Consider the following 57,587-nt stretch of genomic DNA (forward strand, 5'->3'; position numbering starts at 1 on the left):
GATCAGGATTTGTAAAAGATGAGGTTTTCTACAATAACGGCAGTATCTTTCCAGAGCAAATTGTCCAGCTTGGCACGCCAGCGATCTTGCGCGGCTTGCGAGTAGTTAATCTCACGATCAATCCTTTCCAGTACGATCCAGTCAAACAGGAATTACGAATAATCAGCAATATCCAGGTAGCAGTGCATACAACAGGATTTGGCGGCGAGAACGAAGTAACACGGAGTAATTTCCAACTCTCACGCGCATTTGAACCACTTTACAAAGCCACAGTTCTCAACTACGATGAGATCACAAGCCGGGAAGATAATTTTCAGGATCCCAGCTATCTGTTTATTCATACCAACGACACCTCAGTAGAAGATGCACTTTCCTATCTGGTGGACTGGAAACATCAGAAAGGCTTTGATGTATCGACGCATGGCGTGAATAGCGGCACCAGTTTCAATACGATCAAATCTTATATCCAAACCGCTTATGATACGTGGCAGAACCCTCCTGAATATGTTTGTTTTGTAGGTGATGCTGAAGGATCCTACAATATTCCGACGGATTATTCCGGCGGTTATGGTGGTGGTGATCACGGCTATGCCCGTTTGGATGGAACGGATATTCTGGCTGATGTCTACCTGGGCAGACTTTCATTCAACTCGATAACAGAATTGCAGACAATAATTTATAAAATACTGTATTATGAGAAAGAGCCTTACATGGCTCAGACAGACTGGTATGAGGAAGCTACGATGGTGGGTGACGTGAGTTCTTCATCAGGGACATCAACTCGAGATACCAAAATCCACTGTGAAGAAATGATGCTTCAACACAATCCTAACTATACCTTCCATGAATATTTCAGTGGCGGATATTCCAGTGGCATGACAAATACGATCAACAGCGGAATCAGCTACATGAACTATCGTGGTTATGCCGGTATGAGCGGTTTTGGTAATAGTAATATCCAGACATTGAACAACGGCTTCATGATGCCAGTAGCTACTTTTCCCACCTGCGGAACCGGAACTTTCTACAGTGGTACCAGCCGCAGCGAAGCTTTCATTCGCGTGGGAACACCGGGACAGCCACGAGGAGCTATCGCAGCTTATGGAACAGCTACACTTTCTACTCATACCTGTTTCAATAATATCGTCGATGCCGGGACTTATTACGGTCTTTTTGCTGATAGGATCTTCAATATGGGTGGTGCACTTACAAGAGGTAAACTTGCCCTTTATCTGAGTTATCCCAATCAGCCCAACTATGTGGCAAATTTTTCCCAATGGAATACTCTTATGGGCGATCCGGGTATGGAAGTATGGACAGGAGTACCGCAGGAATTAGTAGTAGCTTATGAACCCCAGCTTGGAATCGGGGCTAATACTATTTCCGTGAATGTCCAAGATGCAAACGGCCAGGCAGTAGAAAATGCCTGGGTAACAGCACTTATGGGCAATGATGATATCTTTGCTACTGGCTATACAGACGCAGCAGGAAATATCGTATTGGAGATCAATGCCCAGGAAGCCGGTAATGCCAATCTTACCGTAACCAAACACAATTACATTCCACATCTGGGCAGCTTCGATGTAGGTCAATTAGATAGATTTGTAAATATCTTTGATTATCAGATCGATGATGATAACAATGGAACCTCTACGGGTAATAACGATGGCGTTATCAATCCTGGTGAAACCATTGAATTGGTAGTAGGATTAGAAAATTTCGGAACAATAACTGCAAGTGGTATAACAGCAACTATCAGTAGTAATGATGCTTATATCACGATCTCAGATGCTACAGAAGATTATGGTGATATTGCTTCAGGAGTAACGGTATTCTCACCGGATGATTTTGATTTTTCCGTTGATGCAGACGTGACAGGGGGAATGGAAGTTCATCTTACCTTTACGATCGAAGATAACCTGGGCAATACCTGGTACGATTATCTTTCACTTCCAGTGGAAGGAGCCAGTCTTGTTGTAACCGATTATGATCTTCCCGGCAATACCAACGGAATCTGGGAACCGGGTGAGACCACCAACCTTTCACTTACCATTGAAAACCCCGGCACAGTTGCAGCTAATGATGTTTATGGAATCTTATCTCTGGATGATGACTGGTTCACTATCAATACCAATGATGTACAGTTTGGCACAGTAAACGCAGGTGGACAAGCCAATAATACTACTACTCCTTTTGAAGTAATGGCAGCCAGCACCGTATTACCCGGCAGCCAGTTTACGGGTGAAGTTCTGCTATATAATGCAGCAGGCTATGCCAACTCAACCAGTTTTATGATCACCGTAGGAGAAGCAACTATAACTGATCCCTTAGGTCCTGATGCTTATGGCTATTACTGCTATGACGACGGTGATGTAAATTATTACAACGTTCCCGAATACAACTGGATCGATACAAGCACAGGAACACAACTTTCACTTAGCGATCCCGGAGAGACCGGAGATACAGACGATATTACCAATCTTCCGATCACGTTCAAGTTTTACGGAGTAGAATATAACAGTTTAACCGTATCCTCGAATGGCTGGATAGCACCTGGGCAGAGTGGATCAACTTCTTTTATGAACTGGCAGATCCCGGGTCCGCAAGGTCCGTCTCCGATGATCGCACCCTTCTGGGACGATCTGGTAACAGGAGCAGGCTCATCAGTGAAATATCTTTATGACTCAGCCCAGAACTATTTTGTAATTACCTGGGAGAATTTGAAGAATGAATATAATACTAACTCTCTTGAAACCTTCCAGGTAATCCTTTACGATGCGAATTATTATCCAACTTCAACTGGCGATAGTGAGATCAAGTTCCAGTATCAGGAGTTCAATAACATCGATGTAGGCAGTTATCCATCCAATCATGGACAGTACTGCACAGTAGGACTGGAAGATCACACAGGCTTACGTGGTTTGGAATACACATTCAACAACCAATATCCACTCCAAGCCAAACCACTCCAGGATGAAATGGCTCTGCTCTTTACAGGACCACCTATTCAGTTTAACGAACCATTTTTGACAATGGGTGGACTTGTCTTGAATGATCAAAATGGAAATGGTCAGGCAGATTATGCTGAAACCATAAACCTGGATGTAATGATCAATAATATCGGTCAGCAATCAGCGACAAATGTTTCAGCGGTAATTTCTGCTTCCGATCCAAACATTACTATCACCACAGATAATGCAAATTACAATACGATTCAAGGAAGTGCTTCTGGTACGAATATTACACCATTTGTATTTGATATTGCAGAAGATTGTCCCAATGGGCACGTTGTTCCTTTTACAATAAATTTAACATCAGATCAAGATGAATGGGAGTTGTATTTTACAGTTGAATTGAATGCTCCTGTCATCGATTATAATTCAATATTCGTAGATGACGGAAATAATAATATTCTCGATCCGGGTGAAACTGCCGACATGTATGTTTCATTTGAAAACAGTGGTGGAGCTGATGCTTACAATCTTTTAACGATTTTGAGTGAATTTGATCCCTATATCGAATTGAATTCTGCCAATTATACTTTTACTTCTTTGAATGCCGGAACAATCGGGACAGCCGAATTCAATATAACAGCAGATGCTTCCGCTCCTGTTGGTCATATGGCAAGTGTTGACTGGGCAATGAACGGAGATTATAATTTTTCCGTTAATGGAATGTTCCAGGTAGTAATTTCTCAGGTTCCGGTATTGATGGAAGAAGATTTCAGCGGAACCTTCCCGCCGACGGACTGGTCTACAAGTGGCGGTGGAAATTGGCAGCAGGGAACTGGTAATAATGCTGGTGGAATTACACCTGAAGCGGAATTCTACTGGAGTCCGTCTGCATTGGCTACTCAGCGGCTTATCACAATGCCAATGAACACAGCCGGTAGTGCAGCGCTTGATTTGGAATTTAAACACTATCTGAATGATTTCAGTGGTGGTGGATATCAGATAAAAGTTCAAACTACCAGTGATGGAACAACCTGGAATGATGCCTGGTCGATAACTCCAACTGGTGATATTGGACCGGAAATTATTGATATAGATGTTGCAACTCCGGATGTGGGTTCCACAACTTTCCAAATGGCATTTGTTTTCGATGGAGATTCCTGGGATCTTAACTGGTGGAATGTCGACGATGTTCATTTGGAAGGCGGTCAGGGAGCGCAACTTGGATTTATTCAGGGAACTGTAACTTTGGATGGTGGAAGTGGAGACGTGGAAGATGTAATAGTTTCAGCCGGAAATTATAGTACTTCTCCCGATGAATTTGGAATTTACATTATTCCAATTCCTGCAGGAACTTACGATCTGACAGCTGAACTTGCAGGATATACAACTGGTGAAGAAAATGATGTTGTAGTAAATGCAGGACTTACAACTACAATCGATTTCATACTTTCCTACTTGCAGGCTCCGCAAAATCTGGCAGCCGATGTGATGAGTAATGATGTGATCTTAAACTGGGAAATGCCGACTGAAAATGTAAGTAGAAATGCAAATCCAATTCATCAAAGATCGCAACAAAGTAGAAACAATCTTACAGATAAAAAATCTTCATCTGCAACTGAAAATTCCAGAGATTTAACAGGATTCAAGATTTATAGAAATAATTCCATGATAGCAGAAGTTAACAATCCAAGTACAATGGAGTATCTGGATGAATTCCTGCCAGCAGGAGATCATTCCTATTTCGTAACCGCAGTTTACGACGACGTTACAGAATCTGAGTCTTCCAATATTGTGGATGTGACGATAGTATTAAATGTGCCAACTGATCTGCAGGCAGATGTAATTGATGATGATGTAGAATTAAGTTGGACTGCTCCGGCGGATAATAGAAGCATTACAGGATATCGAATTTACCGAAACAACAATGAAATCGCTGTGACGACTGAAACTACTTACACAGACGAAGATTTAAGCTTGGGAAGTTATACCTATTTTGTGAAAGCAGAATATGGACCTTATCTCTCCGATCCTTCCAATGAAGTGGTGGTGGAACTTACAGATGCAATGAATATTATCATTCCAGAGCGAACTGCACTTCTGGGAAATCATCCCAACCCCTTCAATCCTGAAACAGAAATTTCTCTGGCTTTAAAAGAAAATAGTTTTGTTACTTTGGAAATCTACAACATCAAAGGTCAGAAGATCAGAACTTTACTGAATGATGAGATGCCAGCCGGAATTCATTCTTTAATTTGGAAAGGTGAAGATGATGCCGGCAAACAGGCAGCCAGCGGGGTTTATTTCTATAAGATGAAAGCAGGTAATATCTTACAGACTAAAAAAATGATCCTCATGAAATAGTCCTTTGGGAATTTCACAGGACAGGTCTTGATGAAATAAAATTGAAAATAACCTTGCGGATGGTCTTTCGACCTCCGCAATGGTTTTTTTATATTGAGAAGATTTTGAGTTTTTTCAGAAAACATAGCGGATATTTTTGGTTATGATTTATGATCAAATCAAAAATTTTCCATCCTCGTAAAACAGTTCATCATCGGCAAATATCCTGCCGCCATTTCTCATATTGCACAGCATATCCCAATGGATTACCGACTGATTAATTCCTTTTGATTCGGGAATTGATCGCCCCAAAGCCATGTGAACTGTGCCGCCGATTTTTTCATCGAAAAGCATGTGCTTTACAAAGTTTTTGATACCGTAATTTGTACCGATTGCCACTTCTCCCACAAAACGTGATCCTTCATCTGTATCCAATACTTTATTCAGAAATTCTTCACCTTTGGCTGCGGTTGCCCTGATTGCTTTGCCTTTTTCAAACCAGATTCTCACATCTTCGATCTCTCTATTTTGAAATATAGCAGGATAACTGAAGCGGATATGGCCTTCCACGCTGAATTCCAAAGGACCTGTAAAAACTTCGCCATCGGGGAAATTGACCTTTCCACAGCAATTAACCCAGTTTCTATCTGCTATTTTCATGGAAATATCGGTATCTTGTGCCACGATGCGAAGTTCAGTTTTCCGGTTCAAAAAATCACAGATTTTCTGCTGCTTTTCTTCCACGATCTTCCAGGCTGCTACTGGATCTGCTTCATCAAGTTTACAGGCAGAATAGACAAAATCTTCAAATTCGGAAAGTGACATATTTGCTTCCTGAGCATTGGCTTGAGTGGGAAACATGGTTCCACACCAACGCATTTTGCCCGAAGCCAGTCTTGCCGAATACAACTTCTGCAATTCCTGTCGTCCTCGGCTGAACATCTGAATTCTGGAAGGATTAATATTGGAAAGTGAACGGGTGTTTTCATTTCCCATCAAAGTAAGAAAAGCATCGAAAGTTTTAACAGCTGTAATATCGAATTCATGAGTAAATTTCAGCTGATCATCATCTGCTTCTTTCAAAAGAAGTTCCGTGATATCTCCCCAACCGATGCGAAGCTTGGGATGAGCTCCAGCTTCCAAAGCATATTTATAACAAGCTTTTGCCAAAGGCAGGGAAGTGATGTCGGCATTTATCATCAAAGTTTCATTCTTCTGCATAGCTAACGAATAATTTATCAAAACTTCGGCATGTTTCAAAATACGATGATCCATATTTCCACCCCTGAGTTTTTTTTATTATGAAAAGAGATTAAAATACCTGATTCTGGCAAGAACAAAATTCCACGGTGAACAGCAAAGCTCGCTTAAAGGTAGATTGGTAACAAATATATTGACATGATTAATTTGGATTTGTGGATAGAAACTATAAAATATTTAAAGGATTATTTGTGAATAATTGTTACAAAAGATTAGGAATATAATTTGAATAATGAATAAAAAGAAATCCAATAATAAGCAAGTCCAGTTATTTTTTACTCGCTTAAGTCATCTAATCCGAATATTATTGAATCTCATAGTGTTCTTCATCGTGGTTGTTTTTATGTTGAAAATAGTCAAATTACAACCGATATGGGAACATAATTTTACTCTAATTATCAGCTTAATGATTATAATTTATTGGATTGGTAAATATTTTTCCGCACCCAGAGTTTTTAATATTTTAAATACTATTCCAGATATCATATTTATTTTAGTCGGGATATTCGTTATCAATTCCGAACAGATATTTCAGTTTTATCTATTGGGAAGGCAAACTTATATTTTAATTAAAAGAGAAACAGTTCCGCAAACCGGCGGAAAATTTTTGGAAAAACTTTCGGATAATCCGCCGATCTTAGTTCTCTACAGTTTTATTCTGGCTATTTTTATTGGAAGTCTTTTACTGATGCTGCCTGCCGCCACAGTAAATGGTGAAGAAACAACTTTGCTGGGAGCACTTTTCACCTCTACATCTGCCACTTGTGTTACCGGTTTGATTGTTTATGATACAGGAACCCATTTTACTATCTTCGGGCAAATAATAATTCTCATGCTGATCCAGATTGGTGGCTTGGGAATCATGACCATTTCAAGTGCCTTTGCCATTCTGCTGGGGCAGAATCTCACTTTGAAAAGTGAGAATATGATTCAAAACGTGGTAGGTGAATCTAACAAACTTGATATGCTCAGCTTGATCCGCAATATTGTACTGGTTACTTTTATGTTTGAATTGATCGGTGTTATGATTTTATATCTTTCATTTCAAAATGAAGTATACAGTACAGGAAAAGCAATTTATCATGCTGTCTTTCATTCAATTTCTGCTTTTTGTAATGCTGGTTTCAGTTTATATTCAGATAGCTTCATGGCTTACAAATCAAATTTGAATGTTAATTTTGTCATCACGGGATTGATCATTTTTGGTGGGATAGGCTTTCCTGTGTTAGTTGATATAAAAAAAAGTCTATTTAATAAATTTCGGGTATCAAGATTATCCCTGCATTCTAAAATAGTATTAACCAGTACTGTGATTCTTATTTTGATAGGAACAATCGCTTTCTTTATTTCAGAATATAATAATGAAATGGAAAGGATGAATCTTAAGGATAGAATGTTAACCTCCTATTTTCAGTCTGTTACTACCAGAACAGCCGGTTTCAATACCATAGATAATGCAAATATCAGTAAAGGCTCGGTTTTTATTTCAGCCATTTTAATGTTCATCGGTGCTTCGCCGGGCTCTACAGGCGGTGGTATCAAGACTACAGCTTTAGTTATCATCTTGGTAGCAGTGCTTTCTTTGTTTCGAGGGCATCAGGATGTAAATGTCTTTAAACGCAAAGTCTCCATTGATATCATAAAACGTGTTATGGCATTGATAGCACTTTCGGTAGGATTGCTGTCGATTATGATCTATTTATTACTGCTAATTGAACCATTTGGCTTCGAACAGATATTATTCGAAGCGTTTTCTGCTTATGGCACAGTGGGGTTATCGATGGGAATAACAGCTTCTCTTTCCAGTTTGGGAAAAATAATTATTATCCTTCTGATGTATTTTGGCAGGGTAGGATTGCTTACTCTAATTTTTGCTTTATCGAAGAATATTGATAAAACACACTTTAGTTATACTGAAGAAAAGATAATAATTGGCTAGAAGTTAAAGTGGAGAAACCATGAAATTAGTTAAAATCCATTTGAGTAACCGAAGACCGGAAATATCATTATTTTTAGGATATCTGTCCTATGTAATTTTTGGTTATATATTTCTGTCATTTGCATTTTGCAGAAATATTAATATTCCGGGAATAGACACATTATTTACAGTAGTTTCTGCAATCTCTACTACAGGATTGAGCACTGTGAATATAGGAGCAGATTATAACTTCTGGGGTCAACTGGGAATTCTTATTTTAATACAACTCGGTGGTATCGGATATATGACTTTCGGATCATTTATTGTATTATCTGTTAAGAGAAGATTGTCACAAAATAGAAAGTCCATTCACGCAACAGCCTTTAGTTTACCAAAAGATTTCAGTATAAAGAAATTCATTTCCAGCATTGTTATCTACACTTTTATCATTGAACTGATAGGAGTTTATTTTTTATATACTGCCTTCCAATATGACGATAGAGCTAATGTACTTTGGAGTTCAGTATTTCATAGCATCTCGGCTTTTTGTACTGCTGGTTTCAGTCTTTATCCAAACAGTTTTGAATCGTATGCAAATACTCCATATCTGAATATTGTAATATTTTGTTTAAGTTTTCTTGGAGCTATCGGTTATATTGTCATGGTAGATGTATGGCTGGTTTTAAAAGGAAAAAAGAGTTCTATTACCTTTACCAGTAAAATAATTTTGAGTACTTCCATCATTTTACTCATATTTGGAACTTTTTCGATATTCTTTGATTTTCTACTACACTCTAAAACTGTTTTAAATCAATCAAACACATTTCTCCAGTCTTTTTTCCAAACGATGACCTCATTAACCACGGTTGGTTTCAACACCATTCCAATAAACGAACTTCGCTCATCATCATTATTTATAATTTCTTTATTGATGATAATCGGTGCATCTCCATCCGGTACAGGTGGAGGTATCAAATCCACAACGGTAAGTGCTTTATTTGGGATATTGGGAAGTTTATTTTCAAAAAATAAAGAATATATCAAATACAATAATAAACGAGATTTCCTGAAAAAAGAAAAGAAAAATTCTAATGCTTTTCTTAGAATGTTTTTAACTTCCAAACAGGAAAAGATAAAAGAAGAAACCAAAAATGATAATGATAAATTTGATTCTATTTTCGGAGAAGTATTTAAAATAAAACTAATGAATCGGACAATCCCTTATGATAGAGTTTTGCATGCTGTTGCATCGTTCATCTTTTATGTGATAATTCTCAGTATCGGATTTCTTTTATTATTGCTAACGGAAAGCTTTAGCTTTGAAGAACTTTTCTTTGAGTCTGCTTCCGCTCTGGGAACAGTTGGCTTAAGTATGGGCATTACCGGCGGTTTAACCGGGATTGGAAAATTCATCACAATCATTTTGATGTTTATTGGCCGTATCGGACCGATTACTTTTGGAATTGTACTATTCAATCGAGATTTCAACAAATCAAAAGAATATGAAGATATCGTAATTTAGATGGGATCATTTTGAAATAAAAAAATCACCGTTTTACCTCAAGCCTGTGTATTGAGGTAAATCCGATATCTTTCTGCCTGAGATTCTTCCTGAGAAAAACTGAAAGGAACTATCTGTATTATAACCATTGCGAAGGTCTGTAGCCATTCGCAAGGTTTCTACTTGTGGTCTGTTGCGATGAAATTACCAGCCGCCGGAAGCACCACCTCCACCGAAGCCGCCTCCGCCACCTGAAAAACCGCCAAATCCACCGCCACCGCTGCGTCCGCGACCTCCACCCAGTACGCTTCCCAGGAAAAGCGCTGTGAATAATCCGCCGCGACGTCTGCGACCGAAACCACCAAAGAAGATCATGAATAGAAAAATAAGCAGTCCAAAGGGAATCTGAGCACGTCCGTTTTCTTCTTTTTCAGATTGAGCTATCTGCTGATCGGTGATCTTCAGTTCATCGGTCAAAACACCAGTAATTGCCTGAACACCGGCTGCAACGCCGTTATAAAATTCTCCTTTTTTGAAGTAAGGTGTAATGTAATTTCGAATTATATATCCGCTTTTAGCATCGGTGAGATAACCTTCCAAACCGTAGCCAACTTCGATGCGCAGCTTCTTTTCCTGGATGGCAACCAACAATATTACACCGTTATCCTCACCTGGCTGTCCGATCTTCCATTCATCAGCAACTTTAATGGAATAACTTTCCAGATTTTCACCTTCCAAAGATTTGATAGTAAGAACAGCAATCTGAATAGATGATCTATTTTCAAACTGAGTCAGATAACTTTCCAGGTTACGTTCTTCCTGACTGTTCAAGATGCCGGCATAATCATTAATTCTACCTTTCAAGGATGGAACCTTAAGAGCAGTCAACTGAGAAATAACGAGGATCAAGATTAATAAAGATATGATTTTTTTCATGATTTCAGCTCCTCGATATCGTTGGCAAGCTCGTTCTTATCATCTGCTTTTATGGGGAAGTGTTCAGTTAATATTTGTCCGCAATCCAAGATTGATTTCACCAGATTATCTGTGAAATTACCACTTTTTATACCATTAATAATATGATCGACAATATTTTGCCATCTGCTTTGCTCGATCTTTGCATTAATTCCACTATCAGCCAGCAGCACAACTCTGCGTTCCAGAAGCGAGATGAAAATGAGGATGCCGGTACGATCTCGTGTGTAGGAAATTCCTGATTCCATGAAGTGCAGAAGTGCTCTTTCATAAACTTTTTTGTGTAGTTTTTTATTGGGAACAATAAGGCGATCGATGGATGAAATATTTGCCAGGAAATAGAAAATAGTTCCTGCTACAAAAGTGGAAAAACCGTAAAAAGCGACCAGATGTGCGCTGGAATAATCCCAGAACATGCTCTGCAGCCAGGCTTTGATTTGCGGCACAAAAAGCAGCATCACCACGAAATAGACAAATCCGGTGATAACAGCAAAGATCAGTTCGTAAATGGCATAATCATAGCTTTCCCTGATGAATGCTGTGGCAATTTCACCGGAAGTTGTACTTTCTGCTTTCTTCACTGCTTCCGAAATTTTTTGTTTATCTTTTTCATTCAATTTGAATTTTGGCATATGCTCTCCATTATTTTTTTAGCAACTAACAAACACGATTAAATTTCGTCATTTCACGATTAAACTTCATAACAAGTTTTAGCTCCCCTTTGAAAGGTGAGACACAGAGGGGTTTTTTGAATGAATGATAAGAAAAGATCATTAACTTAACCCTCTTTAATTCCCCCTTCTAAAGGTGGACTATTTTTTTGACATATTTAGAACTCTACTTTGGGAGCTACTTCGGTACCTTCTACAGCTTCGAAATATGGTTTCTGGCTGAAACCGAACATGTTTGCCAGGAAAGCACGAGGGAATTGTTTGATATAGATGTTATAAGATTTAGCCGTTTCATTGAAGCGTTTGCGTTCCACAGCAATGCGGTTTTCGGTGCCTTCCAGTTGATCCTGCAGAGTCAGGAAATTCTGATTTGCTTTCAATTCGGGATAGTTTTCCTGCACGACCATAAGTCTTTGTAAAGCTCCGCTGAGAGTAGCTTGAGCCTGCTGATATTTTTCGAACATGGCCGGATCATTTAAGACTTCTTCACCAATATTTACCATTCCACCCAGTTTGGCGCGAGCTTCGGTAACAGCCTGAAATGTTTCCTTCTCGTGTGAGGCGTAACCTTTCACAGTTTCCACCAGATTCGGGATCAGGTCGTAGCGGCGTTGATACTGATTTTCCACCTGGCTCCACTTTTCTTTTACACTTTCATCCATCGTTACCATGTTGTTGTAGGAACGCACTCCCCAGCTGTAAATTGAAATGGCAATGATGATAAAAATAGCTGCGACAATCAGGCAACCCATCAAAAATTTGTTTTTCATTTATCCTCCAGATTTATATTTTTTAATGATCTGGATTGAGTTTTAAAGTATGAAATTTGGTGTCAAGTTGTATGTGGATAGATGCATGCCCCGAAAAATTTGGAAGGTATAAATCTAATCTATTGTAATAAATGAAATTGTTGCTATTTTACCCATCCAAAACCTTATCCAGCAAAGCTCACGAATTCATTCGTGGGAATCTTGATACTTACTGGAAAATAAATATTTTTCGGAGGATGCGTGGTATGTGGATAGATTATTTTTTTGACATTAGATTTTTTTATTAACCTTGCGAAGGTCGAACAAGCAAGATGTTCCAAAACCTTCGCAAGGAATTTACATTTTACGCCGAGATTATTCCATAGAACAACGTAGTAAGAAACGTCAGAAAGACGGCTCAATAGATCTGTATTTTTTTAAATCTCCTTTATCCAGTTAACCAGGACTTTGGCAGCAAAGATTGCCATTAGCTGTCCAGGCTGACCAGTAAATCTCATCTCCCTTAGGTGATATAGCAATTTGGCAATGCTCTGCCCAGGTAGAATCTGAAACTATTCCGGGTGCAAATACTTCAGGAGTTAAACCGGGCGGTTTTAAACCAAAATACTGCTCTTCAACTGGAACAAAATTCTTTTCCATTTGATTGCAGCTGAATATACTTAATCCTATAAATATTGTACTTAGTATTTTTATCATACTCAACATCATTCACATTTTAAAGACAAAACAGGATTTCTTCTGGCTGCATTATAGGTTAGGAAACTCACAGTAACCAGAGCAATGAGAAGTGCAATTAAGCCCGACAAGGCAAAAATCCACCAACTTAGTTCTACCTTATAAGCAAAACTGTTTAACCATTTGCTCATTACATAATAGGCAATTGGGATAGCTATTACAAAGGTTCCGACTATCAATTTTACAAAATCAAAATTTAGCAATCGAATCAGTTCTAAAATTGAAGCTCCATTAACTTTGCGGATAGCAATTTCTTTGGTTCTTCGCACCAGCATAAAGGAGGTCATTCCAAGCAAACCAAAACAAGCTAGAAGGATTGCCATAAAGGCAAACAACCCCATAAGCTGAAAGGTTTTGTTATCTTTTTGATAGCGGGATTCTAATATTTGATCAAGGAATTCAAAGTTGATCACCTGTTCAGGATAGATGCTTTGGGTAATCTCAGTAACAGCCTTAGTAGAACCAAAGATATCCGATGATTTAAGCTTAACAATAATATGATAAGCTTCGGAGTAATCGATTACATAAACTACCGGTTTGACTTTATTTTGTAGTGGTTCGAAGTTAATGTCATCTATAATACCTACCACTTTTCGAGTCGAAGGTGGCCAGTTACATCGGATACTATGCCCAATAGGATTGTCTTTTAATCCAAGTAAAGAAACAGCTGCTTTATTTAGAATAATAGCTTCATTTGTATCCGTTTTAAAATCCTCAGAAAATAAGCGACCCTGTAATGGTTTGATCCCTAAAGTTCTAAAATAATCGAAGTTTACATGTACATATGCAATTGCAATACCCTCTGTTTGCCCTTCGGGCAGCACTGCCCCATAATTATTCAAAGAGCCTGATGGTATGCGATTGGCAGTAGATACATTTTCAACAAAGCTCTGCTTAATAAGAGCCTGTTTTAACGTATTATACTTTGCCTCATCACCAAAATCAAATATGGAAGTAATTACAGCTTCTTTTTCAAAACCAAGCTCCTTGTTCTGAAGAAAACTTATCTGCCTTAGCATGATTGCAGCACAGGCAATCAGAGCTATCACAATAGTAAACTGCGCACCCAATAAGATCTTCTTCATTTTAAAGCCTGATCTTCCCTGACTCTTGGCTGATTTAATAACACTACTGGGATTATGAGAGGATAAGACAAGGGCAGGATATAAGCCGGTCAGGATTCCTAATACAATTATACTACCCAAAAAGCTTAGTATCATGCTGGGATTTAGCAAGTCAGTAAAAGATAGAATTTTACCGGAGATTTCATTAAATATTGGCAAACTAAGCTCTACAATGATTAAGGCAATCGCGGACGAAATAAGGAACACGATCATTGACTCCACTATATATTGCTCTGCTATTTGCTTGTGGCTAGCACCAAAGCTTTTACGAATTCCCATTTCCAGAACTCGAGTTGTAGCATTGGCAATAAAGAGATTAACAAAATTAAAACATGCTATCAGCAATATCAGTAAACCAATTGCAGAAAATATCAGCACATAAGTAATACTGTTTTGTGGCTGAATATCTCCTAAAAAGTGGGAAGAATAAAGATGTATATTCTTCAGGTTTTGAAGCGTAAATTTTACAGGATCATCATCAGAATTACTAACTTCTTTCATAAGAGTTGAAATTTTAGCTTCTAAATCTGGTTTTGAAAACTGGTCATGCATTTCAAAATAAAGCAAAAAATTCCACCAACCCCAACTATCCATCCAGTCATTACCGAACATTTTGTCCCCATCAGCAAGGGTTAAGAAAATATCAAAAGTAAAATGCGAATTTTGAGGAATGTTCTTTATAACGCCAACAACAGTATAAACGTATTCACTTTTTACTATAAACTTTTTCCCAATAGCATTTTCGTCCCCAAAATATTTTTGGGCAATTTTTTCGTTAATGACTGCTGTACCAGGTTCTTTTAATGAATTTTGAACATTACCTTCAATAGCTTCAAAGGAGAAGATATCAAAAAATTCAGCATCAGTCCAAGCTACGAGATCTTCCTTGAACTTCTGATCATTTAACTGTACAAGGATATCATCTCTGGGAAGAATTCTCGCATACTGTTTAATTTCGGGTAGATTATCTGCCAGCAGTTTGCCTGCCCCCGGAGCTTGATAAGGATGTTCTTCCTGGCACAATCGGTAAATAGTATCTGCCTTTTCGTGATATCTATCATAGCTTAGTTCCTGTATTACGTATAGGAAAAGTAAAATACTTACTGCGATACCAATAGCTAAACTGGAAATACTTATCAACGAATATGCCTTGTGCTTCTTGAGGGTTTTAATGATTATTTTAAGATAATTTTTAAACATTGTTTACTCCTTTATGTTTTGTTAACATTTTACCGCCAGAAAGATCATTTACTTTTGATAATAATGCTTTGCATTGATTCTTCCAGAATTGTAACATCCGGCAGGCTGGCTTTCAATTTCTCTATCGTCTGTAAAACCTCATCTTCTCCATCTTTGTTAAAGCTTGAGAAATGCCCCAATATAATGTGTTTTGGCTTTAGATGCTTCTTTAGTATTTCTATTCCAGGAGCATCTTCTCCCCATAAAAAACCACGATTAATAATTGCTAGATCAATGGTTGAATTTTTTATTCCTGATAAATCATATTCCTTCTCTCCACTCACAAGAGTTCCTTCCCAGGCGCGTCCACAGGCATCGCCACCGATAAATATATTCATTCCTTCAAGATTAAACAGGTAGCCAAGATTTTCGCTTGTTCCGTTGCCATCAGCATGTCTTAATCTGAAAACTTTTACATCTATTCCGCTGGCTTTTGTGCTAATAGATTTATATAGATCAGGCATTATTTCTTTTACCCGGCTTGTATCTGCTTTGTCTGCCAAAGCTATTTTCAATCTTTCTGATGTTTTGCTGTTGCAGATAACATTTAATTTATCACTGTTTGACATATATTCGGCAACCATCTCAGGTGAGAAATGATCACCGTGATCATGTGTAATGAGCATAATATCCGCAGAGTGAAAGGGTTCTTCCTGTTTGTTCAATTTATTAACAATTTGTTTTGAAGGTGTTAAATATGAATTAAAACCTTGTTCAAAAAGAGCATCAACTAAAACCGTTTTATCGGCAGATGAGATCATATAACCCATATTGGCTATATAGGTAACTTTGATTTCTGCTTTTCCTTCTCCGTCAAATTTGACGACTCTTTCTTTTGATAATTTGCCGCCTTTACTTTTAAGGTAGTCTAAAATATCTTTGTGTCCCCAATCTTGCGCAATGCTAGTTGCTGTTCTGCCAGTATTATCAATTGCATTGATATCAGTATCTTCATCTATCAATAATTTTGTTAACTTTTTATTATTATGCATGATAGAATAATGCAGTGCTGTTTTACTTAAACTATCAACCACATTAATATCAGCACCTTTTTCTACTAATTTTTTGGCACTTACAAAATCACCTCCAATTACTGCATTATGCAGGAAACTTCTTGCTATTTCATCTTTGTCGTCAAAATCAGTGCATTTACTTATTAATGCTTTTGAGATATTTATTTGACCATTTGCTAAAGAAATATGCAACAATTTGTTTATCTCCTGCTTATCTTCAGGAAATTCAGCTCCTTTAGCTAAAATCAAATCTGCTATTTCTTTATTATTACTTTCTATTGCAGTTACCAGAGCAGTTTTATCATTGTCATCAACTAGGTTTAAATCAACTCCGGCATTTATTAGATACTCACTGATTTCATTTGAATTGCTTCTCACAGCTATATGTAAAGCTGTTTCCTTCCTATCATTCTGGGCATTAATATTTGCGCCGTTTTTTACCAACTTTTTGATAAGAGATAAATCTCGATGCCTGAGAGACATATTCAAAGCATCAATTTTTGTGGCAGGATTTTGATAATTAACATCAGCATTATTTTTCAGCAATAAATCAACTATATCCATATTTTTGTAATATACTGCAAATATAAGTGGAGTGTATCCAGAATTTGTCGAATCAACTATATTAGGATTTTGTTTAACTAGATCTTTTACTTCTTCAATATTTCCATCTCTAATTAAAGTAAATATGGTCCGTGTTTGCTGTATCTCTTCTACATCTTCAAATATAAATTCAATTCCCCTGTAGACATCAGTATATGGAACATGTCCTTCGCCTTTTAATTCTTCCATTTTCCATTTAAGACCTTTTGGGGCACTGTTTTCCAAAAGTTTTCGTAGTGAAGGCATGGTAGTCATCACAGAACTAAAATCATTTTCACCATAAACAATATATACGTTTTTATTAAGAGTCTCTATTGCCTTAAATAATTCAGTGGTTTGATTTAAGACATAGTTATTTTCATAACCCAGCATAGGACTACTTAATATATATGATGAAAACAGGTCAGGATCAGTATTTAGAATGTAGGTTGCAAGCATTCCGGTATTAGAAAACCCAACTACAATTCTCTGAGAATCTGTTTTATATTCTTTCTCTATATAAGGAATTACTTCTTTTTTTATTGATTCAATGAATTTTTTGCCCTCAGCTTTATTGCCAGGCTCTCTGGTTACTTTAAAAGGAAAAACATCGCCTCTACTGCCATCATCACAAATTCCGACAATAATTAGTTCGGGAATTCCATTACTACCACCCAAATCTCTGGCAGCAGAATATACACGTTCAAAAGAGTATTGAGGATAAAGTACATAAAGCACAGGATATGTTTTTGACTCATCATACTCCTCGGGTAAACTGATCATTAACTCTCTTTCATTACCATAAATTTCAGAATCAAAGGATATTCTTTTTCCTATCGATATATCCTCGTTTGTTTGAGCTTGTAATTGTGCAAAGCTAAAATAGAATAATCCTACCAATACTAATAATAGTGTTTTTTTCATCTTAATACCTTTCCTTTATTTGTTTTATATTCCATAAATATTTCAGGGGCAGCCCGGCTAATCCTCTTTATTGTAGATCACCGGCATTTGACCTTGCCACTTCTTCCATAAATCTGGTTCCATCAGAAGTCTGGCCATGAAGTTACCCACATTTATTCTACTTGTTCTACCTGGATTGAACAGAGCGCTCCTTATGGGTGAACGGTATATCTGATAATCTGTTATGACATCTTCATTTATTAAAGTGTCTGGTCGAATAGCAACCCATTCAATGAAATTATTTTTCTGTCCGATTTTCAACCTTAAATAATCTGCTGCAGCTTCATTATCACTGTGGGGAGGAAGAAACAGATGAATCAAACCTAACACGATTTTTTGCACCAGGGACACAGGCTCAGCAAGATCTTTGTTCCGCACAGCAGTAGTATTCATCAAAGCAAATTTAACTGGTTTTTGGGGAGAACCGGTTTTGATAGCTTCACATAATAATCTAACCGAGTCGGTCACCAGTTTTCTGGGATTGCCGAACATTCCCTTAAAAGTAAGATTATGTCCCAGGCAGGAAGCAACGGAGTCACAATCAACCAGCAATTTCTGCAACTTATCCCTGCTAAGCTCAGAGATAGAAGCTATTATAATAGTTATATTATCATTGTTTTGCCAATCATCAGGTATATTAGCTGAATTACGGACAATAGCTTTAACCTTTTGTCCCATATTCAACAACTGCTCTACTAACTGTTTTCCTGTAGCACCACTGGCACCTACCACTAATGTTTTCATGCTCACACTTATATTCCTTCAATATTTTCAAGATTTTCAGATTTTCTTAACTTTCTAATTATATCTGTTGATACCCAGAAGAAATCCTGTCCGGGAGTGTGACGCATAAAGAACAAATACTTTCCGTCGGGAGAAACTGTAGGAAATCGTTCTCTTAATTCTGTATTAATCTCTGGTCCCATATTGATTGGGTATCCCCAGTCATCTTCCTCAGTTTTAAAACTCAAATATAAATCTACATCACCAAAGCCGTTTTCATGGATTGCTGCAAAAATTACATATTTTTCTTTTGGAGACATATAGAAATTCCACACTGGGCGAAAATCTTTATGTATGATAATGCTATCAATTAAAGTAAAACTGTTATTATAATAACGAAATTTTGAAATTTTACCGAAAAGGTTCTTATAAACAAATCCTTTTTTCGTGAATATCGGGCTGTAATCCTGATCTTCTGAATTGTAAGGTTTTCCCGCATCTATTGGTTCATCGCTCCACTTTCCATCAGTCTTTTCTACATAGTAGGTATTCATGTCAGATGAAACCCAGGGACTCTTTACTTGATAGAAAAATAGTCTTTTTCCATCTGGAGAAAAAACCGGTCCGCCATTTAATCCATGCAGGTTATTTTTGATGAATTCGGCGATTTTGGGTTTGGTCCATGATCCATTTTCAAATTTTGAATAAAATATTTGTTCTGTGTTCTTTGAACCATCTTCGGATTTATACTCTACTGTCCATGCCGACCAGAAGATCTCATCACCTTGTGGAGAAACGGCAAGCTGGCAATGTTCTGCCCAGGTGGAATCAGAAACAATTCCAGGTGCAAATACTTCAGGAATTTCTCCTGGGGGAGTTAGTCCAAAATATGCATCTTTTGTTTCTAAGAAATTCTCTTTAGTTTGTTTACAGCTACAAAAGAATAAGCCAATTAATACTATAAATAGTGTTCTTTTCATTTCTTGTTTCTCCTTAATAATTTTATTTTTCTAAATCAATTTTCGGAGAAACAAACATGTTGGTACACTTGACTTAATTTGAAAGAAGCATTTTGTATGCCAAATGCGTTTTTGTTATATTTTTCAGCGAGTTAGGACTTTTCAAGGTGTAACTAACAACAAATTGTTCTTCACAATCGATCAGTTCAGTGTTCGAATGTGAACACAGAAGTAGGAAATTTTAAAGTAAATTGAAAGATTATAACTTTCCCAGAATATGATATAAAACTTACTTAAAGCAGATAAAAAAAATCCCACACATTTCTGCATGGGAACATATTTGTTATAGCTCACGGATGATCGCGGATAACACAGATCGTAATAAAAGATATTTCGATTAACACTCCTGTAACACTGCAATGAATACTATTGCGAATTTCAGAATATTCAAGTCTTTTTATTATCCGTGTTTTCAGTGTGCATCTGTGAGCTTCTTTCAGCTATCAATTCTCCTTTATCCAGTTAACCAGACCTTTGGCAGCGAAGATCGCCATTAACTCTTTTGGTAGTGGAGCAAATTTGAACTCTTTATCGTTGATCTTCACAAAACCATTTTCCAAACTCACATCCACTTTATCGCCTTGTTTGTAGGCATCCACAACTTCCGGCAATACAATGATGGGCAGTCCCTGATTTACAGAAGAACGATAGAAGATACGATTCACAGATTTCACAATGACTGCTTTCACGCCGGCATGAGCCAGACCAACAGCAGGATGTTCACGTGAACTTCCGCAACCGAAATTTTCACCTGCGATCACAACATCACCTGGCTGTACATTTTTGGGGAAGTTGGCATCAAAATCTACAAAGAGATGCGGCATGATTGCTTCCGGATCGGATGAAAGAACCTGGTAGGTAAGGTTTCCGGCAAACATCTGATCTGTATTCAAATTATCCACATCGGCGTAATTCCAGGTAGCTTCTGCTCTTCTATCGTCATCCGGCTGGATATCAACAGTTGAGCTTTGAGCTTTTGGATAGGGATATTTATCTGTAAAAGTTTTACCACGAGGATCGGTGATCTCTCCGGCGATTGCACTGTATGCCACACAGGCAGGAGAAGCCAGGAAAATCTGAGCTTCTTTGTTTCCCATGCGGCCTTTAAAATTACGATTGGCTGTGGAAATAACAGTGTAACCATCAGCCGGAATTCCCTGACCAGTTCCCAGACACGGTCCGCAGGAAACAGCCAGCACACTGGCACCTGCCTTCATGAGTTTGGTGATCAAACCTTCCTCGATCATCTGCAGATAGATTTCTTTGGAAGCAGGAATAACAAGAAGTTGGAAATCATCAGCTATTTTCTTTCCATCCAGAATTTCAGCAGCAATGTGAATATCTTCCAACCTGCCGTTCGTACAGGTTCCAATCAATCCTTGATTGAGTTTTCTTCCCTGCACTTCGGAAACAGCTTTCACGTTATCCACATGATGTGGAGCTGCTACTAATGGGAATATTTCGTTCAGATTGATCTCAATTTCTCTCTGGTATTTTGCATCTTTATCAGACCAGATGCCGTTTGTAATTTTTTCCCCAATAAATTCTTCCAGAACTTCATCAGGTGGAAAAACTGCATTTTTGGCTCCCATTTCCGAAGCCAGGTTCGTTAGAGTCATTCTTTCAGAAATGGAAAGTGTTTTCACACCTTCACCGTGAAATTCAATGCTCATGTAATTAGCTCCGGCAGAACCGATCATGCCGATGATCCAGAGCGAAATATCTTTGGCATAAACTCCTGGCTGGAGTTTGCCATTCAAAGTGATTTTAAGCGATTCCGGAACTCGGAACCAGGTTTCACCACGTTTCCAGATCCCGGCAGATTCCGTTCTATCGATTCCAGCAGCCAGTGCATTGAAAGCTCCTGCAGTACAGGTGTGGCTGTCACTTCCCACGATGATCATACCCGGCTTGGCATGATAACTCATCACCTGATGGCAGATGCCATCGCCAACGTCATGGAATTTCTTGATGCCCTGATCTTTTACAAAATCACGAATTGTCTGATACTGATTAGCTAATTTGGCATTTGTTGGCGGAGCGTTATGGTCCAATACAACCAGAAGCTGATCGGGATCGGCTACTTTTTCGCCGCCCATTTTTTTGAATGTGTTCTTGATGCTGGCAGTGTTATCGTGGGTGAGAACGATGTTCGGTTTGCGAAACACGATCGCACCAGTCTCTGCGCCCAGTATTTTTTCTACAAAAGTTTTTCCCATCATTTCCTCCTTACAGGAATGTGAAATTTGAAATGATAAATTTGAAATTGTTCATTTTGAAGCTTCCTTGATTGTTTTGGTAATCGCTCCAATTATTTTGCGAATCTCCATACGGTTAGTTAAAAGTTCGTCTGATTTCGATTGTGGAATTATATTTGAATTTCGAAGTAATCTTAACCAGTAATTTGTTTCAAGCGCCTCCTTGTATGCAATACAAAGTTTGGCGTAAAAGTCTTTCCTGCTTTGTCCGCCAACAGCTTCCTCTACATTTGCACCAATACTGGTTCCACATCTTAAAAGTTGCCTTAACAAATCCCGAAATTTATATTCCTCATAAAATTCTTTGTAGATACCAATTATCTTTAAAGAAAACGAATAACTTTTTTCCAGAATTACATTAGATTTCTCCATGACATTCTTCCTTTAATTTCAAATTCTCAATTTCACATTTCAAATTTCTAACTACACATTTCAAATTATTTCAAAAGCCCGTCTTTCTTATAAATTTCCATCTGAACATCGAAAAACGGATTGATCTTGATGGTTTTTCCATTTTCCAGGTTGGTTACTTGTCCGCTTTCAAAATCTACTTTGATCTTATCACGCTGCTTCAGTTCCAGTTCGGAAATATCTTTATAAGTAAGGATCGGGAAACCTGCATTGATGGCATTTCTTTCATAAATTGCACCAAAAGATTCGGCGATGATTGCCTGAACTCCCAGAGCTTTGAAACAATCTACTGCTTGTTGACGGGAACTTCCTGCTCCGAAGTTTTTATTCGTGATGATAATGTCACCCGCTTCTGCTTTCTTGGCAAAATCTTCCCAGCCTTCCAGATTATCAAAAGCATATTGTCCCATTTCATTGATGTCAGTAATGGTCAGGTAGCGGTTGTGGAAGATCATGTCGGTGTCGATGTCGTCCTGCTCAACGATCCAGACTTTGCCTTCGATAACAGAAGGTTTTTCTCCTACTTTTTCCTTCTTCAGTTCAGCAGCTTCGAATCCACCTTTAACGGAAAATTCAGCAGGTTTATCAGGAATATCATCGGGAGTTGTGATGTAACCAGCCACAGCCGAAGCAGCAACCTCAGCCGGTGAACCCAGGTAAACTTTTCCTTTGCCCTGTTTGCCGGCAAAGTTACGATTTCCTGTGCTTACTGTAACTTCTCCCGGGCCATTCTGTCCTACTTGTCCGGCAGCACATCCGGCACAACCGGCATTACTTACCAAGGCTCCGGCATCTTTGAAAATCTTAATGATGCCTTCCTGCAAAAGTCTCTGCCAAATCTCATCGGTGGCAGGAACGATTTTCAGAACTACACCGGGAGCTACTTTGCGTCCTTTCAGGATTTCGGACACCAGTTTCATGTCCTCATAACGTCCGTTCGTACAACTTCCAATGAATGCCGAATCGATCTTGGTGCCTTTCAGTTCGCTGATGTCGATAGTATCATCGGGATGACCGGGACGAGACATCATAGGCACGAATTTTGCCAGATCAAGCTCGAATTCCTGATCGTAAACAGCATCTGCATCTGCCAGCACTTTTTCGATCTTTTTACCGGAACGTTCTTCGGCAAATTTGATAACTTCATCATTTGGCGGGAAAAGAACGATAATAGCTCCCATCTCGGTAGCCATGGAAGAAATCGTGATCCTTTCATCCAAAGTAAGTTTATCAACTTCATCACCGTAAACCTCAACGGAATAGCCCAGAAGTTTGTTTGCCCCGAATTTATTGAGTAAATTCAAAACTATATCCTTGGCGTAAATGTTCGCTGGACGTTTTCCTTTCAAGGTCAATTTAACTGATTTAGGAACTTTGAACCAGCTTTTACCGTTTGCCCAGGCAGCTGCAATATCGCGATCTCCCATTCCCTGGCCAAAAGCCCCGATCGCTCCCAGAATATTAGCGTGAGAATCAGTAGAAACAACGGTACAGCCCGGATAAGCCAGCCCTTTTTCGATGACCAGATGCGTGCCGATTCCAGCATCGATGTCATAGACCTTGATGCCCTTTTCCCGCGCATAAAGCCGGCAATATTGCTGATTGGCAGCATATTTTTGATCGCTTCCCGTCGGATTGCAATCGAAGGTGAAAAATGTTTTGTCAACATCATCGACTTCCAGCCCATTATTCACCAGATTTTTTACTACATTTGCACCACCAAAATCTCGGGCAGCGCGCACATCGATCTCAATATCGATTATTTCTCCAGGTTTCACAACGTCTTTATCGCTGTGATTTGCCAGGATTTTTTCTATAAGTGTGAGTCCCATTTATTGCTCCTTGATTCTTTGTCACCCCTTGGTCGGGGGAATCAAAAGGGGGTATTTATCATTGATCTCGCCAAACCCCTCTTTGTCTCCCCTTACGAAGGGGAGTTTGCACATCAATTACTTTATGATATCTTACAAAAACCAGCATGCAAGAAACATCCAGCCTTCGCTAAACCTCGGCTTGGCAGGCAGAATGACGCATAGTTTACATTTTCAATCTTTCTTTGAACGGCAGAAATGTCATAAAATCGGCATGATGAACCAGATATGCTTCAGTAGTTCTTTTCACCATATTTCCTTCCCCGGCATGAGTAGCAATGATGTGACAGACTTCGGGTGGACAGCCAAATTCTTCTGCCAATGAAACTCCACTGAAAGGATGGCGCAGATATTTTCCATAAGTTCCCTGAATAGCTTTTCCATCTTCATCCAACACGTATTCCAGAAGTTTGCCCACATCTGCCAGAATTGCTCCAGCGATGAGCACGTCCATATTTACAGGAAGTTCACCATGATAAAATTCATTGCATTTTTCGCCGGCTGCTTTGGCGATGTGCACCACACTGCGTTTGTGATCCATGAAGGTAACTTTGAGGTCGGGACCGCAAAGCAGGGTAAAGGGAATGTTCTGAAGATCAGTTGCAGTGAGCACACTTCGCTTCAAAGCAGCTTCCCAGGTTCTGGTTACTTTATCTCGAAGATCAGTATCTTTGATCCATTCGATCTCGGGCCATAATTCTAAAATATTCATTTTATTCTCCTAAAAAATAATCGTTCCCAAATCGGAGTTTGGGAACGAGAAATTTGATTTATAACGCTGCGATAATCGCGTCTGTCATTTCGGTAGTGGAAGCAGCACCTTTTTCCAGCACATCAGCTCCACCAGGCAGTTTCAACATATCATAAGCTCGCACTTTTCCTTCTTCCACAACTTTAGCAATTGCTTTGCGGATACGTGCAGCTTTTTCAATTTCTCCGATATGATCGAGCATCATACAGGCACTCATGATCATCGCGATTGGATTAACGATAGATGGATCAAGTTCTTCATACTTTGGAGATGAACCATGAGTAGGTTCAAAGATAGCAACTTCTTTACCAATGTTGGCACTGCAGGCAAATCCAAGACCACCGATAAGTCCGGCAAAGCCGTCGGAAACGATATCACCGAACATATTTCCAGCAATGATCACGCCATATTTTTCAGGATCTTTGGTCAGCCACATCATCTGAGCATCGATATTTGTGTAATTGAACCAGATGCCTTCATATTCTTTTTCCAGTTCACGGCAGATTGCCAGCATCATACCGCTGGTTTCTCGGATCACATTTGGTTTTTCGCAAAGAGTTACTCTTTCATAGCCGAATTTTTTGGCATATTCAAAAGCAGCTTTGCAGATTCTTTCCGAATATTTCTTGGTAAAAATTCTTGTAGAAACAGCAACTTCTTTTCGGGGAGACCAACCGAAATTCTTACTGAATTTAGGATGTGTCATCAGTGCATCATAAACCTGATCCGGCGGATTTGTCCATTCCACACCGCCATACAAACCTTCGGTGTTCTGTCGGAAGACAACCACATTTACTTCCGGTTCTTCGATCGTGTCGTTCGGTCCTTTACGGATAAAATTCAACGGATTTCCTTTGAAAGAAATGCACGGACGCTGACAGATATCCAATGTGAAATGCTGACGCAATCCCACAATAGGGCTATAATAAACATAGCCTTTATCTGCGATGGCTGGATCAAGTTCTTTGGCAGCTTCACTTTTTGGTTTGGAAGTGATAGCTCCAAATAGTGCGATCTTGTGTTTTTCGATAATATCCAATGTTCTCTGTGGAAGGGGATTGCCTTCCTTGCACCAGAATTCCCAGCCGATATCTGCATGCACATAATCGGCTTCAAAACCAACAGCATCCAAGACGCGGATTGCTTCGGGAAGTACAGTTTTGCCAATGCCGTCTCCCGGCATCTTAACGATTGTTCTTTTACTCATCGTTTTCTCTCCTCTATTTTATTTGATTTGTCTTATAACATCGATCACGGTTCCATCAACCCATTTTACTGCAGCTACAACTTTATCTGTGAAATCAGGTTTTTCCTGCTTTCCACAAATTTGTTCAGCTTTATCTTTCAGTTCTTCTATTGTTACGATAGGAAGTGTTGAGTTTTTCATTTTTTCCAAAAGATCTTTACGTTCAGGATTTATAGCAATTCCATGATTTGTGATGATTACATCGATCAATTCTCCAGGACCTACAATAGTAGTTACTTCATCACGAACCACAGGAATGTTGCGTCGTACTAAAGGAAGTGGTAAAATTACATTCTTGGCATGAAGGCAATTTTGCCAGCCACCAATACCGTGTAATAGATAACCATCGGAATGAGTAACAACGTTAGCATTGAAATTTACATCAACTTCAGTAGCACCAAGAATAGAAAGATCCATCATGGAATTAAGATTTCCCTTGGAATGGAAGTTGTAAGCATTGAATACTGGATAACTATTATGGTTAGCATTTTGGGTAATACTGTGAACTGCAGTTAGATCGAAAGCCTGTCCATCCAGAAGATGTTCCATTGTTCCATCTTTGAGCATTGAGACCATGTATTCTGTACTGCCGCCAAAACCGACCTGGATTTTCCAGCCTTTCTTTTTGAATATTTGATGAATAAATTGACCAATTGCCAGAGAAATTCCACCGGCTCCTGCCTGGATGAAACCTCTATCTTTCAAAATGCCTGATTCTAACAAAAACTGTGCGGAAAGTTCGGCAATTTCAAGACGTTCAGGAACTGTTGTTACCTTGGTCGTTCCCGAAACGATTTTTTCTGGAATTCCTATATGATCGACCTCTACTACATAATCGACATAATTTCCTTCTACCTCCATCGGCATGCAGGGAAAATTTTCCAGATGATCTGTGACGATAATTACTTTCTCTGCAAACATAGAATCTGCTTTGGCATAACCAAGAACTCCACAGGCAGAAGGTCCACGCTGACCATTGGCATTACCAAATTTATCGGAAGCTGGTGCTGCCATTACTGCAATATCGATTTTAACTTCTCCATTTTTGAGAGCTTGAACACGCCCGCCATGGGAACGTAGAATTCCAACGCCTTTCATTTTTCCCTGGGAAGTGAATCGACCCAAAGGTCCATTCATACTTCCTTCAATATGATGTATTGTTCCATTTTTCAAAAATTCGATCAAGGGTTCATGGCTGGGGAAAGAAGCCGAAGGATACCAGGTTAGATCTTTAACTCCGAGTTGGCTGGCAATCTTAAAAATTTCATTAGCAACAAGATCACCATTTCGCAAGTGATGATGCGTTGAAATAGTCATTCCGTCTTTTAATCCGGCTTTGATGAGAGCTTCTTTGAGCGAAGGAACTGTTTTATCACCATCGAGTGGATAATCTAAACAGGTGGGAATAGATGATCCAATAATTTTGCCCTGCGGTCGATGTTTCCCTAATCCCATGAAAGGATTTACTGATTTTCCGTTAATTTCGGTTGGGATCATGCGGCCGACGCCATTTTTGATTTCTTTTACTGTCATTTTATATTATCCGTCTGATCCTTTAATCTCATATCGAGACTGTTTAAAAAAAAAATCATTCTATTGCTCAACTTTCCAGATGGTATCCAGAATTGTTCCATCAACCCATTCCACTACGGCTACAGCTTCATTAGTAAGTTTTGGCTTGGCAGGTGTGCCACAGATTGCGTCAATTTCTGCTTTCAAATCATGAATATCACGAATTGGTAAACCGGAGTCTTTGGTTGCTTCAATCAGATCTTTTCTGAGTGGATTGATACAAATGCCACGTTCGGTAATAATAACATCAACCATTTCTCCCGGAGCAACAAGAGTCGTAACTTTATCTTTGATAACAGGAATACGATCACGGAAAGAAGGAACTGTTAGGATAGTACATTTAGCCATCATACAGTTCTGAAAACCACCAATTCCATGCAGCATTCTTCCATCGCTGTGAGAAACGCAATTTGCATTGAAATTAACATCAACCTCCGTACTTCCCAAGACAATTGCATCCATCATCGATGCAATGTTTCCTTTGGAATGATAATCGTAAGATTCAAATACGCCTAAAGCTATATGATTAGCATTATCGCGTATGGATTTTATTGTTTCCAGATCAAAAGCCTGTCCTTCCAGCAAATAATCTGTTAATCCTTCTTTCAGCAGTTCTACCTGATATTTTGTGTTTCCTCCCAAAATAGCTCTGGCTTTAATGCCTTTTTTCAGCATGATCTCTTTTACGAATTTAACGAAAGCCAGAGATGTTCCACCAGCTCCGGCTTGAAAGCAAAATCCATCTTTTACAATGCCGGCAGCATCGACAAATTTGGCACAATATTCTGCAATAAGAAGCCGATCTGGACTTTTGGTTATGCGGGTTGTACCAGAAACAATTTTATCGGGATCGCCAATTTTATCGACCATTACAACGTAGTCTACATCACTTCCCATAATTTCCCAGGGATAGCAGGGATAGGGGATTAGAGTGTCAGTTACGACGATAGTTTTATCGGCATTTTTAACATCAGCTTTGGTAAATCCCATCGGGCCAAACGGATGCTTTCCCAATATGCCATTTGCATTTCCTGTCATATCGGCTGCAGAAGCACACATTACTGCGATGTCGACATGGACTTCACCATCAGATATAGCTCGGTATCTGCCACCATGACTGCGTAAATATCCCATTCCCTTCATTTTTCCGTGGCTGCAATAATTTCCCAGCGGTCCATTTAAACTTCCTTCAATGTGATGAATAACACCGGATTCAAGATGCTTGATAAGAGGTTCATTACAGGGAAAAGCAGCACTGGGCAGCCAACGTAAATTTTTCACTCCCAGTTCTGCTGCAATATCAAAAATAAGGTTGGAAACAAAATCACCATTGCGATAATGATGGTGAGTAGAAATAGTCATGCCGTCCTTTATACCGGCTTTGCTGAGAGCTTCTTTCAGATTTTCCACGATTTTATTTCCATCTTTTGGATAGTCGGCACTTGTGGGAACGCGTGGTGAAGCACCGGTATGAGTAGGTTTATATTTTCCTACACCTTGGAAGGCAATAACTTCTCTTCCATTTACAATAGTTGGAACCACTCTTCCAGCGGCATTTTTTACAAATTTATCTGCTTTTTTCATTATTTGTTTCCTCCGGTTTTTTTACCATGAGGTTCTATATTACCTCCGATATCAGCAAGTTTAAGGGTTCGGAATGCACGCTTCACAACTGGTGCATCGATCATTTTGGAACCAAGAGAAACCACACCTAAACCTTTTTCTTTTGCTTCATTGTAAGCAGCTACGATGTTCTGCGCTTTTTCGATTTCCTTTTCTGTTGGTGCAAAGTTTTCATGAATCACAACGATCTGGCGCGGATGAATACAACCCATTCCGTCAAATCCCAGAGCTTTGGAATTCAATACGTTTTGCTTGAGAGCTTCCATGTCATTAACATCGGAAAATACAGAATCGATTGCCTGAATTTTGGCAGCTTTGGCAGAGTTAACCACTTGTGATCTGGCAAAGAAAGATTCTTTTCCTTCGTTAGTTCGTTGTGTTCCGATATCAGCAGTGTAATCTTCCAAACCAATTGCCAGAGCTACTACATTTTCACCTTTGGCAATTTCATAAGAATTAATGACGCCAAGTGCACTTTCTATGATCGGCATCAACCAGATATTATAATCCAGTTTCCTGGCTTTTTTGATTTCAGCTATTTTTTCATTCACTGCTTCTATTTGATCTGCGCTTTCTGTTTTCGGAACCAGAATTAAATTTACATGCTGCGGAACAACATGATCCAGATCTTGCAGTCCAGCAGGAAGCTGGTTGATACGTACAGCTCTTTCAGCACCGTAAAAATTTACAGAACGTAGTGCATTTCTTACCATGATTGCTGCTTCAAATTTCTTATCGGGAGCCACAGAATCTTCCAGATCCAGAATAATCTCGTCCGGTTTATGAAGTCCTGCATTCAAAGCTAATTTTGGAGTATTTCCCGGCAAATACAAACGCGATCTTCTCAGCTTATCTTTTTCGGTTTGATTGAAATTTTGAGGCAGAATATCCAATAAAAATTCTTTCTCTGTCTCGATAGCTTTTTTGATGGCAGCTTCCACACGTGCAGCGATCACATAATCCAATGATCCTCGATCTTCTAAAGTCAATTTAGCGTTTTTGATACCAAAAAATTTCAGTTCAGCTTCTATCAGAGATTTGATATGATCTCCAAAATAAGCTTCCAACTTACTGATAAATTCGATCTGCAAGCTACCACTATCGGTTAATTCGATCGTAGCTTTGCAATCAGAACGAACTTTTTTTCCATAATTTCCGGCAGTTCCGATTTTTGCCATAACGTCTCCTATTTTATGTTTTATTTTAAAAATTTATTTAAATATTGGTAATCTTTTTCAGGTTTTCCCTTATGAGTGATACATGCCTTTTTTATCTCATCTGGAAGATCAGAATCTAAGATTGGCTGGGAATAATCAAATTTGAGCATTCTTTCCAAAAATGGCATTAAAGCTTCTGAAAAAGTATCGGAAGCTTCTTTGGAAAATTCGCAGGGAAGGTTATCCACTGCCATCACTGCAACTCCTTCACCAGAATAACCCATTGTAGCTTTTCTACCATTCGGATCGTAAATAAATACCGGATCATCTGGCCAGGTCGGTTTAATGGTAGCAGCTACAGAACCATTGATATCACAGGAGATATCTCCAATAATCAATAATTTATTGCTTTTCTTCAGATACTCATCTGGCAGGAAAATCGGAGATTCTGGACTCCAGTAAATTGCATTCAAATAAATGCTGCAGAAATCCAGGAATTCCTCCATTTGTGATTCGTATTCTGTGGGATGGAAATAATAGTGCTGGAGTTGGAAAGCACCGCCATCTTTACGTTTTACCATGTGTCTTTCTTCAAAGGTAGAAATGTAGATTTTATTATTGGAAAGTTGAGCTTGTTTTGCTGCCAGCTCTTCCGGTTTTATCTCTTCAAATGGGAGTGCAGTCAGAATTTTTCTGGCTCCGAGCGAAACGTGTCCGTATCCCATCAGGAAAACATTTAACGGACAGATCGCTTCGGGCAATCCATTTTCTTCGATTTCTTGTCCGATCTTTTCCAACTGTTCGATTGCGGTATCCACGGAATCATATTCATATGCTTGCTTCACTTTTAAAAATGGAGTTTCGATTCCCATTTCTTCTTTCAGCCTTTTTCCTAAACCGTGCAAGGTTTCAAGCATGCCGGCATTTCCAGCGTATTCTCCAAAGAAAACCAAACGTCGATTTGTCTCATCGGTAATTTTTTCATAATCTAAAAGCGTGATATTATTATCTAAAATATACTGCAGCATCGGCATATTGTAATCTTGCCCTTTGATGACATGTGAAAAGAAAAGATGCGGTTTTCCAGGTTGTAGGTCTTCGATTTTTATTTCTTTAACTCCAATAATGAAATCACATTGAGAGAGGTCATTATCGATAACGGCTCCGGTATTTTTATATTCTTCATCTTTATAAATTCTAATTTCCGAAGGTTGAACTATAACTTCAAATCCTTTTTCGATCAACTGCTTCACAGCTTGCGGATTCAGAGGAACACGTCTTTCCCATTTATTTTTTGTCTCTTTTACAATGCCTAACTTTTTCATATTTGATCTTTTCCTTATTAATAGTATTTTTCTTCGATCTTAATGCCAAGTTTATCCAATTCCTGCAAAACAGGCTGATAAATTTCTTTGTATTTCGGCATAATTACACCGGTTCTTTTGATTTTTCCCGCTAAGATCAAATGAACGCCAATTGCGGCAGGAAGCGAAACAGTACGAGCCATGGAAGTATCTCCGTTTGGAATTCCATGATCTATCATTGTGGAAGTGATGCGCTGTTCTTTTCCGGCAAAATCTGCAATAAATTCGTGATGTAGAACCAGGAGATCACGTTCTCCTTTTTCGTACTGCATCTTATCCAACATCAAAGCAGTAAGAACATCAATTCCAGCACCTTTTTTTAGTGGAATTGGAGTGTCATCAAAAAATCCCAGCCAGGCCATTTTCTTCAGAATAATACTTGATTTTGAAATATTGTATTTCTCTGCAATTGCTGTTTTCAGACAAGCATCTTTGGAAAGCTTCATCATTTTGGTAAGAATGAATTCTCGAACCGTTCCACTCAGATTCTTGTAAACTGGTTCCTGCTTGAAGAATCCCATTTTTCCAAAAATATACCAGAGATCACAATGGCTGATCTTTCTAAAAGTTCCCCGATACATGGTTTTTACATTTTTCAGATTATATGTTTTTATGTAGCTGAGAGAATCACGATTTGGATAAGCTTCGAACACGCCTGCTCCAGGAACTTCTACCAGCCAGTAATGACTGAAAAGCTCTTCACCTGGAATTTTTATAACGTTATCATCTTTTAAGTATGTTGCTCCATTTCCGGCAGCTGTAAGCACACCTTTGGGAGCCCAGGAAAATTTGTAGCCCAGCGGATTTGTATCTGCTTCCGGAGCTGGCAGACCGCCACAATAACTCATAAAACTGACGATATTTCCACCCTTTTCCTGCACTTCATGAAAGATCTTCATAGCGCTCATATGATCAATTCCGGGATCGACGCCAATTTCATTTAAAATGGTAATTCCTGATGATTTGGCAGCTTCATCCAATTTTCTCATAGCTTCGCTAATATAAGAAGCTGTTACCATATGTTTTTTTAGTTTTATGCATTTTTTGGCAATTTTCGGATGCATTGCTGCTGGCAATAAACTTACTGCCAGATCACAGTTTTGGATCAATCTTTCTACATGTTTTTCATCTTGGGAATCAAGCTGAACTGCTTGAACATTTGAGTGTGGATCGGCCAGTACTTGAGCTTTTTCCAAAACAATATCTGCAACAGTTGTTTCGTATTGGTGGTTTGCGAGGTAATCAACCATTGGTTTGGTAACTAAGCCTGCGCCAAAAATGACAATTTTTTTAGGCATTCTTGAACTCCAGTTATTCAACTATTTTGGTGAACACTACTTAAAATTCGTAATTAGATGTCAACCTTTATAAGTAGATTTATTGGCTTTTCCTCATTATTTGACAGCTGAAAAGTTTAATACTTCAAGAGGAAGAAAAATTTATCGGTTCAAGAACCCTTCCACTAATTACTTGTCCTGCTCCTTTTTATATATGATAAATGCCCCCAAAATTGGTACGAAAATTATCAGGATTATCGAAATTATTAAAATAATTTGTCCAATACCAGTTATATTTTTCCACAATCCAGCAATAAATAATATCAAGCCGCCAAGTGAAAAACTCCAACCTGCCAAACGATGTGTTTTCCTCCAGACAATTTCTGAACTCAAAGTCCAGGGAAGACGCACTCCCAAATAGAAATTGGATGGAATTTTTGGCATTAAATTTCCTAAAAACACAAACATTAAGCCGATCACCAGAAGTACGAAATTCACTTTTGTAGATAATATACCTTTAGCCATCAGCAATGAATAGATATGAATAACAGCAAAGAAGAATACAAGTATATTAATAAAGGAAGGCAGAATTTTTTTGAATCTTTCAGGATCATTTCGATAGCGGGGAGATAACGTGGGAAAGAAGACAGCCAATAAAATTATTATCAGGTTAATTCCTGGAAAAAGCAGAATTGCAGTCCATTTTCCACTCCAACCATCGATTTCTCCTTTGAAGTTCCAGTGGGTAGGAACTTTCGCATCATCTGGGAGTGAAAGTCCGATATAAAACGATAGAAAAATTTGGATCAGAAGTATTATCACAGCGATCCTAAAATATTTTGCACTCATATATTTCCTCCTAATTTCTAGAAATATCCATAAAATAACTTATTACTTCTTCGATGATGGAAGTATTTAAAAAATAACGGATAAATTGTCCATTCCTCTCCGAACCGATCAGATCAGCATGTTTCAAAATTTTCAGATGTTCACTGATGGAAGGCTTGGAAATATCAAAGTTATCCGCAATCTCTCCAGCCGTCATATCTTTCTGCTTCAAAAGTGAAATTATCTTGCGTCTGTTGCCATCCGCCAAAGCTTTAAATACTATATCATTGAACACTTTATGCTCCTTATTTAGTCTTTTGCCTAAATATCTAAATAAAGATTTTCAGTCAAGAAAATATTCTATTATTGACATAAATTCCACCAAAAAATGATGGTCATTGGGCAAGGAGGAAGGCTATGGAAATTGAAAAGTTGTTAAAATCCGAATGTGTCGAGATCTGTGATTCGCAAAAAAATAAAAATTCTGTTTTGAAAAAAATTACTCTACTGGCAAAACAAAATCCACTTTTGAATCAGGTCAGTGAAACCGAGTTATTCAATGCTCTTCAGGAAAGAGAAAAGATGGGTTCTACTGCTATTTCACCTCGAATTGCAATTCCCCACTGTCGATTAAAAGATATCAATGATTTTGTTCTGGGAATTCTCGTGGTAAAGAATGGTGTAAAATTTGATTCTATCGATAAAAAGAAAACCTTTGTCTTTGCTTTCATTATTGCACCTTCCCAAAAGCAAAATGAACATGTGCGTTTGCTTTCCTATATTTCTCAATATCTGCGCAAACCGGAAAATATCGATAAACTTCTTACAACCAAAAATGCAGACAGCATTCGTCAAAGTATTATTCGTCATACCAATATTTCTAAAGATATGGAAACTTCCGATGCACATAAACTGGTAACGGTGATTGTTCAAAATGAAGATAAATTTTCTGATCTACTGCATGTGATGACCGAATACAAAGACACTGACCTGGCAGTTATCGAAGGATCAAATGCGGGAAGATATCTCTATCATATGCCGCTTTTCAGCAGTTTTATGCAAACGGATCGAAATGATTTCTGCCGGATAATTTCGGCAGTAGTAAGAACGGCAGATCTCAAAGATCTGGTGGAAAAATTGACCGATTTCGTAAAAGAAAAAGGTGTTTTGTATTTTATTCAAGGCATCGAGCTGATGAAAGGAAAGTTGGAAATCTGATATGCATACTCCAACTATAGAAAGCGGATTTGTGCTTCCTGCTCTACTCTTGATCGGGATGACGATAATCCTGGGATTTTATCTGGGTAAGAACATGAAATTATTGCGCCTTCCTTCTATTATCGGTTTCATGATCTTCGGTGTAATTTTAGGACCGTCTCTGTTAAATCATTTGACCACAACAATGCAGCAGAATCTTGCTTTTATCACCGATATTGCTCTTGGTTTTGTAGCGCTAAGTATTGGAATGGAGCTCAAATTCACGGCTCTCAAAAGGTTAGGATCGGGAATAATTTTTGTTATTCTATTCGAATCATTTGCCGCTTTTGCAGTTGTATTTACAGGATTGTATCTCTTAACCGGAAATCTTCCGCTCGCTTTGCTTTTTGCAGCGATAGCTCCAGCCAGTGCACCGGCGGGAACAGTGGCAGTGATCCAGGAATATAAAGCCAAAGGCAGCCTGACGAAAGCCCTTTACGCTGTGGTAGGTTTCGATGACGGTTTAGGAATTATCATCTTCGGTTTTTCGGCAGCTTTTGCCAAAGATCTCATATTACAGGATGCAGGAACTGTTTCTTCCGATTTTCTTACTACGATGCTGATTCCTCTGGAAGAGATCTTGTTCAGTTTCATTCTGGGAACGGCAATAGGATTTATCTTTTCCATGCTGGCTCGTAAACTCAGAAATACAGATGACATTCCCATTTTAGTTTTTGGTTTTGTTCTTACAGCTTGCGGATTTTCCGAGATTCTTCACACTTCCATCATCCTAACGGTTATGATTACGGGTGTTTTCATCATCAATACCCAATCTAATACTCTGGTTTCCAAAATTCAAAACAGCATGCGTTCCTTCATGCCGCTTTTGTTCATACTTTTCTTCACTCTTGCCGGTGCCAATCTCCACATCAAAGCACTACCTTCTCTGGGAATTATCGGAATTATCTATGTGCTGGCTCGGTCATTCGGTCTCATTTTTGGATCGCGTCTGGGAGCAACTCTGGGCAAAGTTGATAAGAAAATAAAAAACTGGATCGGACTGGGAATTCTATCTCAAGCCGGTGTAGCAATCGGACTGGCCTTAATGGTGAAAAGCGAATTTGCCGGATTGGGACGCGTAATAGAAGGAACCGGTGAAAATGCTGTCACCACCGGCGATCAGATCGGATCGATTATTTTAACGACCGTGACTGCAACCTGCATTTTCTTCGAGATAATCGGACCGATCCTGACCAAAACTGCCCTGACCAAAGCTGGTGAGATAAATACAGAAAAGGAATAATTTTTTTAAATAGATGGTTAAGGAATTAATTGCGCAGCATATTGTTCCTTCCGATGTTACTGAAGTTCGTTTTATAGATTATGCCCGGCAGGTTTTCACACAGATTCCTTCCCGCAATGGCATTCGTAAAGCGATCAAAAGCGGTGAAATTACCATCGATGGAAAACCGGCAGAATATGGACGTTGGATGCAGCCGCAAATGGTGTTGGAACTTTGGAAAGGAGATGAAAAACCAGTCAAAATATTTCCACTCAAATTCGATGTGATCTTCGAAGATGAATTTCTGGCAGTTATATATAAACCAGCCGGATTTCCGGTTAGCGGCAATCGTTTTAAAACCATCGAAAATGCAATATTAAACAACATTTCAGTTTCCCAAAAATCGGATGCGCTGATAAATCCTAAACCTGTTCACCGCCTGGATGCTCTTACCAGCGGTCTGCTGATTATTGCCAAAACTACCAAAACCAGGATAGAACTGGGAAAACAATTTGAAGAGAAAAATATCCGGAAACGCTATCGGGCAATTGCCATGGGAAAGTTGCCGGAAAGCGGGAAAATTACTGAGCCAATCGAAGGAAAAGAAGCGATCACAAATTTCAAGTTGATCAAGGCAGTTCCGTCTTTGAAAAGTGAATGGTTATCGCTGGTCGATCTCTGGCCGCAAACAGGACGCACTCATCAGTTGCGAATACATCTTTCAGGAATTGGTTGTCCAATTTTGGGAGATAAACTCTACGGAGAAAAAAATCACATTTTCAAAGGAAAGGGTTTATTTCTGTCGGCTGTAGAATTGAATTTCACACATCCTATCATAAAAGAAAAGCTGGAATTGAAAATTGAAGAACCAAACAAATTCAAGATTCATCTGGAGCGGGAAGAGGAAAGGTGGAAAAAGTTTAACAAATAATTATGTCATTCTGAGGAATCTTTTGGTTTTGCTTCTACTGCCGCTGATGAAAGCGGATAGGCGCAGATTTTTCAGGATCACGTGATTGAGCAGTAATTTAAACAACAGATATTTTGGTGAAATTATTATTTGGTAGCAAAAGCAAATAAAATTTCCCTCTTTTTATATCTTCTCACTACTCACCTCTCACATCTCATCTCTCACATCTCATCTCTATTCCTGTACTTCATAATTCCAATGAAACTAACAACTGCTATAATACAACTCACGATCCAAATAATAGAGCTAACTGGATTCATAGCGATCGTGCTGGCTTGATAGAAAATTGTGGAAATTATCCAGGCTAAACCTGTGAGATAAGCCACGCTGAAAACAGCCCACTTTGTGCCGATCTCTTTTTGGATGATAGCAACTACAGCTACACACGGCATGTAGATAAGTACGAAAAGCAGATAAGCAAAAGCAGCATTTTTACTGCTGAATCTTTGCCGCATTTCGGTATAAGTTCCAGCTTCAAAATCAAGACTGGTTTCCGTTTCGGTTTCTGCTCCAATTCCCAGGGGATCAAAAATGGTTCTTCCCAATTCCTTGAAGCCGTCCGGAATAGCTTTGATGGCAACCATAATACCACTTTTCAGATCGAATTCGTTATCTGTTTCTACATTTTCATCCATCTGGCTGTAAAGAGTGTTGATGCTGCCAACCACAGTTTCTTTGGCAAAAATTCCTGTGATCAGACCAACCGTTGCCGGCCAATTGTCATTGCTGATTCCCATTGGACGAAAAACGGGAGTTATCTGCTTTCCTGCAAAACTTAGAATTGAATTGCTGGAATCTTCATTTCCAAAACTGCCGTCTGTGCCAATCGAATTTAAAAAAGTAAGCAGTAGAACCACGAAAATTATTACTTTTCCAGCTCTTAATAAAAATCCCTTCAAACGATGCCAGGTATGCATCATAATTCCATTGAAAGTGGGAATATGATATGATGGAAGTTCCATTACGAAAGTAGAAGTTTCTCCTTTAAACAGCGTTTTCTTAAAAAGTAACCCCGATAAAATAGCTAAAATAATTCCTGTGAGATAAATTATGAAAATTATGAAACCGCCATTCCTGGGAAAGAAAACCGTGGCGAAAAAAGCATAAACCGGCAAGCGTGCGCCGCAACTCATCAGCGGATTTATCAAGATCGTGAGAATGCGGTCTTTGCCGTTATCCAAGGTGCGGGTTGCCATAATTGCCGGAACGTTGCAGCCGAAACCAACGATCATGGGAATGAACGCTTTTCCGGGCAGTCCGATGAATCTCATAAACCGATCCATCACAAAAGCGGCACGGCTCATATAGCCGGAATCTTCTAAAATGGAAAGTGAGAAGAACATGAAAAAAATCGGTGGAATGAAGGTGGAAACTGCTTGAATTCCACCACCAATTCCGGTTGCCAGTATCGTGATGAGCCAGGCGGGAAAATGCCAGGATAGCAGCAGATTTCCCAAACCATCCACAAAGATAGCTCCTACAAATTGATCGAAGAAATCCACAAAAGGTGCACCAACGTTGATCGTGAGCATAAAAACCAGGTACATCACAAAAAAGAAAATCGGTACGCTCAAATAGCGATTCAGAACAAATTTATCGATCTTGTCGGAACGGGTTTTACTGACTTCGCTTTTGCGGTGAACCACGTCTTTGGCCAGCCCATGAATAAAACCATATCTGCCATCAGCGATGATCAGATCGATCTCATGATTGGTGTGTTTTTCTATTTTTTCTACATCATCAGCTATTTTCTGGTGAAGTTTGTTTTCAGTAATTTTCTCGGCTAATTCATCTTTTTCCAAAAGCTTAATAGTCAGCCAGCGATTATCCACGTTGTGCAGATCAGCATATTTTGCAGTTTTAGGAAGTGTGTTTTCAATTCCTTCTTCCACCACGGAATCGTAATGCACATCGGTTTGAGGAATGTGGTGTTTTTGGGAAGCTTCGTAAATTGCATTTTTCAGATCTTCGATTCCGTCTTTTTTGGCTGCTATAATTGGAATGATTTTACAATCGAGGTGAGTAGCCAGATGCTCGATCTCGATTTTAATTCTGCGCTGCTGGGCAATATCCATCATGTTTAGCGCAACTATCATGGGAACTTTCATTTCCATGAGTTGTGTGGTCAGATAAAGATTTCGTTCCAGGTTTGCCGCATCTACCACATTCACTACCAGATCAGGTTTTTCCAGTAAAATGAATTCCCGGGAAACTTTTTCATCCAGAGTTCGAGCAGAGAAAGAGTAAATTCCCGGTAGATCGATAACTGTGAATTGATGATCTTGGAAAGAATATTTTCCTTCCAGCCTTTCTACAGTTACGCCCGGCCAGTTTCCTACATGTTGTTTGGAACCGGTGAGGGCATTGAAAACTGTTGTTTTTCCGCAGTTGGGATTTCCAGCCAGCGCTATTGTATAATTATTTATCCGCATTTACTTTCTGCCGGCATTTGCTGCAAAGCCCTTTGGCAGCCAGGTTGTAAACGTTCAATTCAAAATCGTTTTCTTCTGCCAGTTTTTCCACTACAACATCAACTTCTTTGCTGTCAACTTCCAGAATCTCTCCACATTTTACACACAGAAAATGCAGATGATCGTCATGACCGTGAATGTGCTCGTAATGATCTTTGGACTGGCAACGCAAAGATTGCTTGATAAGACCGGATTCCACCAGCAGCGGCATCGTTCTGTAGATAGTTGCTCGCGAAACATTTTTGTGCTCTTTGCGAATAACATCGTACAAGCCTTCCACATTGAAATGACGATGATAAGAAAATATCGTATTTAGAATTACTCGTCGCGGCTGAGTTAATTTCAAATTTTTTGTCTTCAAAAATTCTCTGAATAACTTTTCATGTTCTTTCATAACCACCTCACTTGAGAACAAATTTCAATTAGAGCTAAAATAGTGTCAACGCTTTTGAGATTGAGTCTCATAAAACAATTACGTCAGGATTGGAAATAGTTATTTATTCTGTCTGGAATTGTAGGCAAAAACGACAATGGAAGCAGCTATGATGATTATTCCACCAATCAGGCTGAGATAATCGGGAATTTCCTGCCAGATGAGAAAACCGATAACTCCGGCGAAAATGATGTTTGTGTAATTGTAAATGGCAATTTCTGATGCTTGACCATAACGATAAGCGTAGGTAAGAGTGAACTGTCCAATTGCTGCAAAAATTCCAATCAATAGAAGGTAAAACCATTGAATTGGAGTGGGAGGTTGATAATCAAAGAGAACAAATGGAGCAAGCGTGACCAGCGAAACAAAAGAAAAATAAAACACGATGGTTGCCGGTTTTTCACGATTTCTCAAGAAACGAACAAGTGTGTAGGTTCCACCGGAAACGATTGCCGTTCCCAAGCCTGCCAAAGCAGGAAAAATTGTATAGTCAAAGCGAGGTTTGATGATGAGAAGAGCTGCCAGGAAAACGATAAAAAGTGCTGGGATCTGGATTTTAGAGAGCTTTTCCTTCAGGAAAATAGCCGCGAAAACTGTTACAAAAAACGGGAATAATTTGTGCAGCATTGCCGAATCTGCCAAATATAAATTACTGATGGCGTAAAAATACAAGACCATTCCGATAACACCCAGAAACGATCGAACCAGCAGGTATTTCTGATTTTCTTTTTTACCGAAAAGCGGCTGTTTCTGTTTGCGAATTGTGATGTAAGCGATCACAACAGCCAGGATATTTCGAAAGAAAACCTTTTCGAAAACAGGCAGATCTCCGCTCAATTTTACCGCCGCTGCCGAACAGGCAAAAGCCAGCGATGAAGCCAGCATCAAGATTACAGCTTTCTTCTTATTTTCCACAAACTCCCCCGACCCCTCTTTGGCAAAGAGGGGAGTACAAAATGCACTTTTTAATAAACCAAAGATAGAAATTTGAGATAGGCTTATGTTACAAGAGAAAAGTTGAATTCACCTCTGCTGTCTCCTCTCTTTTTCGCTTCGCCTAAAGAGAGGAGAACATAAGATGCCGTATTCTGAAAAAAATAAAGTCCTGTTTTTTTGCAATTCTCGACTTATCCCGAAAGTTTTCGGGACGGAGTTAAGTCCTGCAATTTTACATATGATGTATTTCTTCACCTTCCAAAGTAATATATTTTCCCATCAAATTTGCCGTTAAACAGGAATGTATCGGTAAGATTCCAACAACATCACCAATTTTAAAATCATTATAATTTTCTTTCGATACTTTGGCAATTCCATGTTCCTGCGAAAGCGATGAAACATAAGCTCCTTCAATTGGTTCAGACCATCCATTTTCCGTTAATTTTACGATCAAACCAAAATTCCTGGTTCCATCTTCATTCAAAATAAATTCCTTGGAAAGATGAACAGCTCCGCCGTAAATTACCACTTCTTTTCTTTGCTCATTTTTGGAAACGATAGGGCAGGCAACCGAGACTGCAATGTGCTTTGCTTTGCACGCACCAAGTTTGTATTGCATCACATCGAAGAAAACAAAATTGCCGGGTCTAATCTCATCGATGCCGCTGAAATTATCAGCTAAACTGCAGGAAGGTGTATCACCGATGGAAGTTTTCAAATCGGGAAATTGTGAGGAATATTTTTCTTTCAGTTTGATCATTTTGCTTTTTACTTCCTGGTGAATTTGAAGAATTTGAGAAGTAGATTTTGTCTGATAAGTTTGTCCGGAATGCGTGAGAAAACCCTCTAATTTCAGTTTTTTAACTTTAACAATTGCCGAAATCAGGAAATCGATTTCTTCCAGATTTTCTATAGGAATTCCGCTGCGATGATAATCGCAATCGAGCTCGATAAAAACACCGATCTTCTGGGTTAAATTCTTATTCAAAAAATCAACTGATTCTGGATGGATTAAGAGAATCTTTAAATCAATTTTTTCTGCCAGTTCATTTATTTCAGTTATTTCTAATTGATTGAATGGAAAGGCAATTGTGATATCTTTCCAACCAGAATTTGAAAAATACTTTGCCATTTCCACAGAAGAAACCGTGATCTTCTCCACGCCGAATTCTTTGAACCATTCTGCAATTTGGCGAGATTGATGAGTTTTGAAATGCGGTCGAAAAATCAGGTCGTTGCGTTTTGCTTTTTCTGTCATTTGTTTGATGTTTTTCCGGCATTTTTGTTTATCCAAAAGCAAAGTTGGTTTGGTAATTTTCATTTTTTCTTCCAAATCTTTTTTGTTTATTCAGGAATTTGATAATTTGAAGTCAAGTTTTAATAGTAAAGGTTTCCGAAAGCCGAAATTTATCGAAGAGATTCTTCCCAAGAGTAACGTTCAAGAAACGTCAGAATGACGGTTATAATATTCGTCTTCCTGAGGTTTTTATTAGCTTTACTTTCGAAGGATCTCGTGGAAAACTTGTCGCTTTACTACTTGAATTGCAGAAAAATCTTCATTTCTATGTTTCGACAAAGAAACGTGGATGCCGTTTACAGATAAACTTCTTTTGTCCCGACAAAAGAAGTATCAAGAAAAACTCGTCATGTCTGCAAAGCTTGAATCCTGTTTTTCTACTGCGAAGAACCTTCATGCACTGAATCTGCGATTCGCAGTTCCGGTAATCTGTGAGATACGAAAAACAGGCGCTGCAAACATGACCAATTCTTTAAACGTGATTTTTTTAAAGCCGAACAAGATTAAAATGGATCGTTCTCTGTGCTCTCACTGTCTCAGCTCCTCTGTGTTGGAAATTACTCTATTACCTCATAATAAATACCATCCAGCAGAAATCTCACGTTCTGTCCCAAAGCCAAAAATTGTGCTGCTTCCGGTTTTTTGGTCATCAATTCAAAATATTCATCAGAAGCAAATTTGATCTGCTTGGTGTTTTCAGGTTTCTGGTCTTGCAGATAGGAATCTACCCAGAATTTTCCTGATTGATAGATAGCTCTTCCCTGAATATTCTTTACCTGCTGAGTCAGGTTGGTTGTATTTCCTTCTTTAGTTTGGAAATCCAGGCGTTTTTTGCCCTGCTGAGTCTGCTGCATATTCATGGCATTTGTCAGTCCGTAAAACTCTTTACTCACTTCCACGCTGCGTCCGCTGGTTTTCATGTCCATATCTCCAAACTCAGATTGACTGCGCATTTTCAGTTCGGGAGCGTAAGAATTTCCACCACCCAAAGTTTGAAAATCAGGTTGGATTTCGTTACTGGCTGTTCGAATTTCTTCATCTTCCAAAATGAGGAAACTGGTGTAAGGCGTAACGATGCCGTGCTTGCGAGCCAGTTGCGTAACTTCATCGATCAGTTCGTCACTTTCTCCATGCAGGCGGATCAAATCCAAAAGATGCCCGATGCGGCGGGAAGCCCACAAAGGCGGAATGAAATCGTGCTTTTCGCTCTTTTTTGTAAAGGAAACCGGAAAGCTGAATTTCTTCTCTTTTCCTTTCAACATTCCCTTCAAAACAACTTCCGTTTCTCCATTTCCGGAATATCTTCCCAGGATCGTCAGGTTTGTTCCTTTGAAAAGATCAGGAATCGGCTGCGGATATTCCTGATAAACATTTATTGGATTATTGCAGGTTAATTTTATATCTGTAAGAACTGGAGATTGAACTTTATCGTAGAAGGAAGCGATTTTCAGTTCGATATCTTCGGAAGGAGAAATGTAGCTGCGAGTGCATCTTGTTACTTCCGTGATCTTATCCAAAAGGTGTGTGTTGATCTCGTCACCAATTCCAAAAGTAAAAATACGCGTATTCTGCTTATTAGTATCCACAATTTTCTGAACAAGTTTGTCTTCATCTCGTTCACCGATGGTCGGTTTGCCATCGGTGATGAAAATCACAAAATGCGGACGATCAGGTTTATTTTCCGATTTCAGGGCAAGATTTAGAGCTTCCTCAATATTGGTTCCACCAATTGAATGAAGTTTGTTCACGAATTCAAAAGCTTCATCTCTGGTTTCATTGGAAACGGATTCTAATCCTTCAAACAAAGCATAAGCTTCTGTGGAAAACCGAATTATGTCGAAGCGATCATCTTCATTCAAATTTTCGATGCAGTAATTCAGCGCTCTTTTCGCCTGTTTCAATTTTTTTCCTGCCATGCTTCCCGAAACATCCAGAACAAAAGTGATATCTTTCTGATTTATCTCATTTTCATTGATCTGCAGAGAAGGTGATACATTCAAAAAGAAATAACCGTCCTCTCCTTTTTCTTTGTAGGAAAGCAGCGACATTCCCAGTTTTGTTGTATTTGTATCGAAATAAAGTTTAAAATCGGTGTCTGGTTTGGAATGCATTTCTTCATAACTGACAACTGCCAGAGATTTTCCTTTTCGCAAAATTTCAACTTCATGAGTGGGGCAGTAAATATTTTTAAGTTCAGTTTGGGATTGCAGATTTACAACCACACTGACTTCTTCCAGAGGTTTGGCAGAAAATTTTTCAGTATTGAGTGGATAGATATACTCAAAAGTATCGTTATCTTTTTGCAGGATTTGACTGTAACTCATCGTCACGCGTTTTTCGCTGTGCGGCTCGATAGGAAAAATACGTACTTTAAAAATATTGCGTTTGCTGTATTCCAGAAGAGCCGGATCGCGCATCTGACGCACAATATCTTCGTAAATCTCACGAGCTTTTTCCGCATCCAGAAGTTCTGCCGGAGTTTCTTTACCATTGATGTACATTGTAAAATCATTCAGAACCGCTCCGGTGGGAATTGGGAAAATGTAAAAGCCTTCCAAGCGCTGGGAAGTGGGATTGATGAAAACCTGATCGATATGGGTGATGGCAGTTTGTTCATCGATTTCTACATTAACATGATGATATTTTACTTCCAGAGGAAACGGATCGGAAAAAAGATGCGGATTGTTGGGTGGCGGTGGGATCACGATCATTCCATCGGCAAACATCAGATTTGCCAGGAAGATTGCAGCGATTAAAAAAAATGTTTTTTTCATGGCTTGCTCCTTAATTGTAAGACTCGAGTTGATAACGACAAATTCCTTCATTCTGAAGTCCAGCCTTCAGCTGAACTCCAGTCTGAAAATTTATTTTCTTCGCAATTCTCGACCCGTACTACGTTCACGAGTCAAGTCTTGCCTTCCAGAATTGCCTGAAAGTGAAATCTTCAGGTAAGAATGGAAGCCTATGTTCACAGTTCTTAACCCAAACTCTGTTTTGGGTCAAGTCCTGTTCACTTCTATTCAAACTTATAATTCTTTTTGGCTGCCTGTTCGTGGATAGCATCGATGATGACAGAATCCAGGCTTTTTTCATTTAATTTGGCACGTTCCTGTGTGATATATTTTTCTCGTTCTGCACTGATTTGAGTTATCTTTTCCTGGATGCGTTTGCGTTCGGCAGCTTTTTCTTCCACGTAGGCTTTGCGTTCTTTCAAACTCATATTTTTCATTTCTTCGGGCAGTTGATCTTCAGGAATTTCTTGCAAATTTACTGCACCTTCTTCTTCGGCATCTACCATATCCCATTGAGTATTTTTGTATTGAGCAGAAGATTTGGACATTGTACGAGCTGCATAAGTTCCGCCGCCCATGCTCAGGGCATTTGAATCTTGTTCTTCCTGACGTTCCTTATACATTTCACCTTCAATTCCGTAAGCAATGTAAGTGTCATTCAACGCTTGTGAAAGCTGAAAAAGTTCTTCATCCTGTGGAGCATCGATCTGAACCAGCTGCATATTGTGGTCGATGTTCATATACTTTCCATCAGCCAGATCGGCACCGTCTTTCCAGAAGGTATCAATTCCTTCCTGAAAATCTCCACAGAAAATAGTGTTTACAATAATTCCATTTTCAATTGCTTTCTGGCAGGCATCTTTATATTTAATTTTTCCTTGAGTAAACGGTTCATTCCCAGCAATGAAAATCAATTTAAGGTCATTATTGTCTTCACTCCATTGCAAGCTGTTCACTGCAGATTGGATCACTCGACCGCAATATTCATTGCCACCGTTTGTTTTAAGAACAAAAAGTTCTTCTGAAATTTTATCCAGATCCTGCGAAAGCGGCACGATCATGCGAATATAACCTTCACTTTCGGGAATAGAATCTTTTCCATATTCATAAAGAGCAATGTAAAGATCGATCGGCTGACCATCGCGTTTGGAAATTGCCAGTTCATTCACGATCTGCCACAATTGACTTTTTGCCTGTTCGATGAGACCTTCCATGCTGCCGCTGGTATCTAACAGGATTGCCATTTCTACTTTGGGATTTGCTAACAAATTTACAGAAAAAACAACTAAAAGAATCAGTACAAATAATTTTGCAAACGCCTTCATTACAACCTCCTCCTTTTGCGGATGATCTATCATCCAATTTCCCTGGTTGATGCGTTTATTCTCACTTTTTAACGAACTCACAATGTAAAATGAATTTAAATCAATTTGGTTTCACTTTTTTTTTGCTCATCACACTTTAAACTCAATTTTGTTTGCTGAAAAACAAAGTCAACCGAATATTTATTTTGACAGTAATTTATCTAAATACATTTTCAGGAAAGTAAAATTTCCTAATATGGAGGGAAACAAGATGAAAAGATTTTTTGCTTTATTTTTTGTTCTTTTGGAAATGACAATCTTTGCCGAAACCTGGAATTATGAAATGCAGAAAATTACGATCCCAACGGGAAAGCCGGAAGATGAAATTCTTGTGGAAAAAGCAGCAAAAGAAGATATGCTGGACGTTGGTCCCACCGAATTTCAAATCGATGAGGAAGAGAACATCTACATTTTAGACAGAAGGAAGATCAAGAAATTCGATGAAAATGGAAATTACCTGAATTCCACCAGTGAAACCGATCTTGTTATTTATTCATTTGTTGTTCACAATAATATGATCTGGGCGATTTGCGGAGATCATCTTAATCAAGTTTTTCTGAGAAGATTTTCTGATGAATGCGAGCTCATCGACACGCATCAGATAGAAAACAGAAAGAGCTCTCTGGAGATAAATCAATCTGGAAATGTCGGACTCAGATTGAGTTATGACAGCTTTCTTGAATTTAGTCCTGATAATGATAAACTTGAGATGAAAGAAACAAAATTTTTGAAAGATGTAATATTTGATTTCAGTGCTTATCAAAATAAACAGGATATTATTTTTTTGAAAAACAATGAGCGTCTTGATTTAAAAGTGTTATGGCCAAATGCAGTAGGTTTCCACTTTTCTGGTTTGGATGCAGAAGGGAATTTGTATTTCGAGCTTTTTACAGCAGAACATGACAGCGAAATCGGAATAATTTCCAACGAAGCTAACGTTTATGAAACAAATATAAAACTGCCTAACTTCAATAAATTCGGTTTGGATTTTGGCAAAGGGATAGATTATTTTATCAGCACTGATGGAGATGTTTATCAGATGATCCCGATGACCGATAAGATCGAAATACGTAAATGGAAAAGGATGGATTAATATGGAAATCTTCATGGTTAATTTTTTCCTATTATTTGTAATAGTAATATTTTTTCTGGTTATAATAGTCTTTTCTGCAATGCGAAGTTCTGGCAAAATGTTAACGAAAAAGCCAAAAAATCTGACCCAAATTTATTCTCAGCTTGAACCTGAAATAATACTGAAATCGATCATCAAATTTGCCAGGATCAGTAAATATGAAATTGATCATTTTGATGAAGAAAACAACATTATTATCTTAAGCAAAGCCATAGGATTTTTTGATTATGGTTTCTTTTTCCCAATCTATATTTCCATAGAAAATAGTAGAACATTGATCGAGATCGGTATTAAAAGCAAAGTTTTACAATTAGGACCAATTCCGGAACGGACATTGGAAAGATTTGTAACAGGAATAAAAACTTCATTATATTTGAAGGAAAGAGAATAAGATGAAACAGAAACTTCTTTTCTCCTTTCTCCTTTTCTCCTTTTTTCTTTTATCTGCCGATCCCATTTCCATTGCCGAAGATTATCGCGATTTGATCTGGCTGGTACAGAATGATAACGTCATGAATAATTATACTTCCACAGGAGATCCGCAAAATGGTTATACCGATGATGAACCTTGTGACTGGATCGATCTGATCGGAGAATATTCGGTTGGCATGCCGTATCATTATGGTGGTCGCGATGATTTTAATCAGTGGAACAACGATTATATTGATGGAAATTATGGTCCTGGTGGACATTCTGTACATTATCCCGGATCGCTGAATTGGGCCGCCGGCATCGATTGTTCCGGTTTTGTGGGACGTTGCTGGGAAATCGATAATTACACTCTGCACATGTATTTCAACACAACTTACATCGCCAATAATTACGAAGAAGTTACAGTTGCCGATCTGCAGCCGGGCGATTGTTTTGTAAAATCAGGAGTGCATTGCCGGCTATTTTATGAATGGGGAGCAAATAATAATGTGATCACGATCGAAGCAACTTCCGGCAGTTACGACAGAGTTCTGCAATACGAATACGATCTTTATCAGGACATAATCAATCAAGGTTATGTGCTGCGCAAAAATGTTTCATTGAGTGCAGAAAACCAGAATCCAGAAAATGAAATTAAATTATCCAACTACCCAAATCCCTTCAATCCTTCCACAACGATTTCATTCGATTTAACCGCTAAGGACGCGGAGAACGCGAAGATAGAAATCTACAATCTGAAAGGTCAGAAAGTGAAAACTCTCCCATTCACCGTGTCTCAAAGTCCCAAAGTCTCTGTTATATGGAACGGAACCGACCAAACTGACAAACCAGTTTCATCAGGAATTTATCTGTACCGTCTCAAAGCTGGCGATATGGAAGTAAGTAAGAAGTGTTTGTTGTTGAAGTGAGGGAAAATGCTTAAATATTTCTTGTTATTCTATCTACTGTTTTCATTAAATTTCTTATTTTCTGATCCTTACATAGCAAGAGGATCGGATATAGGTGAAATCTATTTTGTAGGTTATGTACAGCCGGATGGCGTTGGTATCTATAGATCAACGAATTATGGAGAAACTGCCGAACTAAAAGACGGAAGCGGTAATATTGAGTGTATTGGTGCGGATTTAACTTCCGGTAGTGTGTATTATTCACAGATATATGGAGCGATGTACTTTTCAAACAATTATGGCGCTACTGGAAGCTGGGTATATCGGGAAAATGAAATAAACACAATCTATTCAGGAAGGATAGCTGGAGAGATTTTTGATGGTCCTGAAAGACATAGCACCGATTATGGCGTTTCATTTATTAGCCATGAAAATTATGGCTATTTTGGCAGTCCGATTGAAGCTGAGATTGATTGTCAGGAAAACGTTGGTTATATGGCTACAGTTGATGCTTGCCCTGATTCAGTTTACTTGTTTATATCTTACGATAATTATAATAACTTTGAACTACAACATGTATTTGATTTGCATTGTTATACAGATATGGATCTTACCAGAGGTGTGAATGACGGTGAATTGTATTTATATACCAAAAATATGAATTTCGGAACAGGAAAACATTTATACTACAGCTCTGATTATGGTAATACCTGGGAACTGAAGAATACCTTTAATTCTCCCAATCTTCCTATCTGAGGGATTGAGGGAGGAAGGCAACCTGGAGAGCTGTACATGCATGTTTCATATAATCAAAGTTCATCCTCAACAGCTTACAATTATATCTATCATAGTTTGGATTATGGTGAAACGTTTATAATCTACAATCCAATAGCCTTAGGTAATGAACCCAGTTATGCCCATTTTGAAGCTTCACCAACTACAGGTACTGCACCTTTAGCCGTGCAGTTTACCAATCTTTCGGTTGGTCCGATTAATTATTGGACTTGGGATTTTGAAAATGATGGTGTAATTGATTCTGATGATCAGAATCCAGTTCATATTTATGAAGAACCAGGAATTTATTCAATTAAGTTAACGATTTATACTCCGGGAATAGGTACCGAGAGAGAAGCATTCCGGTTTGATTATATTACTGTAGGTGACTCTGTCAGTGTGAATAATGATCAAATAAATGTGACCCAATATTACATTCACAACTACCCAAATCCCTTCAATCCTTCCACAACGATTTCATTCGATTTAACCGCTAAGGACGCGAAGAACGCGAAGATAGAAATCTACAATCTGAAAGGTCAGAAAGTGAAAACTCTGCCATTCACCGTGTCTCAAAGTCCCAAAGTCTCTGTTATATGGAACGGAACCGACCAAAACAACAAACCAGTTTCATCAGGAATTTATCTGTACCGTCTCAAAGCTGGCGATGTTGATGTGAGTAAGAAGTGTTTGTTGCTGAAGTGAAGTTAACTTCCGAATGTTTCCGAAAAATTTCGGAATCTTCGGAATGTTAAAGCAAAAGATTATTTTCAACATTCGGAAGAGCTGCGCGCATTCCGAAGTTAAAAAAAACAGCCCTCCTGCAAAAGTGCAGTAGAGCTGTAAAACTGTTTGTTAAAAAAAAAAGAAATCTAATCTTCTTTTTTTTCTTCTTCGCAACAAGGTTTTTTCTTCTTGCTTTCGTCGATAACTTCTTTTGCGCCATCCACAATGCCGCTGAAAACGTCTTTTACAAAATGGGCAACTGTGGGAGCATGTTCCTTGAAATTTTCGGAAATAGTTTTGGAAGCTTTTTTGGCGAAATCTTCTACCGAAGGCTTAACTTGTGTATAACCTTCTTTAGCTCCTTCCAGAGCTTCTTTTGCCAGCTTCTGAGCTTTTTCTTTGGTGTTCATTTCTTCCGCTTTGGTAGTGGAAATGATTTCCCGGGTAATTTTACCAACAGCTTTCACCACATCTTCGCCAGCGTGATAAGCTTTGATAACACCATCTTTCACTTTTTGTGAAACTTTGCTTTCTTTATTTTCCATGTCTGACCCTCCTTTCGAGTTTCATTAAAATTTCATCCCTGCTCACATCAGGGTTTTTCAACCACATATCTGTAGCCATGTCAAGAAGTTTACCAATTTCTTTTCCAGGCTTCATTTTAAAATATAAGATAATATCTTTTCCGTCAATCGGCAAAGCATTTTTCTTCATTTCTTTTTGGAATGCATCAGCTTTCTTTTTTACAATGGGAATTTGCTGCGGAAGATTGTACTTTAGTGCGTGACTTAAATTATCAGCATGGATCAAATCCAGAAGATCAGCCCAGTTATCTCCGGCTTGCCACATCAATTTTCGCAAAGCTTTACCGGAAAGCTTTTCTGCTTCAGCACCGCAATATTTCAATCTCATGTGAAATCTGATAAGCTGTGAAACCGAACTGATAAATTCTCCGGAAAATTTTAACCTCTTTAATATTTCTTTTGCCATTTTCGCACTGGCAATATCGTGACCATAAAAATGAATTCCAGATTCATCTTCGGTTTGTTTTCTCGGTTTGGCAATATCATGCAGAAGTCCGGCAATTCTCAATTTTACGGTTTTGGGACAATTCCTGGTTACCAGCAGAGAATGTTGCCAGGCATCTAAGTTGTGTTTCGATCCCTGTTCCAATCCGATCAGATCAAGCAGTTCCGGAATGATATGCTGTAGCAAATTGAATTTTACCAGCATTTCCAGAGCAGGTGTCGGATCATCTTCCACGATCATCTTTTCCAGTTCATCGCGCCTGCGTTCCCAACTTATATGCTGCAGCATTTCACTGTTTCGCAAAATTCCTTTCCTGGTGTTTTCTTCAATTTGAAAATTGAATCTGGCAGCAAAACGAACCGCGCGCAGCATGCGCAGCGGATCTTCCTTAAAAATAATGTCAGGATCAGAAGTTGAGCGAATAATTCCAGTTTCGATATCTGCTTTTCCTTTGTCTGTGATATCAAGGATTTTACCCGAAACCACATCCTGTAAAAGTGAATTGACCGTAAAATCGCGACGGAAAACATCATCTTCTAAGCTACCCAGTTCCACTTCTGGTTTACGGTTTTTATCTCTATAACTTTCTTTACGAGTCATCACCATTTCGATTTTACAGTTATCGATCTGCACCAGAGCAGTTCCGAAATTATCGTAAATTACAGGTCGGGAAGAAACACTTTTTTGATGCAGGAATTTTGCCAGTTTATGTCCGCCATTCGGTAAACAGACCACGATGTCGATATCATCACTTTCCTTGCCCATTACCTGATCACGCACATAGCCGCCCACCAGAAAAGTTTTCCCGGCAAATTCTGTGTCAATAATTGCGGCTCTAATTTTAGAAATAATAGATTTTGAATTCATCAATAATAATCCCGATCATTTTCCAGAAGATTTCCCACGATTTGCGCTGCAACAGCAATGGCAGCAGTTTCTGCTCGCAGAATGTGATTTCCCAAAGTGAAAGTTGGGATTTTTTTTTCCTTGAATAATTCAATTTCTTTATCGGAAAATCCGCCTTCCGGGCCGATAATGAAACAGATAGATTTTCCCGAAAATTCAGTCAAAATGGATTTCAGCGTTTTATGTTTGCCAATCTCCAGAGCAACTATCGGCTGATAATCAGCAGGATCATCAAGTAGCTCTGTCAGATTTTGTACTTTATGAATTTTCGGAAGATAAGCATTATCGCACTGTTTCATGGCTGCAATTGCAATTTTTTCGAATTTCTCTACAGTATTTTTGGATGCTTGTCTTACAGTCCTGTCAGTGATAATCGGGTAGAATTCTTTGATGCCGAGTTCAGTGAGTTTTTCAATGATAAAAGCATCGTGTTTATTTTTCAGAAGTGGAAAGGCAGCAGCAATTTCGGGTGTAGATTTTTTCTTTTTGCTAATTCTAAAAATTTCTGTCGATAATTGTTTTTTCTGAATTTCTGTAATTCTGGCTTCTGCTAAAATTCCGGCTCCATTTGTCAGTAGAATTTCATCTCCGACTTTCCTGCGAAAAACATGTGAGATGTGATGAAATTCTTCATCTGTGATTGTTAAGTTTTTTGTATTTTCGGTTAAGTTTGGCGTGTAGAAAGAAGGCATGAACTCCCCTAACCCCTCTTCGGCAAAGAGGGGAATGATTCTTCAAGAATGATCAGGTTAACTTTGTAATAATTTGGCGGCATGATTTTTTATCGAGTTTAAAACTTCTTCAATGTTTGTAATAACTGTTTGATTCGTAAATCGAATGACTTCAATTTTAAGATCATTCAGTAATTCAGTTCTAATCTTATCATATTCTTTTTGTTCTATATCCTTATGATAAGGTCCATCGAACTCGATTGCCAATTTAACGGATGGGCAATAGAAATCTAATATATATTTATCGACGCTGTATTGTCTGTAAAACATGAAACCTGTTTTTTTATTTCTGATTTCATTCCATAATTTGTTTTCAGCTGGTGTTTGTTTTTTTCGTAATTCTCTTCTTTTTTCTTTGTGCACGATTTTATTGTAAATTCTCATCAAATCACCAAAAACTGGTAAAATTATTAATCAGATCATTCTCCCCTCTCTTGGTTCGAAGAGAGGGCTCGGGGGTGAGTTTATATAAAAAACTCTTTCAACTTACTGAAAAAACTTTTATGCGGATGCAGCTTTTTTTCAGAATCGTACTTACTTAATTTACTGAACAATTCCTTTTCATCAGCATTCAATTTTGTAGGTGTTATCACTCGCACTTTCACAAAAAGGTCTCCACGATATGAACTGTTTACATGCGGCAAACCCTGGCTGCGAAGTCGGAAAACTTTGCCACTTTGAGTTCCGGCAGGAATTTTCATTTTAACTTTGCCGGAAAGAGTTGGACACAGAATTTCCGTTCCCAAAGCTGCCTGAGAAAAACTGATAGGAAATTCACAAACCAGATTGGCATCCTGACGTTCAAAAATATCATGTTCTTTTTCGTGGATCAGAACCAGAATGTCACCATTCTCACCACCATTTTTACCGCGATTTCCCTGACCGCGCAAGCGAATATACTGACCTTCGGAAACTCCGGCAGGAATATTTATACTGATCGTTTTAGTTTTGGCTGAACGACCTTCACCACCACATTTGAGGCATTTATTCTTGATCTGCTTTCCGCTTCCATGACAAGATGGGCAAGTTACAACCTGTTGAATCTGGCCAAAAAGTGAACGTGAAACCTGACGAACCTGACCGGAACCATTACATTGACTACAAGTTTGTGTGTTTCCATCTGCTGAACCTGTTCCATTACAGGCGCTGCAAGAATCCTGCACATTTATCTTTATCTTCTTATCAATACCTTTATTTACTTCTTCCAAACTAAGTGAAAGTGAAATTTGCAGGTCTTCACCGCGGTTGTTGGATTGTGATCTTCTTCTGCCACCGCCAAAACCACCACCGAAGATATGTTCAAAAATACTACCGAAACCACTATCTCCAAAGATATCGGAGAAGTCGCTGGCATGAGTAAAATTGTCCCAGGTAAATCCGTTATTTCCAAAAGCACCTTCCACTCCGGCATGACCGTATTGATCATACTTCTGGCGTTTATTTCGATCACTCAGAACTTCATACGCTTCGGAAGCTTCTTTAAATTTATCTTCTGCTGTTTTATCATCCTTGTTTTTATCAGGATGATATTTCATTGCCAATTTACGATAGGCTTTTTTTATCTCTGAATCACTGGCATTTTTGTCTACGCCCAGAACTTCATAATAATCTCTTTTTGCCATCTGATATTCCTTATCCTAAATTTCATAAGCCAAAAAATCCCAGGCGGGATTTTAGGCAAAACATTTTAAGAAAGAGCAGATATTAAAGTTAAAAATCACCCTCCGGACATCGAGTGCCCGGAAGGTAATCTGCTCATTCGTATTTATATTATTTCTCCGTTTCTATGAACAGAGAACAATTTGAACTACTTGTCGTCATCAAACCCACAGAACGACATTCGCCGTCCAGCTCCCTTCACAGGGAGCAAATATGGAAATAAGTTTTTAAACATTTATACTTTCCTCTTTCTCCCCCCTGTTAAGGGGGAATAAAAGGGGGTTATTTATCGTCATCGACGACTTCAAAATCAGCGTCTACCGGACCATCCGAGTTTGGTTCACTTTTCTGCTGTTGCTGCTGACCGCCCATTTTGCTGGGATCAAAATCTGCATTTTGAGTTTGAGATTCACCTCCACCCTGAGCTTGCTGTTGTTTCTGCATTTCGGCATAAACAATCTCGCCGATCTTTTGAGCTTTTTTAGCCAGGTCGTCACGAACAGCTTCATATTCTGCTTTTGTAGCAGCACGCTTATTCATTTCTTCCATCTTTTCTTTTGCTTCTTTGATGGCATCTTCTACAGCTTTTCTTTCATCTGCAGAAAGCTTGGAACCGTGTTCTTCCAGACTTTTTTCGGTACTGAAGATAAGGGTATCAAGTTCATTGCGTGCTTGAATTCCTTCTTTCTTGTTTTTATCTTCATCTGCATGAGCTTCAGCATCTTTCACCATTCTTTCAATCTCAGATTCATCCAGAGTTCCGGTTCTTTCGATCTTGATAGATTGTTCTTTTCCGGTTCCCTTATCTTTGGCATGAACATGCAGAATTCCGTTGGCATCGATATCGAAAGTAACTTCGATCTGTGGAACACCGCGTGGTGCTGCCGGAATACCGGTAAGTTCAAAGTTACCAAGTCTTCTGTTATCAGCAGCCATGGTTCTTTCACCCTGCAATACAACGATAGAAACAGCTGGTTGATTGTCGGCTGCAGTAGAGAATACCTGGCTTTTCTTGGTAGGAATTGTTGTATTTCTTTCGATGAGTGTTGTCATTACACCACCCAGAGTTTCAATTCCCAATGAAAGCGGAGTTACATCCAAAAGCAGAATATCGTTCAGATCTTCGTCTCCACTAAGAATTCCACCTTGAATAGCTGCTCCAACGGCAACAACTTCATCAGGATTTACACTCTTGTTTGGTTTTTTGCCAAAGTGTTTTTCTACAGCTTCTACAACTGCAGGAATACGTGTACTTCCACCAACCAACAGCACTTCATCAATATCGCTAATATTTAATTTAGCATCTTTAAGAGCTTGTTTACATGGTTCGATAGAGCGTGCGACCAGATCACTGGTCATTCGGTTGAATTGAGATAAACTCAAATCCAGACTCAAGTGTTTTGGACCGCTGGCATCTGCAGTAATAAAGGGCAGATTTATGTTTGTGCTTTGAGTTCCGGAAAGTTCGATCTTGGCTTTTTCGGCAGCTTCTCTTATGCGCTGCATTGCCATGGCATCTTTAGAGATATCCACGCCTTCCTGTTTCTTGAATTCTGACAGGATCCAATCCATGATCTTCTTATCAAAATCGTCTCCACCCAAATGAGTGTCACCATTTGTGGAAAGAACTTCTACCACGCCTTCTGCAACTTCCAGAATAGAAATATCAAAAGTTCCGCCGCCCAAATCGTATACGGCTACTTTTTCTTCTTTTTTGCTTTCCAAACCATAAGCAAGAGCTGCTGCGGTCGGTTCGTTGATGATTCTTTTTACTTCCAAACCGGCAATTCTTCCGGCATCTTTGGTTGCTTGTCTTTGAGCATCATTGAAATAAGCTGGAACTGTGATAACAGCTTCCGTAACTTTTTGTCCCAGGTGCGATTCGGCAGTTTCCTTCATTTTTGTAAGGACCATTGCACTGATTTCCTGGGGTGTGAAATCTTTGTTTTCCACATCTACATGCACGGTAACTTCACCGAATTTTCCACCTTTTACCTGGTATGTTACATTTTGAATTTCGGAGCCAACTTCGTTCAGTTGACGTCCCATAAAACGTTTGATAGATGTAATCGTATTTTTGGGATTTGTAACTGCCTGACGTTTAGCGATCTGGCCTACAAGTCTGTCTTTATCTTTGGTGAAAGCCACTACAGATGGTGTAGTTCTTGCGCCTTCTGCGTTTTGAATTACAACAGGTTTTCCACCTTCCATCACGCTAACGCAGGAATTTGTTGTTCCTAAATCAATTCCGATGATTTTTCCCATATTTCCTCCTTGTCATTTTCGTGGTTCTGTAACACAAAACCTTCTTTTTTTTACGTTAACTAATTATTTTCTATACAAATATACCATAGTGGGAAAATCTCCCCCAAAAAATTAGAGTCCAGGCCAATTCCTGAGAGAGATAATCCCATGAAAATTATT

Annotated in this window: 44 protein-coding genes; 11 read left to right on the forward strand and 33 right to left on the reverse strand. The window is 38.8% G+C overall.

Annotated features, from left to right (window positions below; all coding sequences use genetic code 11):
• Positions 1-5,315 (forward strand): carboxypeptidase regulatory-like domain-containing protein (locus tag K9N40_02435; GenBank protein ID MCF7813320.1); only part of this gene is annotated, 5,315 nt, incomplete at its 5' end.
• A 153-nt stretch (positions 5,316-5,468) separates the two neighbouring features.
• On the opposite strand, the gene K9N40_02440 is transcribed toward K9N40_02435, so the two are convergent.
• Positions 5,469-6,569: an aminopeptidase gene (locus K9N40_02440; GenBank protein ID MCF7813321.1), complete on the reverse strand. Its 1,101-nt coding sequence runs from the start codon at positions 6,567-6,569 to the stop codon at positions 5,469-5,471.
• A gap of 391 nt (positions 6,570-6,960) precedes the next feature.
• Here K9N40_02440 and K9N40_02445 point away from each other — a divergent pair, with 391 nt between their 5' ends.
• Positions 6,961-8,493, forward strand: coding sequence for a TrkH family potassium uptake protein (locus tag K9N40_02445; protein ID MCF7813322.1), 1,533 nt, complete (start codon positions 6,961-6,963; stop codon positions 8,491-8,493).
• 19 nt (positions 8,494-8,512) lie between these two features.
• Positions 8,513-9,994, forward strand: a complete 1,482-nt coding sequence (locus K9N40_02450; protein ID MCF7813323.1) for a potassium transporter KtrB — start codon at positions 8,513-8,515, stop codon at positions 9,992-9,994.
• A gap of 183 nt (positions 9,995-10,177) precedes the next feature.
• On the opposite strand, the gene K9N40_02455 is transcribed toward K9N40_02450, so the two are convergent.
• From K9N40_02455 to K9N40_02550, 20 genes are all read right to left on the reverse strand, one after another.
• Positions 10,178-10,909, reverse strand: coding sequence for a TPM domain-containing protein (locus K9N40_02455; protein ID MCF7813324.1), 732 nt, complete (start codon positions 10,907-10,909; stop codon positions 10,178-10,180).
• The gene (locus tag K9N40_02460) at positions 10,906-11,580 is read right to left on the reverse strand and encodes a TPM domain-containing protein (GenBank protein MCF7813325.1); all 675 of its coding nucleotides are present in this window, start codon (positions 11,578-11,580) and stop codon (positions 10,906-10,908) included. Before K9N40_02460 ends, K9N40_02455 begins: the two co-directional genes overlap by 4 nt.
• Positions 11,581-11,777: 197 nt before the next feature.
• A complete protein-coding gene (locus tag K9N40_02465) occupies positions 11,778-12,389 on the reverse strand; it encodes a LemA family protein (protein MCF7813326.1) in 612 nt (203 codons plus the stop codon).
• 435 nt (positions 12,390-12,824) lie between these two features.
• Positions 12,825-13,085, reverse strand: a complete 261-nt coding sequence (locus tag K9N40_02470) for a hypothetical protein (protein MCF7813327.1) — start codon at positions 13,083-13,085, stop codon at positions 12,825-12,827.
• An 8-nt stretch (positions 13,086-13,093) separates the two neighbouring features.
• The gene (locus tag K9N40_02475; protein ID MCF7813328.1) at positions 13,094-15,448 is read right to left on the reverse strand and encodes an ABC transporter permease; all 2,355 of its coding nucleotides are present in this window, start codon (positions 15,446-15,448) and stop codon (positions 13,094-13,096) included.
• A gap of 44 nt (positions 15,449-15,492) precedes the next feature.
• Positions 15,493-18,006: an ankyrin repeat domain-containing protein gene (locus K9N40_02480; protein ID MCF7813329.1), complete on the reverse strand. Its 2,514-nt coding sequence runs from the start codon at positions 18,004-18,006 to the stop codon at positions 15,493-15,495.
• A gap of 57 nt (positions 18,007-18,063) precedes the next feature.
• Positions 18,064-18,789 (reverse strand): SDR family oxidoreductase, encoded by a 726-nt coding sequence (locus K9N40_02485; protein MCF7813330.1) that lies wholly within the window; start codon positions 18,787-18,789, stop codon positions 18,064-18,066.
• A gap of 8 nt (positions 18,790-18,797) precedes the next feature.
• On the reverse strand, positions 18,798-19,748 hold the full coding sequence (locus K9N40_02490; GenBank protein ID MCF7813331.1) for a hypothetical protein: 951 nt from the start codon (positions 19,746-19,748) through the stop codon (positions 18,798-18,800).
• 482 nt (positions 19,749-20,230) lie between these two features.
• Positions 20,231-22,006: a 3-isopropylmalate dehydratase large subunit gene (locus K9N40_02495; protein ID MCF7813332.1), complete on the reverse strand. Its 1,776-nt coding sequence runs from the start codon at positions 22,004-22,006 to the stop codon at positions 20,231-20,233.
• A gap of 51 nt (positions 22,007-22,057) precedes the next feature.
• Positions 22,058-22,417, reverse strand: coding sequence for a four helix bundle protein (locus tag K9N40_02500; protein MCF7813333.1), 360 nt, complete (start codon positions 22,415-22,417; stop codon positions 22,058-22,060).
• 65 nt (positions 22,418-22,482) lie between these two features.
• Entirely contained in the window at positions 22,483-24,288 is a 1,806-nt protein-coding gene (locus K9N40_02505; protein MCF7813334.1) for a 3-isopropylmalate dehydratase large subunit, read from the reverse strand.
• A gap of 205 nt (positions 24,289-24,493) precedes the next feature.
• Positions 24,494-25,039: an HDIG domain-containing protein gene (locus tag K9N40_02510; protein MCF7813335.1), complete on the reverse strand. Its 546-nt coding sequence runs from the start codon at positions 25,037-25,039 to the stop codon at positions 24,494-24,496.
• 58 nt (positions 25,040-25,097) lie between these two features.
• Complete coding sequence (locus K9N40_02515; protein MCF7813336.1) at positions 25,098-26,285, reverse strand: isocitrate/isopropylmalate dehydrogenase family protein; 1,188 nt, start codon at positions 26,283-26,285, stop codon at positions 25,098-25,100.
• 18 nt (positions 26,286-26,303) lie between these two features.
• The gene (gene citF / locus K9N40_02520; GenBank protein ID MCF7813337.1) at positions 26,304-27,857 is read right to left on the reverse strand and encodes a citrate lyase subunit alpha; all 1,554 of its coding nucleotides are present in this window, start codon (positions 27,855-27,857) and stop codon (positions 26,304-26,306) included.
• A 60-nt stretch (positions 27,858-27,917) separates the two neighbouring features.
• The gene (locus K9N40_02525) at positions 27,918-29,480 is read right to left on the reverse strand and encodes a citrate lyase subunit alpha (protein ID MCF7813338.1); all 1,563 of its coding nucleotides are present in this window, start codon (positions 29,478-29,480) and stop codon (positions 27,918-27,920) included.
• Positions 29,480-30,697, reverse strand: coding sequence for an HpcH/HpaI aldolase/citrate lyase family protein (locus K9N40_02530; GenBank protein MCF7813339.1), 1,218 nt, complete (start codon positions 30,695-30,697; stop codon positions 29,480-29,482). Before K9N40_02530 ends, K9N40_02525 begins: the two co-directional genes overlap by 1 nt.
• A 20-nt stretch (positions 30,698-30,717) precedes the next feature.
• Entirely contained in the window at positions 30,718-32,001 is a 1,284-nt protein-coding gene (locus tag K9N40_02535) for a hypothetical protein (GenBank protein ID MCF7813340.1), read from the reverse strand.
• A 17-nt stretch (positions 32,002-32,018) separates the two neighbouring features.
• A complete protein-coding gene (locus tag K9N40_02540) occupies positions 32,019-33,338 on the reverse strand; it encodes a saccharopine dehydrogenase NADP-binding domain-containing protein (GenBank protein ID MCF7813341.1) in 1,320 nt (439 codons plus the stop codon).
• 168 nt (positions 33,339-33,506) lie between these two features.
• Positions 33,507-34,166 (reverse strand): SdpI family protein, encoded by a 660-nt coding sequence (locus tag K9N40_02545; GenBank protein ID MCF7813342.1) that lies wholly within the window; start codon positions 34,164-34,166, stop codon positions 33,507-33,509.
• A gap of 10 nt (positions 34,167-34,176) precedes the next feature.
• Positions 34,177-34,440 carry an autorepressor SdpR family transcription factor gene (locus tag K9N40_02550; GenBank protein ID MCF7813343.1) on the reverse strand — a complete coding sequence of 88 codons (264 nt, stop codon included), beginning with the start codon at positions 34,438-34,440 and terminating at the stop codon, positions 34,177-34,179.
• 122 nt (positions 34,441-34,562) lie between these two features.
• Here K9N40_02550 and K9N40_02555 point away from each other — a divergent pair, with 122 nt between their 5' ends.
• From K9N40_02555 to K9N40_02565, 3 genes are read left to right on the forward strand one after another with little or no spacing between them, the layout of a single operon-like run.
• On the forward strand, positions 34,563-35,363 hold the full coding sequence (locus tag K9N40_02555) for a PTS sugar transporter subunit IIA (GenBank protein ID MCF7813344.1): 801 nt from the start codon (positions 34,563-34,565) through the stop codon (positions 35,361-35,363).
• Position 35,364: 1 nt separating this feature from the next.
• Positions 35,365-36,645 carry a cation:proton antiporter gene (locus K9N40_02560; GenBank protein MCF7813345.1) on the forward strand — a complete coding sequence of 427 codons (1,281 nt, stop codon included), beginning with the start codon at positions 35,365-35,367 and terminating at the stop codon, positions 36,643-36,645.
• A gap of 13 nt (positions 36,646-36,658) precedes the next feature.
• Positions 36,659-37,555 (forward strand): RluA family pseudouridine synthase, encoded by an 897-nt coding sequence (locus tag K9N40_02565; GenBank protein ID MCF7813346.1) that lies wholly within the window; start codon positions 36,659-36,661, stop codon positions 37,553-37,555.
• Positions 37,556-37,755: 200 nt separating this feature from the next.
• On the opposite strand, the gene feoB is transcribed toward K9N40_02565, so the two are convergent.
• The 6 genes from feoB to K9N40_02595 form a co-directional block, all read right to left on the reverse strand.
• Positions 37,756-40,020 (reverse strand): Fe(2+) transporter permease subunit FeoB, encoded by a 2,265-nt coding sequence (feoB, locus tag K9N40_02570; GenBank protein MCF7813347.1) that lies wholly within the window; start codon positions 40,018-40,020, stop codon positions 37,756-37,758.
• The gene (locus K9N40_02575) at positions 40,013-40,459 is read right to left on the reverse strand and encodes a transcriptional repressor (GenBank protein MCF7813348.1); all 447 of its coding nucleotides are present in this window, start codon (positions 40,457-40,459) and stop codon (positions 40,013-40,015) included. Before K9N40_02575 ends, feoB begins: the two co-directional genes overlap by 8 nt.
• Before the next feature lie 99 nt (positions 40,460-40,558).
• A complete protein-coding gene (locus tag K9N40_02580; GenBank protein ID MCF7813349.1) occupies positions 40,559-41,413 on the reverse strand; it encodes a DMT family transporter in 855 nt (284 codons plus the stop codon).
• A gap of 253 nt (positions 41,414-41,666) precedes the next feature.
• The gene (locus tag K9N40_02585) at positions 41,667-42,755 is read right to left on the reverse strand and encodes an alanine racemase (protein ID MCF7813350.1); all 1,089 of its coding nucleotides are present in this window, start codon (positions 42,753-42,755) and stop codon (positions 41,667-41,669) included.
• Between the two features lie 533 nt (positions 42,756-43,288).
• On the reverse strand, positions 43,289-45,505 hold the full coding sequence (locus tag K9N40_02590) for a VIT and VWA domain-containing protein (protein ID MCF7813351.1): 2,217 nt from the start codon (positions 45,503-45,505) through the stop codon (positions 43,289-43,291).
• A 242-nt stretch (positions 45,506-45,747) separates the two neighbouring features.
• Entirely contained in the window at positions 45,748-46,848 is a 1,101-nt protein-coding gene (locus K9N40_02595) for a VWA domain-containing protein (GenBank protein ID MCF7813352.1), read from the reverse strand.
• Between the two features lie 250 nt (positions 46,849-47,098).
• Here K9N40_02595 and K9N40_02600 point away from each other — a divergent pair, with 250 nt between their 5' ends.
• From K9N40_02600 to K9N40_02620, 5 genes are all read left to right on the forward strand, one after another.
• Positions 47,099-47,980, forward strand: a complete 882-nt coding sequence (locus K9N40_02600; protein ID MCF7813353.1) for a hypothetical protein — start codon at positions 47,099-47,101, stop codon at positions 47,978-47,980.
• A 97-nt stretch (positions 47,981-48,077) separates the two neighbouring features.
• Entirely contained in the window at positions 48,078-48,410 is a 333-nt protein-coding gene (locus K9N40_02605) for a hypothetical protein (GenBank protein MCF7813354.1), read from the forward strand.
• A 1-nt stretch (position 48,411) separates the two neighbouring features.
• Complete coding sequence (locus tag K9N40_02610) at positions 48,412-49,359, forward strand: T9SS type A sorting domain-containing protein (GenBank protein MCF7813355.1); 948 nt, start codon at positions 48,412-48,414, stop codon at positions 49,357-49,359.
• Positions 49,360-49,365: 6 nt separating this feature from the next.
• Positions 49,366-50,094: a hypothetical protein gene (locus tag K9N40_02615; GenBank protein ID MCF7813356.1), complete on the forward strand. Its 729-nt coding sequence runs from the start codon at positions 49,366-49,368 to the stop codon at positions 50,092-50,094.
• 36 nt (positions 50,095-50,130) lie between these two features.
• A complete protein-coding gene (locus K9N40_02620; GenBank protein ID MCF7813357.1) occupies positions 50,131-50,817 on the forward strand; it encodes a T9SS type A sorting domain-containing protein in 687 nt (228 codons plus the stop codon).
• Between the two features lie 167 nt (positions 50,818-50,984).
• Here the strand turns inward: K9N40_02620 and K9N40_02625 are convergent, their stop codons facing one another.
• The 6 genes from K9N40_02625 to dnaK form a co-directional block, all read right to left on the reverse strand.
• Positions 50,985-51,383, reverse strand: coding sequence for a hypothetical protein (locus K9N40_02625; protein ID MCF7813358.1), 399 nt, complete (start codon positions 51,381-51,383; stop codon positions 50,985-50,987).
• Positions 51,373-52,734, reverse strand: coding sequence for a CCA tRNA nucleotidyltransferase (locus K9N40_02630; GenBank protein MCF7813359.1), 1,362 nt, complete (start codon positions 52,732-52,734; stop codon positions 51,373-51,375). Before K9N40_02630 ends, K9N40_02625 begins: the two co-directional genes overlap by 11 nt.
• Positions 52,734-53,465, reverse strand: coding sequence for a 16S rRNA (uracil(1498)-N(3))-methyltransferase (locus K9N40_02635; protein ID MCF7813360.1), 732 nt, complete (start codon positions 53,463-53,465; stop codon positions 52,734-52,736). Before K9N40_02635 ends, K9N40_02630 begins: the two co-directional genes overlap by 1 nt.
• Before the next feature lie 57 nt (positions 53,466-53,522).
• Positions 53,523-53,888 (reverse strand): endonuclease domain-containing protein, encoded by a 366-nt coding sequence (locus K9N40_02640; protein ID MCF7813361.1) that lies wholly within the window; start codon positions 53,886-53,888, stop codon positions 53,523-53,525.
• Positions 53,889-53,968: 80 nt separating this feature from the next.
• On the reverse strand, positions 53,969-55,126 hold the full coding sequence (gene dnaJ / locus K9N40_02645) for a molecular chaperone DnaJ (protein ID MCF7813362.1): 1,158 nt from the start codon (positions 55,124-55,126) through the stop codon (positions 53,969-53,971).
• A gap of 319 nt (positions 55,127-55,445) precedes the next feature.
• Entirely contained in the window at positions 55,446-57,428 is a 1,983-nt protein-coding gene (gene dnaK / locus K9N40_02650; GenBank protein ID MCF7813363.1) for a molecular chaperone DnaK, read from the reverse strand.
• Between the last annotated feature and the right edge of the window lie 159 nt (positions 57,429-57,587).

This window comes from Candidatus Cloacimonadota bacterium, from assembly GCA_021734245.1.
GTDB lineage: Bacteria > Cloacimonadota > Cloacimonadia > Cloacimonadales > TCS61 > B137-G9.

Bases quoted from the DNA above. Each gene is read 5' to 3' on its own strand.
- citF (MCF7813337.1), bottom strand. From the start codon at position 27,857: ATGACAGTAAAAGAAATCAAAAATGGCGTCGGCCGCATGATCCCAACC.
- K9N40_02445 (MCF7813322.1), top strand. From the start codon at position 6,961: ATGATTATAATTTATTGGATTGGTAAATATTTTTCCGCACCCAGAGTT.
- K9N40_02530 (MCF7813339.1), bottom strand. From the start codon at position 30,697: ATGGCAAAAATCGGAACTGCCGGAAATTATGGAAAAAAAGTTCGTTCT.
- K9N40_02590 (MCF7813351.1), bottom strand. From the start codon at position 45,505: ATGAAAAAAACATTTTTTTTAATCGCTGCAATCTTCCTGGCAAATCTG.
- K9N40_02595 (MCF7813352.1), bottom strand. From the start codon at position 46,848: ATGAAGGCGTTTGCAAAATTATTTGTACTGATTCTTTTAGTTGTTTTT.
- K9N40_02610 (MCF7813355.1), top strand. From the start codon at position 48,412: ATGAAACAGAAACTTCTTTTCTCCTTTCTCCTTTTCTCCTTTTTTCTT.
- K9N40_02600 (MCF7813353.1), top strand. From the start codon at position 47,099: ATGAAAAGATTTTTTGCTTTATTTTTTGTTCTTTTGGAAATGACAATC.
- K9N40_02620 (MCF7813357.1), top strand. From the start codon at position 50,131: ATGCATGTTTCATATAATCAAAGTTCATCCTCAACAGCTTACAATTAT.
- K9N40_02615 (MCF7813356.1), top strand. From the start codon at position 49,366: ATGCTTAAATATTTCTTGTTATTCTATCTACTGTTTTCATTAAATTTC.
- K9N40_02460 (MCF7813325.1), bottom strand. From the start codon at position 11,580: ATGCCAAAATTCAAATTGAATGAAAAAGATAAACAAAAAATTTCGGAA.
- K9N40_02565 (MCF7813346.1), top strand. From the start codon at position 36,659: ATGGTTAAGGAATTAATTGCGCAGCATATTGTTCCTTCCGATGTTACT.
- K9N40_02635 (MCF7813360.1), bottom strand. From the start codon at position 53,465: ATGCCTTCTTTCTACACGCCAAACTTAACCGAAAATACAAAAAACTTA.
- K9N40_02560 (MCF7813345.1), top strand. From the start codon at position 35,365: ATGCATACTCCAACTATAGAAAGCGGATTTGTGCTTCCTGCTCTACTC.
- dnaJ (MCF7813362.1), bottom strand. From the start codon at position 55,126: ATGGCAAAAAGAGATTATTATGAAGTTCTGGGCGTAGACAAAAATGCC.
- K9N40_02525 (MCF7813338.1), bottom strand. From the start codon at position 29,480: ATGAAAAAAGCAGATAAATTTGTAAAAAATGCCGCTGGAAGAGTGGTT.
- K9N40_02575 (MCF7813348.1), bottom strand. From the start codon at position 40,459: ATGAAAGAACATGAAAAGTTATTCAGAGAATTTTTGAAGACAAAAAAT.
- K9N40_02495 (MCF7813332.1), bottom strand. From the start codon at position 22,006: ATGGGAAAAACTTTTGTAGAAAAAATACTGGGCGCAGAGACTGGTGCG.
- dnaK (MCF7813363.1), bottom strand. From the start codon at position 57,428: ATGGGAAAAATCATCGGAATTGATTTAGGAACAACAAATTCCTGCGTT.
- K9N40_02465 (MCF7813326.1), bottom strand. From the start codon at position 12,389: ATGAAAAACAAATTTTTGATGGGTTGCCTGATTGTCGCAGCTATTTTT.
- K9N40_02625 (MCF7813358.1), bottom strand. From the start codon at position 51,383: ATGGAAAATAAAGAAAGCAAAGTTTCACAAAAAGTGAAAGATGGTGTT.
- K9N40_02470 (MCF7813327.1), bottom strand. From the start codon at position 13,085: ATGATAAAAATACTAAGTACAATATTTATAGGATTAAGTATATTCAGC.
- K9N40_02605 (MCF7813354.1), top strand. From the start codon at position 48,078: ATGTTAACGAAAAAGCCAAAAAATCTGACCCAAATTTATTCTCAGCTT.
- K9N40_02540 (MCF7813341.1), bottom strand. From the start codon at position 33,338: ATGCCTAAAAAAATTGTCATTTTTGGCGCAGGCTTAGTTACCAAACCA.
- K9N40_02440 (MCF7813321.1), bottom strand. From the start codon at position 6,569: ATGGATCATCGTATTTTGAAACATGCCGAAGTTTTGATAAATTATTCG.
- K9N40_02505 (MCF7813334.1), bottom strand. From the start codon at position 24,288: ATGGGACTCACACTTATAGAAAAAATCCTGGCAAATCACAGCGATAAA.
- K9N40_02480 (MCF7813329.1), bottom strand. From the start codon at position 18,006: ATGAAAAAAACACTATTATTAGTATTGGTAGGATTATTCTATTTTAGC.
- K9N40_02555 (MCF7813344.1), top strand. From the start codon at position 34,563: ATGGAAATTGAAAAGTTGTTAAAATCCGAATGTGTCGAGATCTGTGAT.
- K9N40_02640 (MCF7813361.1), bottom strand. From the start codon at position 53,888: ATGAGAATTTACAATAAAATCGTGCACAAAGAAAAAAGAAGAGAATTA.
- K9N40_02510 (MCF7813335.1), bottom strand. From the start codon at position 25,039: ATGAATATTTTAGAATTATGGCCCGAGATCGAATGGATCAAAGATACT.
- K9N40_02490 (MCF7813331.1), bottom strand. From the start codon at position 19,748: ATGAAAAGAACACTATTTATAGTATTAATTGGCTTATTCTTTTGTAGC.
- K9N40_02545 (MCF7813342.1), bottom strand. From the start codon at position 34,166: ATGAGTGCAAAATATTTTAGGATCGCTGTGATAATACTTCTGATCCAA.
- K9N40_02585 (MCF7813350.1), bottom strand. From the start codon at position 42,755: ATGAAAATTACCAAACCAACTTTGCTTTTGGATAAACAAAAATGCCGG.
- K9N40_02455 (MCF7813324.1), bottom strand. From the start codon at position 10,909: ATGAAAAAAATCATATCTTTATTAATCTTGATCCTCGTTATTTCTCAG.
- K9N40_02450 (MCF7813323.1), top strand. From the start codon at position 8,513: ATGAAATTAGTTAAAATCCATTTGAGTAACCGAAGACCGGAAATATCA.
- K9N40_02535 (MCF7813340.1), bottom strand. From the start codon at position 32,001: ATGAAAAAGTTAGGCATTGTAAAAGAGACAAAAAATAAATGGGAAAGA.
- K9N40_02485 (MCF7813330.1), bottom strand. From the start codon at position 18,789: ATGAAAACATTAGTGGTAGGTGCCAGTGGTGCTACAGGAAAACAGTTA.
- K9N40_02515 (MCF7813336.1), bottom strand. From the start codon at position 26,285: ATGAGTAAAAGAACAATCGTTAAGATGCCGGGAGACGGCATTGGCAAA.
- K9N40_02475 (MCF7813328.1), bottom strand. From the start codon at position 15,448: ATGTTTAAAAATTATCTTAAAATAATCATTAAAACCCTCAAGAAGCAC.
- K9N40_02630 (MCF7813359.1), bottom strand. From the start codon at position 52,734: ATGAATTCAAAATCTATTATTTCTAAAATTAGAGCCGCAATTATTGAC.
- K9N40_02500 (MCF7813333.1), bottom strand. From the start codon at position 22,417: ATGGAGAAATCTAATGTAATTCTGGAAAAAAGTTATTCGTTTTCTTTA.